The following is a 57,671-nucleotide window of genomic DNA, read 5'->3' as shown; positions in this document are numbered from 1 at the left end:
AGGCCGTCGTTGGCGGAGTGGACGGCGTCGAACCCGTCGGTGCCCAGCGACCGGACGGCGGAGGTGACGGCGTCGTCGGCGATGGCCGGATCCCAGCCGTCGATGTCCCGCTCGTAGACGATCTCCACGACCGGGTCCAGGACCTCGCGGGCGCCGGCCTTGAAGAGGGCCGCGTCGGGGTCGGTCGGCGAGCCGTTGATCATCATGACCCGGGCGCCCTCGGCGTCGTTCCCGAGCGCGTCGAGCAGGGCCTGCCCCTGGAGGCGGCCGACGGCCTCGTTGTCGTAGGAGACGTAGGCGTCGATGTCGCCCTCGGCGAGACGGTCGTAGGCGACGACCGGCACGCCCTCCGCGGCGGCATCCTCGACCCACGGACCGGTCGCGGCGGCGTCCACCGGGTCGAGGATGATCACGTCGACGCCCTGCGTGAGCATGGCGTCGAACTGCTGCTTCTGCCGGGCGGTGTCCGCGTCCGCGTTGCCGTGGGTGACCTCGCAGTCGTCGCACAGCTCGGCGATCGTGGCCTCGATGACGGGGCGGTCGAACGCCTCGTACCGGGTGGTGGTGTTGTCCGGAAGGAGGAGGCCGATGGTACGGAAGCCCTCGGCGCCCCCGTCACCGGCACCGTCGCCCTCGTCGCTGCCGTCACCGGCTTCGCCACAGGCCGCCGACCCGGCCGCCAGGGCCAGGGTCGCCGCGCCGATGACGGCACGGCGCAGATACCTCCGCATGATGTGCTTCGCCTTCCGCCGGGGCCGCCGCTCCGCGACCCGAGTGGGGAGAGCCAACCGTCCTCGCCCAATGTGGTCAACATCCGAACCATCCTTCAACCACGAAGAGCGAACCCGACGTTCGCCTCGCACCACTTTCTTCGTTCCATGAACGCGGGATCTTCGTTTCCGGACGAATATCCCCACGATCACGGCAAGGTCATCGTTCTCCCGAAGGGAGCCCGGAGCCGCCCGGGCCCCGTCCGACGGCCCCGCTCCGGGGACCGTCGCCGACCCGACGCCGACCCGACGCCACGGTTCGCCGCCCCCGGCACCCCCGGCGCCCCCGACCCGTCGGCGGGTCCCTCCCCCGTCCCGGGTTCCCTCAGGACTGCCGGTAGCCGTTCACCGCGCCCAGCAGGACCCCGTCACCCATCTCGCGCAGCACCAGCGCCAGGGCTCCCAGCACCTCGGCCCGACCGCCCAGGGCGCCCGGCACGAGGGTCAGTCGACGTGCCGCCGAGGGGATCGCGTACCGGCTCACCGAGTCGCGGATCGGCCCCAACGCCAACTCCCCCGCCTCGGCCAGGTCTCCGCCGAGCACCACCCGGGTGGGGTTGAGCAGGTTGCACAGCTGCGCCACGCCGTGGCCCACGTTGCGACCGACGTCCGCGATCACCCGGCGGCAACCGGGATCGCCCTCGCGCGCCAACTGCACCACCCGGGGCATGGTCAGGTCCGTCCCGTGGTTGGCGTGCAGCAGCGGCAGCACGTGCCGGGCGGCGGTGAAGGTCTCCAGACAGCCGCGGTTGCCGCAGCGGCACACCGAGCCGGACTCGTCCAGGGTGATGTGTCCGATCTCGCCGGCCGTGCCGCCGGGGCCCCGGTAGATCTGGCCGTTGATCACCAGGCCCGCGCCGACACCACTGGCCACCTTGATGTAGGCCAGGTCGCGCACCCCGCGCCCGCTGCCCCACACCAGCTCGCCCAGGGCGCCGAGGTTGGCGTCGTTGTCCACGTGCACCGGCACACCCAGCCGCCCCGCCAGTTCCTCGCGCGGGTTGATGCCGCGCCAGCCCGGCAGGATCGCGGTGGAGCCCAGGGTGCCGGTCTCCACGTCGATCGGGCCGGGGACACCCAGGCCCACCCCGATGGTCTTGTCCCGGTCCACACCGGCCATCGCCAGCAGTCGGGCCACCAGTTCCTCCGCCCGGGAGAAACCCTGGTCGGCGGAGGAGTCGACGTCGAAGGGCTCCGCCTCCTCGGCCAGCACCTGGTGGGCGAGGTTGCCCACCGCGACCCGCAGGTGGGAGTGGCCGAAGTCCACGCCGACCACGATGCCCGCGTCCGTGGACAGCGAGACGCTGCGGGCCCGCCGGCCGCCGGCGGAGGTGGTGCGCACGTCCACCGTGCCCAGGTCCCCCAACTCGCGGACGATGTTGGAAACCGTCGCGGCGGACAGACCGGTGGTGCGGGCGATCTCCGCCTGCGTCAGCGAGCCCGCCGACCGGACGGCTCGCACCACCCGTTCCAGATTGGCGCGATGCAGTGACGACTGCGAGCCCGGAGTCTCCACGACCCTCTCCCAGCGTGTTGGGTGTATCCCCCGGGCGGACTCGTCCCGGGGTCCGCCGGCCGCCCATGGGGAGAGACGGCGCCGCGACCACTATATGAACTGACGATCGGCTCGGGGAAAACTCCGACCGAACCGATTTCGGCCCGGTCGGTCGCCGGTCGGCGCCGGGACGTGCGGGGCCGTGCTCGAATGTGACCGCTTCCCACCCGGTGAGGCCCGTTCGATGCCCGCTCGGCACCGCTCCGCATCCGGTCGCCACCTCCTCCGTCCCTCTGATCCCGACCTCCGGACGGACGGCCCCGGTACGTCCGCGCCCCCGCGTCCGGGAGGGACGCGGGGGCGCGGGGGCACGGAACCGTGCGGGGCGTGCGCGCGGGGCGGGGCGGATCACCGACCCGCCCCGCGCCCGATCACCTGCGGATCAGCGAACGCAGCACGTACTGCATGATCCCGCCGTTGCGGTAGTAGTCCGCCTCGCCGGGGGTGTCGATGCGGACCACCGCGTCGAACTCCACACCGGTGTCGGTGGTGACCTTCACCGTCTCCGGCACGCCGCCCTCGTTGAGCGCGGTGATGCCGGTGATCGAGAAGGTCTCCTCGCCGGTCAGGCCCAGGTCCAGCGCCGAGGCGCCCTCCGGGAACTGCAGCGGCAGCACGCCCATGCCGATCAGGTTCGAGCGGTGGATGCGCTCGTAGGACTCGGCGATGACCGCCCTGACGCCCAGCAGCGCGGTGCCCTTGGCCGCCCAGTCGCGGGAGGAACCCGAGCCGTACTCCTTGCCCGCCAGGACCACCAGCGGGATACCGGCCGCCTGGTAGTTGCTGGAGGCGTCGTAGATGAAGGAGACCGGCCCGCCCTCCTGCGTGAAGTCGCGGGTGTAGCCGCCCTCGGTGCCCGGCGCGATCTGGTTGCGCAGGCGGATGTTGGCGAAGGTGCCGCGGATCATGACCTCGTGGTTGCCGCGGCGCGAGCCGTAGCTGTTGAAGTCGCGACGCTCCACGCCGTGCCCGGTGAGGTACTGCCCCGCAGGGGTGTCGGCCTTGATGGCGCCGGCCGGGGAGATGTGGTCGGTGGTCACCGAGTCGCCCAGCTTGGCCAGCACCCGGGCGCCGGAGATGTCGCCGACCGGCTCCGGGTCCATGCCCATGCCCTCGAAGTACGGGGGCTTGCGGACATAGGTGGACTCCGGGTCCCACTCGAAGGTGTCACCGGTGGGCACCGACAGGGAGCGCCACTGGTCGTCACCGGCGAAGACGTCGGCGTAGCTGTCGGTGAACATCTCCTGGCCGATCGCGGAGGCGACGACCTCCTCGACCTCCTGCTCGGAGGGCCAGATGTCGGCCAGGTGCACCGGCTTGCCCTCGGTGTCGATGCCCAGCGCGTCGCGGGTGATGTCCACCTTCATGGACCCGGCGATGGCGTAGGCGACCACCAGCGGCGGGGAGGCCAGGTAGTTCATCTTCACGTCCGGGTTGATCCGGCCCTCGAAGTTCCGGTTGCCGGAGAGCACCGAGACCACGGCCAGGTCGTGGGCGTTGACCGCCTCGGAGACCTCGTCCGGCAGCGGGCCGGAGTTGCCGATGCAGGTGGTGCAGCCGTAGCCGACCAGGTTGAAGCCCATCTTGTCCAGGTAGGGGGTCAGCCCCGCCCGGTCGTAGTAGTCCATGACGACCTTGGAGCCGGGCGCCAGGGTGGTCTTGACCCAGGGCTTGCGGGTCAGGCCGCGCTCCACCGCCTTCTTGGCGACCAGGGCGGCGGCCACCATGACGTACGGGTTGGAGGTGTTGGTGCAGGAGGTGATCGCGGCGACGGTCACGGCGCCGTGGTCGAGCTCGTAGGTCACGCCCTCGGGCGAGGTGACGGGGACCGGCTTGCTCGGCACGTCGCTGGAGACGGCCGGGGCGTCGGAGGCCGGGAAGGACTCCTTGCCCGCCTCGTCCAGGTCGGTGTCGTCCACGTGCACGCGCACGTCCTGGCCGAACTGCTGGGCGGCCTCGGAGAGCGCGATGCGGTCCTGCGGGCGCTTCGGGCCGGCGATGGAGGGCACCACGGTGGACAGGTCCAGCTCGAGGTGTTCGGAGAAGTCCGGCTCGGCGGCCGGGTCCAGCCACAGCCCCTGCTCCCTGGCGTACGTCTCGACCAGGGCGAGCTGCTGCTCGTCGCGGCCGGTCAGCCGCATGTAGTTGATGGTCTCGTCGTCGATCGGGAACATCGCCGCGGTGGAGCCGAACTCCGGCGACATGTTGCCGATGGTGGCGCGGTTGGCCAGCGGCACCGCCGAGACGCCCTCGCCGTAGAACTCGACGAACTTGCCGACCACTCCGTGCTTGCGCAGCATCTCGGTGATGGTGAGCACCAGGTCGGTGGCGGTGGTGCCGGTGGGCAGCTCGCCGGTCAGCTTGAAGCCGACCACCCGCGGGATGAGCATGGAGACCGGCTGGCCCAGCATGGCCGCCTCGGCCTCGATGCCGCCCACGCCCCAGCCCAGCACGCCCAGGCCGTTGACCATGGTGGTGTGGGAGTCGGTGCCGACCAGGGTGTCCGGGTAGGCCTTGCCCCCGCGGACCATGACGACCCGGGCCAGGTGCTCGATGTTGACCTGGTGGACGATGCCGGTGCCCGGCGGTACCACCTTGAACTCGTCGAAGGCGGTCTGGCCCCAGCGCAGGAACTGGTAGCGCTCGCGGTTGCGGCCGTACTCCAGATCGACGTTCTGGCGGAAGGCGTTGGCGGTGCCGAACTTGTCGGCGATCACCGAGTGGTCGATGACCAGCTCGGCGGGGGCCAGCGGGTTGATCCGGGCGGGGTCGCCGCCCAGCTCCTTGACCGCCTCGCGCATGGTGGCCAGGTCGACCACGCAGGGTACGCCGGTGAAGTCCTGCATGATCACCCGGGCGGGGGTGAACTGGATCTCGTGGCTCGGCTTGGCGGAGGCGTCCCAGCCGCCGAGCGTGCGGATGTGGTCGGCGGTGATGTTCGCGCCGTCCTCGGTGCGCAGCAGGTTCTCCAACAGAACCTTCAGGCTGTAGGGCAGGCGGGCGGAACCCTCCACCTTGTCCAGCCGGTAGATCTCATACGACTCGTCGCCCACCCGCAGCGTGCTACGGGCGTCGAAGCTGTTCGCCGACACGACAGACTCCTTCGGTGCATGACTCGCGCGTCCTGACGCCATCCTGCCGCGCGCCGCACGCCCGTGACCGGTAAGGGCCGCCTTGGTCGCTTGCGCGTGGCGCGCCCGGGACGGCTCCGCGGGGAGGCGGGGCGGGATGGTGACGCGCCCCTCGACAAAATATCTCGATGTCGAGATAACTCTAGTACATCCCCGCCGGCGGGTCATACGCCCGGGGTCCGGGGCCACGCCCGGTGGGGACGGGACGGTGGGGACGGCCCGGTGGGGGTGGGGTGGTCCCGGTCGCCGGTCGGAGAGCCCGTGAACTCCCCGCCTCCCGCCGTGGGGCCGTCCGGCCCCCCTGTCCCACCCGTTCCGGGTCGTCGAGAGGCCCGGGACCGGGAGAGGGCGGGCTTTCGGAGGACGGCGACCGGGTGGCCGAGGCCCGGGGTGGGGCGGGAACCCGGAGTCCCCTCCTGGTTGCTGACGGCGGACCCCGCCATCGGTCCGCCGGAGCGCCACGGCGGCGAGGTGCTGTTCATCGAGACCCCCGAGGAGTTGCCGAGCGCCACGGAGGTGTACCGGATCCTGCGGAACACGGGCGAGCGCGAGCTGCCGGGTCGCCTCCCGGCGGCCCCGGTGAGCCGGGCGAGGAACCGGCGTGTTCGATCGGCCGCTCGCCGCCCCGGAGCGGGACCGGTACCGACGGGAGCAGCGGGAGGCCGTGCTGCGGGCCCTGGGGGAGTACGCGCCCGACGCGATGGCGGTGTTCGACGTGGACCTCGGCCACACCGATCCGCAACTCGTCGTCCCCGTCGGCGGCCCGATCCGGGTGGACGGCCCCGCCCACCGCATCACCGTCACCTACCGACCGTCACCGCCCCGCCGGCCCGGGGCGGAGGATGCCCGCCGGAGTTCAGCGGCCCACAGGTCCACCAGGCCGGGACAGAGGTGATCGAGGCCCTGGGGCCGGGCGAGGGCGAGGACGTGCTCCACCATGGCCTCCACCCCGGGGTGGTCCCCCACCGGCCGCAGCAACCAGATCCTGCCGGGCGGACGCGGGGGTACCCCCGCCTCGGCCAACAGCGCGTTGACCTCGGCTTCCTCCCGACGGCGCTCCTCCTCCCCCATCGGCACGCACCGCGCGTCGGTGATCCGGCCGGTGGCATCCGTGCGGGTTTCGGTGACCCACACGGTCGACCGGTCGGGTACCCACGTGCGGGCCGGGGCGGGCCACAGGCGGGGCAGGAAGCACCACAGCGTCGAGTCGGGCACGAGCGTCCAGCCGAACTCCACCAACTGGCGGACCTCCGGCAGTCGGTCCCGCTCCAACTCGGTGCGGTGCGCGCGCCCCGCCGGTACCGGGTGCGGGGCCGTGTCCCGGCCCCAGTCCGTCGTCACCATGCCGCTCCCCTCCCCCGGCGCCGGTTCCCGGTGCCGTGCGTGTGCCGGTTCTCCCCGCCGCGCCCGCGACATCCTTCCACCGGACCGGAACCCCCGGGGTCCGGCGACCTGCACCGGCCCGGGACACGCCCGGGCGAGGGGCGCGGGCGTGTCCCGACGGCGAGGGCCTTCACCCCCTCGACGACCGGCGGAAATGGGCCGAGGATGGACGGAATCCCCGATCGAGTCCTCACCCGAACGGGCGTACGTGGCTAGCAACATCTCATATCCGAGATACAGTCGTTGCCATGACCGAGGACTACCTTGCTCGCATCGGCAAGCTCATCCGGGACGCCCGCCAGCACCGTGGCTGGACCCAGCTGCAGTTGGCGGAGGCGCTGAACACCAGCCAGAGCGCTGTCAACCGTATCGAACGCGGGAACCAGAACATCAGTCTTGAGATGATCGCCAGAATCGGCGAGGCCCTGGACAGCGAGATCGTGTCCCTCGGCTACTCCGGGCCGATGCACCTGCGGGTGGTCGGCGGACGCCGCCTCTCCGGCGCCATCGACGTCAAGACGAGCAAGAACGCCTGCGTCGCCCTGCTGTGCGCGACCCTCCTCAACTCCGGCCGCACCGTGCTGCGCCGGGTCGCCCGCATCGAGGAGGTCTACCGCATCCTGGAGGTGCTCTCCTCCATCGGCGTCCGCGCCCGCTGGATCAACGACGGCGCCGACCTGGAGATCGTGCCGCCCGCCGAGCTGGACCTCGACGCGATGGACGCCGACGCCGCCCGGCGCACCCGCAGCATCATCATGTTCCTGGGCCCGCTGCTGCACCGCATGGACCGCTTCAAGCTCCCCTACGCCGGTGGTTGCGACCTCGGCACCCGCACCGTCGAGCCGCACCTGGCCGCGCTGCGCCGCTTCGGCCTGGACATCACCGCCACCGAGGGCACCTACCACGCGGTGGTCGACGCCTCCGTGCGTCCCGACCGGCCGATCGTGCTGACCGAGCGCGGGGACACCGTCACCGAGAACGCGCTGCTCGCCGCCGCCCGCCACGAGGGCGTCACCGTCATCCGCAACGCCTCCTCCAACTACATGGTCCAGGACCTGTGCTTCTTCCTGGAGCAGTTGGGCGTGCGGGTGGAGGGCGTGGGCACCACCACCCTCACCGTGCACGGTGTGGCGGAGATCGACCGGGACGTGGACTACTTCCCCTCCGAGGACCCGGTCGAGGCGATGAGCCTGATCGCCGCCGCCGTGATCACCTCCTCCGAACTGACCGTGCGCCGCGCGCCGGTGGAGTTCCTGGAGATCGAGCTGGCGGTGCTGGAGGGCATGGGGCTGGACCACTCCGTCTCGCCCGAGTACACCGCCGACAACGGCCGCACCCGGCTGGCCGACGTCACCGTGCGGCCGTCCAAGCTCGAGGCGCCGATCGACAAGATCCACCCCATGCCGTTCCCGGGGCTGAACATCGACAACGTGCCGTTCTTCGCCGCCATCGCGGCCAGCGCGCACGGCTCGACGCTCATCCACGACTGGGTCTACGACAACCGGGCGATCTACCTGACCGACCTCAACCGCCTCGGCGGCCGACTCCAACTCCTGGACCCGCACCGGGTGTTGGTGGAGGGCCCCACCAGGTGGCGGGCGTCCGAGATGATGTGCCCGCCGGCGCTGCGCCCGGCCGTGGTCGTCCTGCTGGCCATGATGGCCGCCGAGGGCACCTCGGTGCTGCGCAACGTCTACGTCATCAACCGCGGTTACGAGGACCTCGCCGAGCGCCTGAACTCCGTCGGCGCGCAGATCGAGATCTTCCGCGACATCTGATCCGAGTAGGCCGCCGCACCCCGCCTGACCTGCGTTGACGCGGGTCAGGGAGGGGTGCGGCGGCCTCCCCGGGACTTCTCCGGGACTTCGGGCCCGCAGTCGTGCGTCGGCTACGTCGCACCCGACGTCACCCCGCACGGTCCGATCGGTCTCGTCATGCCCGGGTCAGGGATTCGATTCCCCGGTGCGGCTTCCATCCCGTGTGAACACCGCACGGAACGTCGTGTCCGGGTCCGCAACCCGCCGACCACGTCGCCGGGTTGCGGGCCGTCCGGAGGACCCCGCGTCCCGGGGGCCGGGTCGCCCGCGGGCTGGGTGACCCGGCCCGAGCGAGTGCTCTCGGTGGTCCGCCGGCGATGGGCGGAAGAACTCCGCGGACGCCAACCGAACGGTGGAACCGGAAGGCAACAACTCCACCGTGTGGGGCCATGGGACGGGAGCGGCGAGTTCGAGTGCGATCATGGTCTGGTTGTCATCGGCCCAGTCCTCGTCACCGGCGGTGCGCTCCTGCCTTCGGCCGAAACGTACGGCGCCCGTCACGATTCCCCGCACTTCCGCGGCCGCCCGGCGCAGAAGAAACACATCACGACCAGGTCGTCGGCATAGCGGGCCAGGCCCCCGTCGTGCTCGTCCCATGCCCGATCGAGCCGGTGCAGATAGACGTTGCACATCAGCGGTGAGATCACACCACCTTGCGGGGTGCCGGTCACCGACTCCCGCACCTGCCCGTCCTCTATCACCCCGACGCGGAGAATCTGGCGCAGGAGTTTGAGGACGGGCTGGTCACAGACGCGTTCTTCGACCGCGTGCATCAACTTCCCGTGCGGGAGCGCCGAGAAACACTCGGCGATATCCGCCTCCATCACCCACCGCCTGCCCCGGTGGTGCTCCTCGGATACGGCCGGTCGGCCTCGTCGCGGCAGTTCACCGAATGGTTCGCGGCGATCTTCACCCATCTGACGACCTCGGTGTTCACCGCGTCGCTGAACGGCGAGATGGTCGCCATGCCCCTGTGGCCGCATCACGAGAACCGCCTCCACGGCTTCCACGCGGGCTTCGACTACGAGGTCGGCGGCGGCCTGCCGCCGTATTCGTTGGTCGGTTACCACCTGCCCATCGCCTACGGTTGCCCGCCGCCCGGGATCAACGTCCTGGAATACGGGATCAGCGCGGACGAGACGAAACGGTTGCGGGGCACCCCAGCGCTGCCCCAGCTCCTGTACGTGAAGCCCCTGACCCCGGACGCACGGGAATGCGCCGAGTGGTCGGCGGGGAACCTCCGGCCGGAGGATCTCCCGTAGTCCCCGGTCACAACCGGGCCGAGGGCGGGAGAGCGGGCCCGATCCCCTCCGGAGCGAGCCCGCTGGGCACCTCGGCCCTTTCACCGCACTCTCGCATGCCCCCCGGCGGACGGAACGACCGCCGGGGGGACGTCGGTCGTGTTGGGGGTGGTCCCGCCCCCAACGACCCGACCTCTCCCCGGCGGGAAAGCGTGAAGACCGTGTGGGCATCGAGGATGGCCTCCGTCACGCGCCCACCTCGGCGACCCGCCCGGCCCCTGCCCCGATGTGGGCGGCGGGCCGGTGCGGGCGACTCCGTCACCGGTAGGGGCGGTGGGAGACCCAGCCCAGTTGAGCCGCGGCGACTCCGGCGGCGAAGCGGTTCTGAACACCCAGTAATTCCATGATGCGGGCGATCCTCCGCCGCACGGTCCGAACGCTGACCTGCAGGTGGCGCGCTATGGGCTCATCACTCGGATAGGTCACCAACAGGGCCAGGAGTTCAAGGTCCTCTTCCGAGATGGGGCGCGCATGCAAGACATCCATCGATCCCCCAAGATGGGACGGCTTCGCCGCCTTATATGGTTGATAGTTATACCATTCCCCGTATTTCCACTCTCATCCTATGAGCTCATTTGCGGCACATCAAGAGCACGTTTCGGACACAGGCTCTACGGCCTTCGTGACACGGCGTTGCCCACGATCTCCCGCGTCTCCGACGACAGATCATCCGATGAATCGAGGTCCCGCAGCGTGTGCAGGACCTTCCGGCGTCGAGTCGGCTCCAGGGACCGCCAGGCGTTGAAGCACCCTGCGAGACGGGCCGCCGCCTGGGGGTTGAGGCGGTCGACCGCCGCGATCTGCCGGGCCGCGAAGGCGTAGCCGGAGCCGTCCGCGGCATGGAAGCGCAAAGGGTTCTCGAAGCAGAAGGTGACGATCAGCGCTCCGACGCGGTTCGGGTTGCCGAAGGAGAACATCGGATGCCCGGTCAATTGCCTCACCCGATCCAGGGTGTCGGGGCGACGACTCCGGGCGTGGAGGGCGAACCACTTGTCCAACACCAGCGGATGGTCGTGCCACCGTCGACCGAACTCCTCCAGTACGGCTTCCCCGTCCTCGCGGTCGGCCAGCGCGGCGAGGGCCGCCCACCGATCGGTCATGTTGTCCGCCCGGGCGTACTGCCGGCGCGTCAGTTCGGCCACCTCGGGCGTGTCCAGTTCGGCCAGGTGGGCCAGACACGTGTTCTTCAACGCTCGCCACCCGACTTGCCGCGCGTCGAACGTGTAGGGGAGGCCGTCGTCGAGGTCGTGATAACGCTCCAGCAGCGGCTCTCGCAACGCCCCGGCCAGTTCCGCCCGGGTGGCGTGCAGGACTTCGGCCAACTTGACCGGATCCGTTTGGTCGAGGACCCCGAACAGCGTTTCGTAACCGGGGAGTTCCAGCATCAGCGCGGTGAGGCCCGGCTCCGGGTCATCGGAACGCAGAAGCCCTCGGAGGACATCGATGAACTCGGCCGGCAACGGCGCCGGTTCCGTTTCCTCGGCGTGGTACCGCTTCAGGAGCAACTCGGTGACGTAGGCCTGGAGGGATTCCCAGCGCACGAAGGGGTCGTCGTCGTGAGTGGCGAGCAGGAGCCGTTCCGCACCGGTCAGGGGGATCCGGAGCCGCACGGGGGCGGAGAAACCGCGCAGCAGGGACGGCACGGGCCGGGCCGGGATGTCGGTGAACCTCAGGGTGGTGACCGGTTGCCGCAGCTCGAACACCCGCTCGATTTCTGGCGTGGTGTCCTCTCCCTCCGGGCGAAGCGGTACGTGCCGGCCCTCCGGGCCCAGGAGGGCGAGCCTCAGGGGGACGTGCAGCAGCTCCTTGTGGGGCTGTTTCGGAGTGGGAGGGCAGGACTGGCGCACGACCAGCGTGTACGTGCGGGTCCCGGCGTCGTACTCCGGTTCCACGTCGAGGACCGGTGTGCCGGCCTGGCCGTACCAGCGCATGAATTGCGTGAGGTCGGCGTCATTGGCCTCGGCCATGGCCGTGACGAACTGATCACAGGTCGCCGCTTGCCCGTCGTGTCTGTTCAGGTAGAGCCGCAGCCCTTCCCGGAACCCCTCCTCCCCGAAGAGGGTGCACAGCATCCGGATGACCTCGGCACCCTTCTTGTAGACGGTCCAGGTGTAGAAATTGCTGATCTCCCGGTACTCGTCGGGGCGCACCGGGTGGGCCTGCGGCCCGGCGTCCTCGGCGAACTGGCGCTCGCGCAGGGCGCGAACATCGCGCACCCGCTGGACGCCTCGGCCGAGCAGGTCCCCCGTGAACACCTCGTCCCGGTACACGGCCAGTCCCTCCTTCAGGGAGAGTTGGAACATGTCCCGGCACGTCACCCGGTTTCCCGTCCAGTTGTGGAAGTACTCGTGGGCGACGACGGTGTGGATCGCGGCGATGTCCTCGTCGGTGGCGGTCCGGGGGTCGGCCTGGACGTAGAGGCTGTTGAAGATGTTCAGCCCCTTGTTCTCCATGGCTCCCATGTTGAAGTCATCGACGCTGACCAGCGTGTACGTGTCGAGGTCGTACTCCAGACCGAACTTCTCCTCGTCCCAGACCATGGCCTTGCGCACCGCCTCGAGGGCATGACGACACCCGGGGAGCGCCTCTTCCTCCGCGTACACCCGCACCCCGACCTCCCGTCCCGAGGGGGTGCGGTGGGTGGTCTCGATGTGACCCCGGCGGCCGGCGACCAAGGCGAACAGGTAGCTCGGTTTGGGATGGGGGTCCACCCAGGTGACGGAGTGACGGCCATCCGCCAGACGTCTCGATTCCCGGCGTTCGCCGTTGGACAGGAGGACCGGGAACGTCTCCTCATCGGCTATCAACGTGCAGGTGTGGACGGCGAGGACATCGGGCCGGTCCGGGTAGTAGGTGATGCGTCGGAACCCCTCCGGCTCGCACTGCGTGAGGAGAGTGTCCCCGGAGAGGTAGAGGCCGGTGAGGGCCGTGTTGGCCTTGGGCTCCAGCACCGTCACGATCTCGAGGACGGTTCGGTCCTCCGGGATGGTGAGGGTCAGCGCCTCGGCGTCGAGGGTGTACTCCGTCGGGTCCGGCTCCCGCCCGTTGACCCGGATGGACTCCGGAACGAGGTCACGGCCGTCCAGCCGGAGGGGGGTCCGCCCCTCTTCCGGCCCGCGGGGGGAGATCACCGTGCGCGCGGTGACGCGGGTGCGGGCCGGATCGAGTTCGAAGGTCAGGTCGACGCTCTCGACCGAGTGGGTGGGCGGTCGATAATCGAGCCGACGCACGGGGGCGGGAAACGCGCTGGAGTTGCTCACCGTGGATCCTTTCTCGTGATCCGTCCCCGGTCCGGGGGCCCGCAGGAGCGGGCCCCCGGACCGGGGACGGCGTTACCGCTGGGAAACACCTCTCTCCCCGAAGGTGGCGAGGATGTGCGAGGTGATGACGGTCATGGCGTGGTTGACCTGATCTGCCGAGATCGTGTTGTCGTTCTCGAATGCCAACTCGAAGGTGTGGGCCCGGATGTCCCCCTTCTCATAGAGATCGGTGACATGGGTCCACGCCAACTTCAACGGGGAGACGGCCGCCATCTCCCCGCGGATCTCGCCCGCGGTGAGCCCCACCGGCAGGTGGAAGGCGACATCGCGTCGCAGGAGAGGGTGCTCGGGCATGTCCTCGACCGGTTCGGCGGCGGTGGCGCCGGAAGAGGTGATCAGGGCCGTCCAGTCCAGCTCGAAGTACAGGACCCGGTCCGTGCGGAGCTTCCAGTTGGCGACCACCCGCGGATGGACCTCACCGCACAGGCCGACCACGCGATCCTCTACGAGGAGGTGGGTGAAGCGGGTGGGGTGCATCAGCTCCGCCATGGGCGACGCCTCCTCGACGGACCGTCGGAAGGCGATCCCCGAGCCGCATTCGTGGGCCGACTCCTCCAGCACACCCTTGAGGTACCAGAAGTCGAAGCCCCGGCCACCGTCCTGCCACGCGCCGTGCCTCTCCTCACCCCAAACCATTCCCCACAGGACGGGGCGTTCGCGGTGGTCGTCGGTGCCGAGCGGCTCGAAGAGGTGGGTGAACTCGAAGTACTTGCCGCAGGTCACACTGCGTCGCTGGTTCTCGTCGGCGATGTCGAGAGCCTGTAGCAGGGCATTGTTCTTCAGCAGGGAGAAGTTGCGGTCGATGGCGTTGCGCAGTTCCACGTGGCGGGTCAGCGGCGAATCGGCCGGAACGGCCAACCGCTCGTGCGCCGTGCGACTGTAGAAGCCGTCCGTGACCACCTCGAAGAAGCCGTAGCCGACGAGCACCCGCTCCAGGGCGGTACGGGTGCGTTGCCGAGACGTCGACGCGGCTCCTCCCCCAGTCGTCGGGAGCAGGGCGGGGAAGCTGTCGAAGCCCCACATCCGCCCGATCTCCTCGTACAGACATTCGGGATTGAAGACGTCCCACAGGCGGTGGCCGGGAACCCCGACCCCCAACACCCGGTCCCCGGCACCGTTCCCGCCGTCCTCCCGCAGCACGGAGAAGCCCAGGCAGGACAGCCGGCGCTCGACCGCTGCGGGGTCGAAGGAGGTCCCGTAGTACGTATCGAGGGCATCGAGGTTCAAGGGGATCCGACGGGGCGCGAGACGGGAATCCGCTCGGCACGAGGCCTCGCCCCAGGAGCGGGGGGAGTCCGGGGCGAGCGCGCCCCACTCCTCGAGCAGCGCCACCGCCCGGGCGGCTCCTGCCCGCACCAGGGTGGGGTCGCCACCCCGCTCGAAGCGGGTGGCGGCGGCGGTCTGCCGGTGCAGCGCGCGGGCGGCCTTCCGGACGGAGGCCGGGTCGTACAGCGCCGACTCGATGAGGAGGTGGCGCGTGGACGCGGTGACGGCCGTACGGCGGGTACCCATGACCCCGGCGACCGCCACGATGCCCTCCTCGTCGGCGACGACCGTCAGGCCTGCCGGAATCGGGGTCGGCGTCGGGCTGTCGAGCAGATGGGCCGTCTCGCCCTCCATGGCCGGGCGCACCCGCAGAGAGCCGACCAGTTGATCGGCATCGTGGACATGGACCGGCTGGCCGAGTTCGCGGCCGACGACATTCCCGACGTCCACGGGGAGAAACCCGGTGTACTCGTCGTTCAGCCGGAGGGCGTCCTCCCACTCCTCCGGCAGGCGGGCGCCGGCTCCCCGGGCCAGGGTGCAGCGGGCCACGCCGAACGCCAGGCACGCGGGGGTGTCGACGACCACCTTGGTGTCCTCGTCGGTGGTCAGTGGCGCCGTCGCCGGCAGGGGGGTGGGCACCTCGAACCGGCCGCCGAGTTCCCGGGCGATGCCCGTGTAACAGTGGTGGTCGCCCCGGTTGGCGAGGAGTTCCAAGGTGACGACCTCCCCCAGCGAGGTCTCCTGAAGACGTTTCACCTCGAGTCCGAGGTCCTCCAGCACCTCGCACACGGAGCGCGTGGAGGTGGGGAGCTCCGGGCGGTGGCGGCGCAGCAGGGAAAGATTCACACGCACAGCGCGGGCCTCCTGTTCAGGGCACGCAGCAGACGGAGATCGCCGCGGTAGATGGGGCGGAGCCTGGAAAGGCCGTACATCTGGGTGGTCATGCGTGACAACCCCCAGCCGAAGGCGAAACCGGAAATCTCATCCGGGTCGTACCCGAACTCCATCAGCACATTGCGGTGCACCATTCCCGCCCCCATGATGGTGACCCAGCCGGAATCATGGCAGGCGAGGCATCCGTCACCTCCGCACAGTCCGCATTCCACGTCGATTCCCACGGAGGGTTCGGTGTAGGGATACGATTTCGGCTTCAGGCGTACACGGCGTTCGCCGTAGAGCTCCCGGGCCAGGTGAACGGCGACCCCTTTGAGGTGGGCGAAAGTCAGCCCCCGGTCCAGCCAGAACCCGTCCAATTGGTGGAACATCGCCAGATGGGTGGCGTCCACCGCCTCGTTCCGGTACACGCGCCCCGCCACCACCACCTTGACGGGTTTTCCCGCGGCCCCGGCGAGAACGCGGGCCTGCACACTGGTGGTGTGGGTGCGCAGCAGACGTTCCCCATCGACCCAGAAGGTGTCCTGCATATCCCGGGCGGGGTGATCCCGCGGGATGTTCAGGGCGTCGAAATTGAAGTAGTCGGTCTCCACCTCGGGGCCCTCGGCCTGCTCGAAGCCGAGGCGGCTCAGGATCTCCAGGCACCGCAACTCGACCATGCGCACCGGGTGCAGGGCACCGCGTTGGGGGGCGGTGGAGGGCAGCGACGGGTCGATCCAGTCCTCGGCGATCCGCCGGGCGGTCGCCTCGGCGGCGATGCGTTCGGTGGCTTCCGCCAGGACATGCGTGATCTCCTCCGCGACGCGGTTCACGTTGCGCGCGAACTCGATGCGCCGCTCGCCCTCGTACTGTTTGATGGAGGCCCGGGCGCGGCGCACCAGGCCTTTTCCTCCCAACCATTTCACCCGATATTTTTCCAGCTCTTCGGCATCGGTCAGTTCGGCGATGGCTTCCACCGCACCTTCCGCCATATTCTCCAATTCGGAGAATTTCATTTCTCTGCCCCACTCCTCGCGATGGCCGAATCGGTCTCTCATTCGCGTACGGCCAGGCACTATAGCGCAGAGGGGTGGTCGGCTCCGTGGCCGACCAAAGGCCGGACACGACTCACCCGTTGAACCCAAACGACCGTAAGGCCGCGCGTATACCGGTGGGACCGCCACTCCCGGGCGACGGTCCCACCGATGGATTCAGTCCTCCCCGGAACCCAGGCTGACCTCCTGCAGCGCCAAGAGCAACTCGTCGTCATCGACGTCGGCCGCCTTCGGTTCCTCCCCTTCTTCGGTCAGGAGGTCGCGCAACACCGTCTCGCACCGATCCAGCCACTGTCCCACCTCTTCGACGGTATGAACGGTCGGTGAGAACTTCACCGACAGTTCCGGCTCGCCATCGGTGATCGCGGCCGCGATCTCGATCAGGTACCGGCGCTCCGCCTCGGGGCTCTGTTCGGCGCCGAGTGACCCCGGGAGGGCGGCGAACAGTTGGTCGGGGCCGTGTCCTCCGCCGTCGAAGACACCGAGGTAGTTGAAGCCCACCCGGCGTTCCGGCAGGTGACGCAGCGGATGGTTCGGCGGACACGTCCTCCCGTACCGCAACAGACCCCATTCCTGGTCCCGGCCCCGCAACCCGGTGAGCGCCCGCCGCACCCGGGGAATCGCCCGCCCCGGGGAGGGGAGACCGCTCAGGTCGAGACGGACGGGGGCGATGGCGGTGAACCAGCCCACCGTGCGCGACAGGTCCGCCGGCGAGCGGGTGTCCAGCCGGCCGTGCCCCTCGACATCGAGGGCCAGGGTCTCGATCCCCGCCCACCGGGTGAGGCTCCAGGCGACCGCGGTGAGGAGAAGTTCGTACACACTGTTCTCCCCCGGACGGTCGAACAGGTGCGCCTGGAGTTTCCGCGTGAGGATCTCGGTGTCGCCTTCCAGCAGCGGTTCCTTCGTTTCCCCCGGCAGGGCTCCCCAGCCGCCCGCCAGTAGCTCCGCCCAATGGTCGGCCGCCGCCCCGCCGTCCGGGTGGAGCGACCGACGTTCCATCCGGTGCGCCCACTTCAGGAAACCCATGGTGGTGGGTGGCAGTTCCGCCTCCACCCCATGCGCCCGTGCCTCCAGAAGCAGTCGGAGCTCCTCTTCGATGATCCGCCACGAAACCCCGTCGACGGCCGCGTGGTGGATCACCAGGAGCAGCATGGAGGGGGAGGCGTCGGCGGGACGCGCGAGCACCGCCCGGCACATGGGCCCCTCCTCCGCGCTGACCCCGTGATGCAGGGCGGGCTCGATCCCGTCGAGTTCCGTGACCGCTTCCCGACCCGTCGCCACCTCACGCGTCTCGAAACGCAGGCTGTCCGCGACGGACTCCCCGGCCACCAACTGCCAGCCCTCCGGAGCCTCGATCAGCCTCATGCGCAGAGCGTCGTGGCGCTCGACCAGCGCGATCAGCGCCGCTTCCACCGCGTCGGGCGTCAGTCCGCCGTCGACGCGGTAGCGCATGCTCATCGTGAGGTGATCACGCACTTCCCGCCGGTCGGCCGTCTCGAGCCACCAGGCGAAGATCGGCGGCACCGCGCTCCGGATGACGGGCTCCCCGTCATCCTCCCGCGGGACCGCATCGGCCAGTTCGTCCCGGCCGGCGAGGTGGGCGAGCAGGGCCGCGGCGGTCTTGTGCTCGAACAGGTCCAGAGGGCTGAACCGGAAACCGTGCTCGTCCGCGCGGGCCACCACCTGGATGGCCCGGATGGAGTCCCCACCCGCCGCGAAGAAGTTGTCCTCCGCACCGACCCCGGGCGTGCCCAGCACGTCGCGGAAGACACCCAGCAGCGCCTCGGTGTGTCCCGCCGTGACGCCCGCCGTCGATCCGGTGCCGGAGGGGGTGGTGTGCGTACGGCACACACGGGCGCGGTCCACGCCCAGCATCGACGCGACCCGCGTCGTGTCGTCCACACCCTCGGCCTCCACGTCGTAACCGACCGAGTCGAACGGCAACAACCCGACCACCGCGTCGCCCGACACGCTCAAGCCGATCAGCAGCCGGTCCTCGGCGGACTCCAGGGCCGTGTGCAACGAAGCCAGCCCCCGGGCAGGTGTCAGGCTTTCGAAACCGCGTCGCCGTGCCAGTTCCACGACGGTGGAAGGGGTGCCGGAGGCCATCCCCACCTGCTTCCACATGCTCCAGTCCAGGCAGATCCGGGTGCGTCCGCTCCGCCGGGCGGTCCACAGGCCGTGCGCGGACTGGTAGGAGCACGCTCCGGCGTACTCGGCGAAACCCGCTCCGCCGAAGAAGCCGTTGACGGAACCGAAGAGCACCACGGGCGCGTCCCGCTCGGCCAGTGCCTCCTCCAGGGCGTGGGTCACCCGCATACGGACTTGCGCACGGGCGAACAGACGCTCCTCGACTGCCGTGTCGGAGGTGGTGATCGCCTCCAACTGCTCGGTCACCGATCCCTCGCCGACCAGGTTGAACACCCCGTCCAAAGCGCCCCAGTCGTGTTCGACGGCGTCGATCGTCGTGCGCAGGGCGCCCGCGTCGCCGGCGTCCAGTCGGACGTACCGGACCTCGCTCCCGGCGCCTGTTTGGTCGGAAAGATGGGCCAGCACCTCACCGCGGGCGGTCCCGGGCTCGGCCGGGCCGCGTCCGGCCACCAGCACCCGGGCGCCGAAAAGCCGCACCAGATGTTGGGTCAGGTGGGCACCGATCCCGCCCAGGCCGCCAATGACCAGGTACGTGCCGTGTTCGCGCAGTATCCGGCGCGGCACGTGCGGAATGATGGCACCGTCGAGCGGTCGCAACCCCCGCACCCACCGAACGCCCTCCCGATGGGCGACCTGACCCCCGCCCCGTAGGGCGCACTCGGTGAGCAGTGCCGTCCCCGGGGCGCCGTCGACGAGAACGATGTCCAGCCGGGGGTGTGACTGGGCCAGACTCTCGGCGACTCCCGGCAACGCGGCGTGGGCCACGCTCGGCTCATCGCCGTCGACGGCCACGGCGGCCCGGGTGGCCAGCACCACGGCGGGTGCCCCGGGCATCCGGGCCGCAGCCCGGAACAACGTCCCCCAGGTGGTGCGGGCCTCGCGCAGGGCGTGTGCCGCCGTGTCGACCCCGTCATCGGCGGGCGGGGTGTTCCAGCGGGCATCGACCACCGCCTCCAGGCCACCGAGACGCCGGGCCGCCGCGTCCAGCAGCGCTCGCAGTTCCTCCTCGCGGTCAGCCCGGAAGCGGGCCCCGCCCTCCGCGTCGAAGCCCTCGAACGGGGCCCCGGGCGAAGCCGACAGGGGCACGCCGGAGGGGGGCCGGTCACCGAGCCACAGAACGCGGTGTGCGGGAGGCACCTCGGGTGCCTCGGCTCGCCGCCATTCGGGGACGAAGTGCCAGGCGGGCATTCCCGTGCGGTTGCCCAGCGCGCTGTCGCGGCGCAGGGTGATCCGGTCGGCGAACTCCCCCTCCCCGAAGCCCCGGGCGAGCACCGGGCGGCGAATCTTGCCGATGGCGGTGCGTGGCCAGTCGTCCGGGCCGATCTCCACGAGAGCCACCGGACGCAGGCTGTGCTCGGAGACCAGAGCCGTCTCGATGGCGGTGGCGTCGGCCGCGCCCGTGACGGTCGAGCTGTAGAAGACGACCAGATCGTCGGTGACGGCGTCGGGGCGACGGACCGAGACGGCCGCGCAGCAACCCTGTCGTACACCCGGCACGGCCTCGACCGTGTTCTCCAACGCCCGTGCGGCGTAGTTGAGACCGTTGATGATGAGGACGTCCTTCTCGCGGCCGGTGACCACGAGACTGCCGTTCACCATGAACCCGCAGTCACCCATGCGAAGCCAGCCGTCGGGGGCGAAGGTCTCGGCGTCGGCCCCGGGGTTGCGGTAGTAGCCCTTCATGACCTGCGGACCGCTGACCTCGATGCGGCCGCTCATGCCCTCGGGGCACACCCGGCCCTCGGAGTCCACCACCCGCAGTGAGATGCCGGCCATGGGGGTACCGACCTCGGCGAACGGACTGCCCTCGCCGGGCAGGGCCCGCTGCACCGGCCTGTCCGGCGTGGTGTCGCTCAGCCAGTGCACGTAGTCCTGCCGGCCGGCCACCAAATTGTGCGCGCCGATGATGGCGGAGCTGGTCTCCGTCATGCCGAACACGGGTTTGATGACATCGGCGACCAGTCCGTGGGGGGCGAGCAGGGCGAGGAACCGCTGGTTGCCCTCGTGGGTGACCGGTTCACCTCCGTTCTCCCACACCTTGACCCGACCGAGGTCCCACTCCCCCTCGGCGATCCTCTCGGCCTGCTCGTTGATGAGGTTGAACCCGAAGTTGGCCATCCAGCTGATGGTCACCCGGTACCGGTCGAGCAGATCGAGGATCCGGGTGGGGTCGGCCAACACCCAGCCCGTGTCCGCGTGTACCTGCTCCTGGGCCAGACACAGGTCGCGCATGTGGTGCTGGACCAAGCCGCCCACGTGGTCGACGCCCAACCAGTTGAAGGACACCTCGTCGTTCAGGTCGAACTCGTGTCGGATCGATTCCGCCAACGACACCAGGTTGTCGTGGGACAGCGCGACACCCTTGGGCGCGCCCGTGCTGCCGGAGGTGAGGATCATGAGGGCGGGAGAGCGGGGTGCGACCTCCTCGGCGGGGAGCGGCTCGTGGGAACGCGCCTCCTCGAAGGTCGTCGACTCGGCGGTCAGTCCGCGCCGGGTCATGACCTCCCTCATGACCTCCCGCTGCGCCTCCGTGGTCAGGACTGTGCGCCCGGTCAACATGGTGTCCGGACCGAGCAGGTGCCACAGCGGGTTGCCCGCGGCGTCGTAGGGGGTGCCCGGGGTCAGGGGAACGGGCAGGACACCGATCAGGATGCACGCCCATACGCCAGCGAAAATGTCACCCGCCGCCGCCGAGTGGATGATCACCTCGTCCCCGTGTCCGAGGCCCCGGGAGCGCAGATGGGCGGCCACCCGGGAGGCGTCGGTGAGCAGTTCGGCGTAGGTCAGCCGGCGCTCGCGACCCTCGCCGTCGATGAGCGGGATACCCCGGTCGGTCGCCGCGGCCCTCCGCAGCCGGTCCACGAGGTTGTCGATCACCGGGGTGAGAGGGGGGCCACTCGCTTCGGCCGGTCGGGTCGCCGGATACCGCCCACCGCCCGCCGCGAACCCGTCGGGCAACGCGAGCTCGGCCCCCCGCGTCGGCACGGGCACGGTGCGCAGCCGCACCGGTCCGCCGTCGCCTCCGGTCAGCGCCCGCTCGGTCGATTCCAGCAACAGGTCGTCCGGGGGCGCCTCGGCAGCCAACCGGGCCGTGTCCACCCGACCCTCCGCGTCACGCGGCAGCGTCGGGACCCGGCACCCGCTCAACGGGGCCACCCACGGGGGCAGGGCCTCGGAGAGCCGGGCCAGGGTCTCCCGGTCGGGGGCGTCGCCCACGGTGCACAGCACCGCACGGGCCCGGTCGGTGTCGGCGTCGCGGGTCACGAGCGCGGCACCCGGAAGACCGGCCTCGGCGAGCACGCGGGTGACGGCGGTCGGGGACAGCCGTCGTCCGGCGATCCGGAGCGCGTCCAGTTCGCGCAGGTCGAACTCGATCGTGTGGTCGTTGCGCCGACGGGCCCGGTGGTCGGTGAGCCACACCCGCTCCCCCGGCTCCGCCCGCATCGCTCCGAGCACCTCGGCCACCGTGTCCCCGATGACGGGGACACGTCCGGCCAGGGCGAGCAGGCCGTGGGCGTTGGTCGGCAGCGGACGGCCCGCCGCGTTGCACACCCGGTGCCGACCGGGCACCTCACCGCGCAGGGTCCGGGCACCATCCGGCATCCGCACGCGGGTGACCGCCAGCACGAAATGATCGCCGAATCCGTGCAGGAGGGAGCAACCCGCCGGGAGAACTCCGCCGGTACCCGCTCCCCAGGTCACCCGGGTGGTGAACGCGCTCTCCGCCGCGAGGGCGGGGTCCGCGACGAGCCGGGTCGTCGGGCACGCCAGGAGGGCCTCCCCGTCCGGTGTCACCGGTCCCCCGGTGCGCAGCGACAGCCGTTCCACCCCGGTCACCCAGGCCTCCAGCACCAGCGGGAGCCACGCGTCGACGCGCCAGTCGGCCAGCACCACAACCGTTCCGGGGGTGTCCACGGGCAGTCGAAGGCGACCCAGGGTCTCCCGGGGGTGCGCGACGCACCCGACCAGATCCTCCGAGACCAGCAGGGCGGCGTCCACCTCGGTCCGCTCGCCGTTCACCGACCGTGCCGTGTCCCGGGCGACGTCCAGCACGAGCCGCGGGGGTCCGTCCCCGGCACCCGCTCCCACCCCCGGCACCGCCCCGGAGAGCCATACCGCGAGGCAGCCGAGCACCGTCTCCAGGGGGTCGGCGGCAACGACGCGGACCGGTTCCCCGCACTGGGCCGCCTGTTCCCCGAGGGACTCACCGAGTCGTTCGATCCGGTCGGCCAGGGCGACACCGCTGTGCGTATCGGTCGCGTCGGCGTGACCGCGGGCCCGCAGCGCCGCGAGCACCTCTCCGGCGAGTGCGGCGCCATCGGTGGCGTGTTCGAAGGGATGGGACGGCACGGGGGGCACACTCCTCGGATCGCGGACCGGGGTCACAGCTGCGACGGGATGATGGAGGGGGCGGTGGTCGGTCCGGCGGAAAGTCCGTGCGTCCGCTTGCGCTCGGCGGCGCTTTCCAGCCACGCGGCGAAGAAGGTCCGGTTGTTGGCACGCCATCGGTTCACCGGGCGTTCGGGGTCGTAGTTGAGCGGAACGGGCGGTGACTGTCCCTTCCGCAACGCGCTGTGGTACTCCTCGGCCAGACGCTCGGTGGGGTAGTCCTGGTGCCCCTGCAGCATCAGGTGGGCGCCGTCGGCGGAGACCACCGTGGTGTGGCCGGACTCCTCGGACCAGTCGAGCGGCACCAACACGCCGTCGGCGACGGCCTTCGCGAAAGCCGTGGGCTCCATCTGCGCGTACCGGCTCTGGGGCAGCCAGTAGCGATCGTCGAGGCCGCGCATCAGCGGGTGTTCCGGGGCGATGTTGGTCATCTCGATGACGCCGGAGATCTTGGCCGGGAAGTGCTGCTTCTCGATCCCGTAGAAGACCTTCCCCACCACCTGGGCCCCCCAGCAGACGCCGGCTATGGAGCCCACCCTGCCGTCCGCGTCCCGGAGGGTCTCGACGATCTCCTCCCAGTACGTCGCCGCGGTGAGGTCCGGGTTGAGGTCCATCGCCGCGCCGGTGAGCAACAGGGCGTCGCAGCCATCGAGATCGGTTTCGTCGTAGTGACGGTGGGTGGCCGCCAGGATCTCGTGGTTGCTGCTGCGGTAGGGGTGGTTGCGGACCCTGATCCACCGCACGTCCGTACCGGGCGGGAGGACCTGCGCCATGTAGTCGAGGTAGATCTCCGCCTGCGGCATCAGGTTGATGACCGCGAGACGGTAACCGTTCCGGGGCGTCGGGTCGCTGGTGGTCGGGGCGTTCGGTGTGGCGTTCACTGGGGCACCTCGGTGTGCGTCTCCGGCATCGGGACGGGGGAAAGGACTGTGAGCAGGTGGTCGGCGACCTTGTCCGGGTGTGCCCGGACGAAGTAGTGGTCGCCCGGGAGCACGACCAGTTCGTGCCGGGAGGCGAACAGACCCCAGCTGCGCCAGTCCTCGGCGTAGCCCTCGGTCAAGGGGTCATCGTCACCGATCAGACAGGTCAAAGGGGTGCGCAGCGTTTGACCCGACCCCTCGGCGACGCGCTCCAGGGCTTGGCGGAAGTAGCGCCTCGCCTCGGTGCCGTCGTGCCGCAGCAACCGGCCGATCACCTCCGCCTCCTCGTCGCTCAGGTCGTTGAAGCCGCCCAGCTCGGCGAAGGAACGTGCCAGCTCGCGATTGGTCCGTTGGGTGAACGGGTCGTCCAGGAGACCGTCACTCGCCGAGGGGGGGTACGACGCGGCCACGAAGAGGTGTCGTACGTCGAGCCCTTCTTCCTCCATCAATCGGGTGATCTCGGTGGCCAGCGCCACGCCCCCGCAGTGTCCGTACACCAGCAGCGGACGGTCCTTCATGCCACGGGCGGCCTCCGCCACGGCCCGGGCGATCACCTCGACCGGCTGCGGCGCCTCGCTCGTGTCGTCGTGTTCGTGGCCGGGGAGCCGCACCGCGTACACCGTGAGCCGGTCCGCCAGTGCCTCGGCCAGCGGCTGGTAGACCCCCGCGTGGCCACCTCCGTACGGCACACAGATCACGGCGGGCGCCGTCGGCGCCGGCTCGGCGCCGCCGAGCCGTACCAGGACGTCGGTGTTCCGACCGCCCTGACCGAGGTGCTCGGCCAGGGCGCGCACGCTGCGGTACTGGTAGAGCGCGGTGATCGGGATGGTGTGGCCGGGCACGCGACAGGCCCGCAGCGCCTTCAGGGAGTTGCCCCCCATCTCGAAGAAGCTCGTCTCCACGTCCACGGCAGAGGGGTCGATGCCCAGGACACCGGCCCAGTGCTCGGCGAGCGCCTTTTCCATCCCGGTTCGCGGTTCCGCGCGCACCGCGGCGGCGGTGAAGCGGGGAACCGGCAGACGCCGTCGATCGACCTTGCCGTTGGCCGTCAACGGCAGCGCCTCGAGTCGGACGAACGCCTCGGGGACGAGGTGGTCGGGAACCCGACGGCGGAGCCATGCCCGCAGTTCGGCGTGGAGGATGTCCTCCCCCTCCCCCTCCCCCTCCCCCACCGGCACGACGTAGGCGACCAGGCGGCGATCCCCGGCGTCGTCGGGCGGCGCGGCCACCAGACAGGTGTCCACCCCGGGGTGCTCGCGCAGCACGGCCTCGGTTTCCCCCGGTTCGATCCGGACTCCGCGGATCTTCACCTGGAAGTCGATGCGGCCGAGCAGTTCGATCGTCCCGTCCGGACCGAATCGGGCCAGATCGCCGGTACGGTAGAGCCGGTCCCCGGGCCGGTCGGGCCACGGATGGGGAACGAACTTCTCCGCCGTCAACTCCGGCCGGTCCAGGTACCCCGCCGCCAGGCCGACCCCTCCCAGGCAGAGCTCCCCGGGGACGCCGACGGGCGCCGGCTCCATCCGCTCGTCGACGATGTAGGCGGTCTGGTTCGCCATCGGCCTGCCATAGGGGATGCTCCGCCATGCCGGATCGACCGCGCCGATGGGGTACGTGACGGAATCCACCGACAGTTCGGTCGCGCCGCCCGCGCTGACCACCTGCACGGCCGGGAAGGAGGCGCGTACCCGGTCGGGCTGGGACAGCGGGATCCAGTCGCCGTCGAGGACGGCGAGACGCAGGATCCCGGGACGGTGGCCGCGCTCCTCGGCGACGTCCAGCAGCGCGTCCATCAGGGCGGGGGCCGAGTGCCAGAGGGTGATGCCCTCCCGGTCGATCAGGTCCAGCCAGTGATCCGGATCCTTGGCCCGGGGGGCGTCCGGGAACACGAGCACGCCCCCCGCGTTGAGGCTGCAGAACAGGTCGCACACGGAGATGTCGAAGCTGAGCGAGGACACGCACAGGGTGCGGTCCCCCGGGCTCATGTCGAAGCGGCGGCAGTAGTCCTCGACGTTGTTGATCCGCCCGCGGTGGTCGAGCATCACCCCCTTGGGCCGGCCCGAGGAGCCGGAGGTGTAGATGACGTAGGCGAAATCGTCCGGCGACACCTTCAGGTCGAGCGGCGTGGAGGGTTGCCGGGAGATGGCGTCCCCGTCACCGTCCAGGGAGAGCGACGGGAGGCCGGGGGGAACGTCCAACTCGATCCCGCCGCCGGTCAACAGCACTCGCAGACCGGCGTCCTCCACCATGTACGCGATCCGCTCGGCGGGGTAGGCGGGGTCCAGAGGGACGTAGGCCGCGCCCGCCTTCATGACACCGAGGATGCCGACGACGGTGGCCGTGGACTTCTCGGTGCACAGGCCCACCCTGTCCCCGGGGCGGATACCGAGGTCCACCAGATGCCGGGCGAGCTGGTTGGCCCGGGCGTCCAATTCGGCGTAGGTGAGTCGACCGTCCCCGGCGACGACCGCCGGCGCGTCCGGTCGCAGCGCGGCCTGCCGCTCCGCCAACCCGTGGAGGGTTCGATCCAGGTCGAAGTCGGCACCGGTGTCGTTCCACCGCCGCAGCACACGATCGGCGTGCTCGCCCGCCACCGTCCCGATCTCCCACAGGAACCGGTCGGGTTCGCTGCCGAGGCGTTCCACCAGCGTCCGCAACTGGTCCAGCATCGTGCGGGCGGTGTCGTCGTCAAGGCGGTGACGGTAGTGGGTGAGCACGAGCATGATCTCGTCACCGGGGAAGGCACGGACGGCGACGGGATAGTTGGTCGGGCCGCTCCATCCGTAGTCGGTCAGCCGGATGCCGCCCCGGTCGGCGGTGTGGCCGTCGTCCAAGGGGTAGTTCTGGAAGCTGAGCAGCGTCTCGAACAGCGGCTTGCCGCGTTCCACCTCGGACAGTTCCTGGACCCGGGCGAGACCGGTGAACTGGTGGGCCTGGAGCCGGAACAGGTCCCGCTGGATCTCCTCCAGCCATTCGCCGACCCGCTTCCTCGGGTCGATGCGCACCCGCAGCGGAACGGCGTTGATGAACAGACCGACCATCTGCTCCACGCCCCGCAGTTCCGGCGGGCGTCCCGCCGTGGTGGAACCGAACAGCACCTCGTTCTCGCCGCTGTAGGAGCCCAGCAGCCGGGCCCACGCCGCGTGGGCGAGCGTGCCGAGGGAGACGCCCAGCCGGGCACATTGGTCCCGCACGGTGGCGCTCGTCTCCCGGTCGAGGGTCACCGACAGGGTGACCTCGGTACCGCTGCCGCCCTCGTGCACGCCCTGGCCGCGATCGACGGCCAGCCGGGTCGGCGCGTCGAACCCGCGCAGGTAGTCCCGCCAGAACGTCTCGTCGGTCTCGGTATCGCGCTCGCCCAGGTGGCGGATGAAGTCGCCGAACGGTCGGACGGGCTCGAGTGTCGGTGGCCGCCCCGTCCCGACCATCGACGCGTAGCACTCCAGGACCTCGTGCAGGACCAGGCCGAAGCTCCACCCGTCCAGCAGGATGTGGTGGTGGCTCCACACGAAGTAGTGGGTCTCGTCATCGGTCCGGCGGGCCGTCAGCCGCATCAGCGGTGCTTTCGCCATGTCGAATCCGCGCCGGCGGTCCTCGAGGAGCAGTCGCTGCCAGTCGGTGTCGGGATCAGACCGGTCACGCCAGTCCGCCCAGTCCACGGGGACCCGGACGTTCCGGCCCACGACCTGCAGCGGCTCTTTCAACCGCTGCCAGGCGAACGCGGTCCGCAGGACGGGGTGCCGGGCCACGGACCGGTTCCACGCCTCCTCGAAGGCCGACCGGTCCAACCGTCCCTTGATGCGGCAGTGGATCTGTTCGAAGTAGGTGGGTTCCCCGGGCCGGCTCAGGGTGTGAAAGAGCAGGCCCTGTTGAAGGGGGGAGAGCGGATAGACCGCCTCGACGTTCTTCGCCATGTGTCCTGATGTCCCTAGAGAGTCTCGGTGGCCGTGGCATACGGCAGCGGGAAGTCCCGGCACAGGTCGCGAATGGCGGCGACGACCTGCGCGCGCACATCGTCGGGCACCTGTGCGTCACCCTCCGGGAGAGTCCGTACGTGGGTGAGCACGGTGTCGATGAGTTCGACGCAGCGTTCCATCTGCTCGGGGCCCATGTGCCGCAGGGCGACGGTGTTGCTGCCCAGGCGTACCCCGCTGGCCACGGTCGCGCCGCGTGTGTCACCGGGGATCTTGTTCTTGTTGACGAGGATGTGGCAGGACTCGAGGGCACGTTCGGCGACCACGCCGTTGAGGTGCGGTGGCACGCGGAACAACACGATGTGGTTGTCGGTGCCACCACCGATCACGTCGTATCCCCGTCGCGCCAGGGACGCGGCCAGGGCGTCGGCGTTGTCGCGGATGCGTTGGGCCAGTTCCCCGAACCCGGGTTGCAGCAACCGGTCCATGGCACGGGCCTTGGCCGCGATGGTGTGAACCTCGGGGGAGCCCTGCATCATGGGGAACACCGCGCTCCGTATGCGCTGCGACAGGGTGCGGGAGTCGTCGTCACCGAGCCGGTCGGCGTCCCGTCCCATCATGATCAGGCCACCCCGCGGGCCGTACAGTTGTTTGAACGTGCACGTGGTGGTGAAGTGGGCGGCGTCGATGGGGCTCGGGTGCAGACCGGCGGCGATCAGCCCGGCGATGTGGGTGACGTCGGCGAGGACGTACGCCCCGACCTCGTCCGCGACGGCCCGGATGCGTTCGAAGTCGATGACCCGGGTGTAGGAGGTCGTGCCGCAGACGATCAGGCGGGGGCGGTGTTCCAGGGCCAGCGCGCGCAGTTCCCCGTAGTCGATCAGGCCCTTCTCGTCGAGCCCGTACGCGTGCACGTCGAACAGCCTGCCGCTGAGATTCACGGGTGAACCATGGGTCAGGTGACCGCCCTGGTCCAGGGCCATTCCGAGAATCGTGTCGCCGGGCTTCAACACCGCCTGCATAACGGTGTGGTTGGCGAAGCTCGCGCAGTGCGGCTGGACGTTGACGTACCGGGCCCCGAAGACCTTCTTCGCCCTGGCGATCGCCAACTCCTCGGCCCGATCCACGTAGTGGCACCCCGCGTGGTAGCGCCTGCCCGGGTAGCCCTCGGCCGTGACGTTGACGATGCTCGAACCGACGACCGCCATCACCGAGGCGTCGGTGCCGCCGCTCGACGCGACCAGGGACAGCGTCTCCCCCTGTCTCAGGTGCTCCTGTTCCAGCAGGTCGAACAGTTCCGGGTCCTCACGTCGGAGCGTCGCGATGCCCTGTTCCAGGTTGCGTCCGATATGACTCTCGTGCATGCCTGTCTCCTCGGATCCCGTCACCATGCGTCGTTGTCGAGCAGGGTGTGAACGGATGCGTGCGGGTGGGTCAGACCGGCTTCGGTCAGGGCCAGCCAGTCCTGCCGAAAGCCCTTGATCGTCGCCTCTTCGAACAGTGCGGTGCGGTAGGCGAGGATTCCGGACAGACCGCCGTCGGCCTCCCACAGGACCGCCGACACGTCGAACCAGGCAACCGTGCCCTCCGCGTCCAGGGGACGCAGCGCCGTGTCACCGAGCCGCGGTCCCGCGCCGTCGCCCGTTTCCCCGCCGGCTTGCAGCGAGAGCACCGTCTGCACGAGAGGCGGTCGGGCCGCGTCACGTGCCACGCCCGATTCCTCGACCATGAGGTCGAAGGGGTGCCGTTGGTGGGTGAAGGCTCCCGCCAGGGTGTCGCGCACCCGTGCGAACAGTTCGGCGAAGGTGGGGTCCCCCCCGGCGTTGATCCGCACCGGCAGGGTGTTGACGAAACACCCGAGAAGGGACTCCGTCTCCGCCCGGTGACGACCGGCCACGGGCACCCCCACCAGGAAGTCCTCGGACTGCGTGAGCCGGGCGAGCCATGCCGCGTACCCCGTCATCAGCCAGGTGAAGAGGGTGCCCCCCCGCGCCCGGGCCTCCTCCCGCATCCGGGACACCGTGTCCGCCTCGAGACGCACGGGCAACCAGGCCCCCGCGTCATCCTGTTGCGTGCCGTGCGGGAAATCGGTGGGCAGGTCCAGTTCGGTGGGCGCGCCGGCCAGCGCGCCCCGCCAGTGGCGCGCGGCCTCGGCCCGCGCGGGCGTCTCGTCCAGGCCGTGCTCCCAGGCGGCCCAGTCGGCGAACTGCAGTTCCCCGCCCCGCCGGGGCGGGGAACTGCCGCGCAGCAGGGTGTCGTAGTCCCGGGCGAGCTCCTTCACCAGCAGATTCATCGACCACTCGTCGCAGATCGCGTGGTGCAGGACCAATTGCAGCCGGTGGTGCGCGGGATCGGCGGGGTCGACCAGGAGCAGGGCTCGTGCCGCGCCGGGCTCGGCGAGGTCGAACGGACGACCCGCGTGATCCCGCAGAAACTCCTCGGCCTCCTGTTCGGTCATCTCCCGTTCGATCACGTCGAGGTTCCACGCACCGCTCGCCGTCACCCGCTGGAGCAACTCGCCGTCCTCCAGCACCAGCCGGGTCCGCAGGATGTCGTGTCGGGCCACCAGGCCGTCCAGGGCCCGCCGAAGCACATCCGCGTCCACCGGGCCGTCCGGGTGGAACACGGTGGCCACGTTGTACGCACCGGAGGTCGGAGCCAACTGTTGGAGCAGCCACATGCGGCGCTGGGAGTGCGTGACGGGCGCGTGGTCGCGCTCCGGGTCGTGGACCGGCCCCCGCGCCGCCGGGATCTCCTCCTCCGCCCGCCCCGGGACGGAGTGCTCGAGCAGATACGCGGCCAGGTCCCGCAGGATCGGATGCTCGTACACCACGTCGAACGGCAGGTCGAAGCCGAATTTCCGTTCCACCGCGTTGCCGAGCTGCACCTGCATCAGGGAGTCGCCGCCGAGGTCGAAGAAGTCGTCGTCACGGCTGACGGTCTCGCTCCCCAGGAGGGCGCACCAGACCGCCGCCAGCTTTCGCTCGGCCTCGGTGCCGTCGTCCTCGCTCAGATGGGAGGACTCCGCCGGTGCCTCCCCCGCCGGTGCTCCTCCTCGCGCCCCGACCGTTTCGCGGGGCCCGGGCTCCGCCCAACAGCGGATCGGTTCGAACAGGGAGGTCGGCATCGGGGCCCGTCGTCCGTACCCGCCCGAGAAACGCACGCAGCGTTCCCAGTCCACCTCCACACCCGCCTCGTAGGCCGCCCCCAGGATGTCGAGCAGGAGATCACGCGGGTCCCGCCCCGGCACGTGCGCGGCATCGATCAGCACCCCCCGGTGGCGCGGTGCCAGTTCCCCGGCCAACTCGGCCAGTCGTCCGGGCCAGGGCGTGATGAACACCGGGTCGCCCTCGGCGGCGATGGTCGCGAACACGGTCTCGGTGCGGTGCGCGTCGGGGTCCCCCGCCGTCCCCGGCGGGGTGAGGCCACGAGCCGCGGTCACCGGGTCGGTCTCACCGCGCAGCACGTCGACGAGCGGGTTGCCGCTGCCGTGTCCGATGACGACGCGGTCGGAGAGCCCGGCCTCGAACAACGCCCGCACGATGGTGTGACGGTCGATCAGCGACTCCGCGGCCTCCCGGTCCCGGGCGGGCAGGCCGTCGAGCACCACCCGCTGTTCGTCGCGCCACTCGGCCAGGGACGGGAAGGCCCCGGTCCAGGCACCCACCGTCCCGGGATCGATCCCCCCCTCGTCGGGCAGCAGCATGATCAGCACCGTGGCATCCGGCACCCGGGCGATCTCCGTGTCACCCGCCGCCAACTCTTCCAATCGGGTGGCGGCCTCCTCCGCGGTCGCCGCGCACACCGTGGCCCGCCGGCGCTCGTGGTCGCGTCCCGTGGCCTGGACGAACGCGAGATCCGCCATCACCGCCGGCTCGGGGTGGGCCCGCAGGTGCGCGGCCAATCGGGCCGCGTGGCGTCGCAGGGCGCCCTCGCTGCGGGCCGACAGGGGGATGAGCACCCGCCGCGGGACACCGATGGGGGTCTCCCGCCGCCCCGGTGGAGCCTGCTCCAGCACCAGGTGCACATTGGTACCGGTCAGCCCGAAGGCACTCACCCCGGCGCGGCGCGGCCCGGAGGTCTCCCACGGCTCGGTGCGAGTGGACAGGCGCAGCGCGGAACGGTCGGTTTCCAGCAGGGGGTTGGGCTCGGTGAAGTGGGCGGAGGCGTAGCGCCGGCCGTGTTCGAGAGTCTTCACGGTTTTGAGCAGGCCCGCGGCACCGGCTGCCGAGTCGAGGTGGCCGATGTTCGACTTGACGGAGCCGAGCACGCAGAAGCCCGTCCGCTCGGTGCGTCGGCGGAAGGCCGCGGACAGGGCCTCGAATTCGATGGGATCGCCGAGCCGGGTGCCGGTGCCGTGTGCCTCGATCAGGCCCAGGGAGTTGGGGTGCACACCCGCCGTGCGCCATGCCTCCAGGAGCATTTCCTCCTGCGCCTCCGCGCTGGGCGCGGCGAACCCGTTGCTGCGCCCCCCGTCGTGGTTGACGGCCCCGCCGAGGACCACCGCACGGATCGGGTCGCCGTCCCGCTCGGCAAGGTCCAACGGCTTCAGCAGGAAGACCACCCCTCCCTCCCCCAGCCCGGTGCCGTCGGCGGCGGCGTCGAAGCTCCGGGAACGGCCACCGGGCGACACGATGCTCTCCCCGCCCGGGTCGGCGACCCCGGGCGGGTTGCTCAGCAGGCGCACACCACCGGTCACAGCCCAGTCGGCCTCGCCCGTGGAGAGCTTTCGGCATGCCTCGTGCACCGCGGCGAGCGAAGAGGAGCACGCGGTGTCGATCGTCAGCGCGGGACCGCGCAGATCCAGCAGGTGCGCCACCCGGCCCGCCTGCGCGGACGGCAGCGACCCGGTCACCAGGGGGGCCGCGTCCGGACCGGGCAACTCCGCGTACGTATCGCGGCCGGCTCCCACCACCACCGTCGTACGGCTTCCCCGAAACGTCGACAGCGGGTAGCCGGCGTCCCACATCGCCCGGCACGTCAACTCCAGCAGGAGCCGTTGTTGGGGGTCCATCTGCCGGGCCTCGCGCAGCGACAGCCCGAAGAAGGTGTGGTCGAAGGTGTCGATGCGGTCCAGGAGGGCGGCTTCCGCCAAAGCGGCGTCCGGGCCGAGCCCGGCATCGCGCCTCCGGTCGTCCGGCACGGGACCCACCAGATCGGCGCGGTGCTCCAGCAGTTCGGCGAACCGCTCCGGATCGTCACCGCTGCCCGGAAGCAGTGCGGCGATACCCACGATGGCGACGGGACGGAAGGGGACACGATCCATGAAGGGCCTCACAGTCGGAAACTGAGATCGGCGGCTACCGACGCCACGGCACCGCTCTCTTTCAGGGCGCCGGCGATCGCGGAGACGGTGTTCAGCCGGAACAGGTCGACGAGTTTGATGGCGCCGGGGTGACGGGAGTCGATGCGCTCGTGGAGCCGGGTCAGGGTCAACGAGGTACCGCCGATCGCGAAGAAACTGTCCTCGCGCCCGATCTCCGCGTCCGGCAGCACTTCCCGCCACATCGCGGCGATCTCCTGTTCCAGCGGTCCGCGGGGCGGCGCGCCGCTCCGCACCCGTTGTCGCCTCTCCTCCCCGATCCGGGCCAGGGCACCGCGGTCGAGCTTGCCGTTGCCGGTGAGCGGGAAGGAGTCGAGCCTCTCCAGCCGGGCGGGCACCATGTAGGCGGGCAGTGCGGAGAGCAGGCCGTCGCGCAGGACGGGGAGATCGAGATCCGCGGGCCCCGCCACGAACCCGAGCAGGTGCTGGTCCCCACCGCTGCCCGCCACCAGGACCGCCGTGTCCGCGATCCGCGGGTCGAGCCCGGCCAGCGCGCGCTCGATCTCACCCGGCTCCACCCGGATGCCCCGGAGTTTGATCTGGTCGTCCGCCCGTCCCAGGAACTCGATCTCACCGGTGGCGGTGAGCCGGGCCAGGTCCCCGGTGCGGTAGAGCCGTTCACCCGGGGTCGTGGTGTGCGGGTGCGGCAGGAACCGTTCGGCGGTGAGTTCCGGACGGTTCAGGTATCCGCGGGCCAGCCCCCCTCCGCCCAGGTACAACTCACCGGGCACGCTCGGCGGCACCACGTTGAGCGCCTCGTCCAGGACGTATGCCTCTGCGCCGGGGAACGCCGTGCCGATGCTCGGCGCACGGCGGGCCGGCAGACCGGAGCAGTCCTGGATGGTGCCGCACACCGTGGCCTCACTGGGACCGTACGCGTTCCACAGGTGGACCCGGTCGCCCCATCTGCGGATCAACTCCGCCGGGCACGCCTCGCCCGCGAGGACCAGGTGCCTCAGGGAATCCGGCAGGGTCCGCAGCATCGCCAGGTTCGACGGGGGCATCGTCAGGTGGGTGATCCCCCGCTCCGCGAGCGTCGCCTCCAGCGGCGCCCCCGGCAACAGGCGGTCCGGATGCGTCAGGTGGAGGCAGGCGCCGGTCAGCAGGCCCATGACGCACTCCCACACAGAGGCGTCGAAGGAGTACGGGGCGTACTGGAGAACCCGGGCCCCCGGGCCCGCCTCGAGCCGGTCGCGGTGGAGATCCCGCAGCTGCGCCAGACCACCGTGGGTGAGCGCCACGCCCTTCGGCTTCCCGGTGGACCCCGATGTGTAGATCACGTACGCCAGGTGATCCGGGGTCGCGGGGTTCCGCTCCGGAAGCGGCGCGACGGGGGCGGACGGTTCCGTGTCCATCCTTACGGCGGGTACGAGGTCCGGGGGCAGTCGATCGGCGAACGCGGCATCGGTGACCTGCAGGCGCACGCCGGCGTCCCGGGCGATCCACCTCATGCGCTCGGTGGGCAGGGCGGGATCGAGGCACAGGAAGGCCGCACCGCCCTTGGCGACCGCGAGCAGTGTGATCACGGAGGCCCGGGAGCGGGGCAGGACGACCACCACCCGGTCGTCGGGGCGAACCCCCCGGGCGGCGATGCGCGCCCCCAGGCGCTCCGAGGCCAAGTCCAGTTCCCGGTAGGTGAGGACCCCCTCGTCGTCGTGGAGGGCGGGCGCGTCGGGGTCGGCCGCGACCCTCTCGGCGAAGAGGGTGGTAAGGGTGGCCGGGGCCGGGGCGGCCGCGGGACGGCTCCGTTCCAGCGCCGTCCGCTCCCGAGCGGGCGTGCACAGCGGCAACCTCCTCAGCGGCCGGTCGGGGTGGCGGCCGGCCTGCTCCAGCAGCGTCTCGAAGCAGTCGGCGTAGCCGGCGACGGTGCCCGCCTCGAACAGATCGGCGCGGTAGTCCCAGGAGGCGTGCCAACCCTCCGCGTCCCGGCCCACCATGAGCGTGATGTCGTACTGCGTGGCCACGGGCGGTACGGCGAACTCGGTGCAATCGAGGCCCGACACGCTAGGCGCCCCCACCGCGGTGCCGTCGAGCACGAACATCGTCTGGAACACCGGGGTGTGCTCGACGGTCCGCTCCGTGCCCAGGGCCGAGACCACCAGCTCGAACGGGGTCTGCTGATGGGCGAACGCGTCCAGACAGGTCCGTCGGGTCTGTTCCACCGCCTCGCGGAAGGACGGGACACCACTGTGGTCCGTGCGGATCGCCAGGGTGTTGAGCAGGCAGCCGACCAGCCCCTCGGTGCCCGCCTGGTCCCGGTTGGCTATCGGCGTGCCCACGACGATGTCGTCCTGTCCCGTCAGACGCGACATCAGCCCCTGGTAGAGGGCCAGGACCGTCATGAAGGCGGTTGCGCCCGACTCCCGGCCGATCCCGAGCAGCGTTTCCACCGCCTCTCCGGACAGCCGTCGGGTCACCCGCGCGCCCCGGTACGACACGGCCTGTGCCGGGGGGTGGTCGAAGGCGAGTCGAAGCCGCTCCGGGAGATCGGTCAGCCGCTCCCGCCAGTGGGCCAGATCCCGCCGGGTGACGGCCGGACGATCCAGATGGCGGCGCTGCCAGGTGGCGTGGTCGAGCGCGGAGAGCCGGCGGGCCGAGGAGGGGGAGCCCCCGGCGGTCACGGTGGCGTAATCCGCGAACAACTCGTCCATCAACAACCGGATCGACCACGCGTCGGCGACCACGTGATGGATGACCAGGGCCAGGACGTGACGGGGCGGGGAGTCGGGCCCCGCCGGCTCCTCGACCAGCAGCCAGCGCGCCGGATCCTCGGTGGCCAGGTCGAACGGGTCGGCCAGGGCCTCGCGGAGCAGCTGTCCGGTGGCCTCCTCGTTCCGGGCGGTCAGATCCCGCAACAGGGCCTGGCGGGGCGCCACGGCCCGCTGGCGCAGCTCCCCGTTCGCACCCCGATCGATCCGCAACCGCAGCGCCTCGTGCCGGTCGGTCAGTGTCCGGAGCGAGCGCTCCAGCGCGCTCCGGTCGAGGTCCCCCCGGATCCGCACCGCCACTCCGATGTTCAGCATCGGACTGCCCGGACGCAGTTGTTCGACCAACCACATGCGCTCCTGGGCGAACGCGAGCGGGGCGGAATCGTCACCGTCCCGGGGGCGCAGGGGCGGCAGCGTCACCTCCCGGGTGAACAGCAGGTCGATCCTCGCCGCCAGGGCACCGACGGTGCGGTGGCGGAAGACGTCGCTCAACGTGATCTCCACGCCGAGACGGTCCCGGATCGCGGTCATCAGCCGCATCGCCAGGAGGGAGTGTCCGCCCAAGGCGAAGAAGTCGGCGTCCGGCCCCAGCGGACCGCTGCGGGTCAGCTCCGCCATCACCGCGGCCACCTCCCGCTCGGAAGGCGTGGCGGGTTCGGTGGCGTCGCCGGTGTCCCGGACGGGAGCGGGCAACGCGGCACGGTCGATCTTGCCGTTGGCGTTCAGCGGAAAGGCGTCCAGCCGCACCCAGTACCGGGGGACCATGTACGCGGGCAACTCGTCGGCCAGCGCGGTCCGTACCGCGTCGGGCTCGGCGCCGCCCGTCCAGTAGCAGACCAGATGAGGGGTGTCCGCGACCTCGCGCAGGACGACCAGCGCCTGCGTCACTCCGCCCAGGGCCCGGGCGCGACTCTCGATCTCCCCCGTCTCGATGCGGAAGCCGCGCAGCTTGACCTGGTGGTCGTAGCGGCCCCGATACGACAGTTCACCGCTCTCGGTGAGCCGCACCCGGTCACCGGTGCGGTACATCCGTGCTCCGGGGGCACCGCAGAAGGGGTCGGGCAGGAAGCGCTCCGCCGTCAGCCCGGGGCGGTCCAGGTAGCCCCGGGCGACCCCCGAGCCGCCGAGGAACAGCTCACCGTCGGCCCCGGCCGGGACGGGGGTCAGGCGGTCGTCGAGCACGTAGGCGTTGGTGCCCGCGATCGGCACCCCGATGAGAGGCTCCTCCACGCCGCCCCGGGGCACCTCGTGCCACGTGGAGTACGTGGTGTCCTCCGAGGGGCCGTACAGGTTGAACACCCTGAGGGAGTCGGACTGTTCGTGCAGAGTGTCCACCAGGGTGCGCGGCAGCGGTTCCCCGGCGAGGTTCACCACCCGGACCCCCTCCGGCAGCGCTCCGGCGCGCAGGAGTTCCGTCATGGCGGAGGGCACGGTGTTGATCAGCGTGGGTTCCCTACCGGGCTGCTCGGTGAGCTGGAGCGCGTTCTCGACGAGGCGCAATGCCCCGCCCACGGAAAGCGGCAGGAAGATCTCGAAGACCGACAGGTCGAAACCGACCGAGGTGCCGGCGAGGACCACGGAGAGATCCCCCGGGGCGAAGTGGTTCCGGGCCCAGCCGAGGAAGGAGCGCAAGGCGCGATGCGGGATCGCCACGCCCTTGGGGCGACCGGTCGAACCGGAGGTGTGGATGAGGTAGGCGATGTGCTCGTCCTCGACCGGCACGGCCCCGGGAAGCGCCGGAACGGCGGGTGCCGAAGTGACGTCCAGGAACGGTCCGGTGTCGGGGGGCGGGGCGTCCCGGGTGGCGGGCTCGACGAGAACCACGCGGCACCGGGCGTCCCGAACGACGAAACGGAGCCGTTCCCGCGGGTGACCCGAGTCGAGCGGCACGTAGGCGGCACCGCGGCGGAAGACGGCCATCAGCGCGGCCACCAGGTCCGGGGTGCGGCGAAGACACACCCCGACGAAGTCGCCGGGGCCCACCCCGGCCACCTCGAGAGCGGCCTGGATCGCACCGACCCGGGAGGCGAGTCCGGCGTAGTCGAGTGCCTCCCCACCGATCCACACGGCCGGCGCCTTCGGATGCTCGGCCACGCCCCGCTCGAAGGCGGCGATGGGGTCGAGGGGGACGGGCGCCTCCGACAGCCGACAGGCGGACTCCCGCAACTCACGGTCGACCGGGGTGTCCGGCTCCAGATCGGCGACGCGCGCGTCCGGGACGGCGACCATCGTCTCCAGGATGTGCCGCCAGTGCGCCAGCATGCGCGCGGTCGGCTCCGGGGCGAGGCTGTCGGCCCGGAACTCCAGGGTGACGAGGGTGCGGTGCCCGGGCTCCGCGACATCCGGGGCGAGCACCTGTCCGCGGTCGATCTGGAGCAGTAGGTCGAACTTGGTGTGGTGGTGGTCGACCAGCCACCGTGCCGCCTCCACCCCGGGGATCCGGGGCAGCGGCATCTCGTCGGGCTGGACCACGAGCAGCGCCTGGAGTGGTGTTCCGCCCCGGTGGGCGATCAGTCGATCCAGAGGTACGTCGGCGTGGGCGTACGCCTCCAGCGCCGCGTCGCGGACCCGACCGAGGAGTGTGTTCCACGTGTCGCCCGCGGCCACCCGGGCCCGCAGCGGCAGGGTGTTGACGAACAAGCCGTACGTGGTGTGCGTGGCGGTGTCCTCCCGGCCGGCCGCCGGCAGCCCGAACACCACCTCATCCCGACCGGTCCACCGGGAGAGCAGCGCCGTGTACGCGGCCGCGTACAGCATGAACGGGGTCATCCCGTACTCGGTGGCCCGCTCCTCGACACGACGAACCAGCGTGTCGGGGAGCCGCACCCGGTGGGTCGCGGCGGGGGCCGGCTCGGTCGCCGCGGTGGCGTTGACGGGCAGGTCGAGCGCGAACGACGCGCCGGCCACCGTCCCCGCCGCCGCCTCGACCCGATCGACGAACCCGGGAGACCCCATCCTGCGCCGCTCCTCGACGACGGCCTCCCGGTAACTTCCCGGGGCGCTCCCGGGGACATCCCGAAGAACCTCCCCGGGAAAGGGGGCGTCGCCGTCGACGAGCCGACAGTAGGCGGAGCTCAGGTCGGCGAAGAACAGCTCCGCGGACCATCCGTCGGTGACGATGTGATGGACGCAGAACGCCAGCACCCATTCCTCTTCACCGAGTTCCAGCAGCGTGGTCCGATACACCGGTCCTCGGACGAGATCGAAGGGGACGGCGGTCTCCTCCGCGAACCATCGGGGCAGGTTCTCGCGTGAGGTCACGGCCCGGGCCAGCCGGAACGGCTGCTCCTCGCGGGGGAGGACACGTTGCGTCAGGTCGTCACCCCCGTACTCGAAGACGGCACGCAGTTGGTCGTGACGCCCGACCACCGCGGCGACCGCGCGTTCCAGAGTGTCGACATCGATCCGGCCGCGGAGCCACACCGCCTCGGTGACGGTGTAGGCGCGGCTGTCGGGGTGACGCTGTTGCAGGAACCACAACCGCTGCTGAGCACTGGAAGTGGGGAAGAAGTCGTTCATATCGGGCTTCATCGCTGGGCGTCCTCGGGGCCGGCTTCTTCAGGAGCGGGAGGCGGGGTTCAGCGCGTCGAGAGCGAGGTCCGCGCGCACCTCGCGGCAGATTCGGGATCGGTCGGTTCGGATGACGAAGTGGTCTCCGTCATGGATGCGCACCTCGGTCTTCCCGTCTCCGAGTCGGGTCCAGGCGGTCAGGTCCCGGGTGGGGACGTGGACGTCGCGGTTCGCCCCGAACACGGTCAGCGGACAGGGCACCGGTTCCCGGACGGGCGGGAAGGTTTCGATGATCTTGAAATCGGCCCGCAGGATCGGCAGGTAGATCGACATGAGTTCGGGGTTGCCGAGCACCTCCGCGGTGGTGCCGTTCATCATCCGCAGTTCCGCGGTGAGCTCGATGTCCGACATCCGGTGCCGGGGGCGTTCGCGGGGCGGCAGGAAAGGGGCCCTGGAGCCCCCGACGAACAGCCGGCGCGGGGGACGTCCCGTGTGGGCCAGCCGCAGCGCCAGTGCGTACGCGGCGTACGCACCGAAGCTGTAGCCGAGCAGCGCGTAGGCCCCCCGCGAGAGGTCCTCGCACTGCTCGGCAAGATCGGTGACCAGGGAGGGCATGTCATCGATCAGGGGGTCGCCCATACGGGCCCCCCGCCCGGGGAGTTCCGCGACACGCACCTCGGCCACCGGTGCGAGCTCCTGCTGCCAACCGGCGAAGACCTCGATGCCGCCTCCCGCGAACGGGACGCAGAACAGGATCACGGTTGACGCTCCCGCTCCCGCAGGCTCAGGGGCCGCATGTCGACCCAGTGCTCCCGGATGTACTCCAGACAACCCTGGCGGGCCATCGGGGAAGTGCGTGTCTCCCAGCCGGGCGGGACGTCCCGGTGGCCCGGCCAAATGGAGTACTGCTCCTCGTGGTTGGTGACGACGACGTACAACTCGGTGTCGCCCGTGTCGTCCGGGTGCTCGGTGTTCGTCTGACTCATCGGAACTCGTACCGCCTCAGGCCTGTGGGGTGTCGGGGAGCGCGTTGACGGGCCACTGCCACCCCTCGGGTGCCGAGGTGAGGCCGTGCTGGATGTCGAGCAGCGTTTCGCGCAGTCTCAGGGCGGTGGACCGGGCGGGCAGCGGCAGGCGCAGCCCGCTCTCGTCGCCGATCAACTCGACCGGGGCGACGACGGCTCCGGTGCCGCAACCGAACACCTCGATGTCCTCGCCGGCCCGGATCGCGTCGGTCAGTTCATGGACGTTGATCGGTTCCTCGTCCATCCGCAGGCCGAGGGACGGGCCGAGCCCGAGCAGGCTGTCCCTGGTGATGCCGGCCAGGATGGTGTCCGAGAGGGGCGGGGTCACCAACCTCTCCCCGCGGCGAACGAAGACGTTCATCGCGGTGAACTCCTCCAGGTGGGTGTGCTCCACCGCGTCCAGCCAGAGCAACTGGTGGAAGCCGTTTTCGCGGAGCGGGGCGGCGGCGGCGAAGCTCGCCGCGTAGTTCCCGGCCGCCTTGACGGCCCCGGTGCCACCGGCTCCCGCCCGGCTGTAGTGGCGCTCGATCCACGCCGAGATGGGGGCGGTGAAGAACGCGTCCGACGGGGTGGCCAGTACGAGGAAGCAGAACTCGGTGGAGGGCACGACCGAGAGGTCGGCGGTGGAGCCGAACATGGTCGGTCGCAGGTAGAGGGACTGGCCCTGCTGTCCGGGCACCAGGGGCTCCAGCGCGGTGACCAGCTCCTCCAGCGCGTGCACGAACACGCGCTCGTCGAGCTCGGGCATGCCCAGGCGCGTCGCGGAGCGGTTGAACCGGCGGGCGTGCTCGTACGGCCGGAACAGCATGGACGGGCTCCCGGGGAAGGCGGTGCCGAGGTTCCGGTACGCCTTCATGCCCTCGAAGATGGCCTGCCCGTAGTGGAGGGCCTGGGTGTGGGGGGCCAGGGGCAGCGGGTCCAGTCCGGTGAGCCTCGGGGTTTCCCAGGCACCGTCACGGTGATACGCGATGGACATGACCGGCGCCATGAGGCGGCCGAACCCCAGTGGGTCGGGCAGTTCGATGCCCCGCAGTCGGTCGGCGACATCGCTCGGAAGCGAGGAGTACGACGTTGTGGTCACCTTCAGCTCCAGCAGCGCAGGGGGAGGTCCGGACCGAGATTGCCGACGAAACCGGAGAGGGTTATTCGCCGGCCGGCGGTGATCGTGCGGATGGCGTGCACGCAGGCTGTGTTGACGAGCACCAGATCGCCGGGCTGCGGTGAGATCAGCACGGAATTGTCCGGCAGCATATCGCGCGGGTACCCGTAACTTCCCGGATATTGACCGGAGATACCCGAGTACTCCTCATCGGAAATGACGTGGTCCCACGTTTCCAGCTCGCCACCCTCTTCGGCGGTGTCGAGATAGATGTTGACACCGAGCTGACCGACGATCGCATTCGTCATTGGGTCGTCGAATTCCCGGTGAAGTACATCCTGGTGGGGCAATCCCTCACTTCCGGTGCGCCACAGGCGTGTGATTCCGAAAGGCATTTTTCGACTTGTCATCGACATGAACGTGGAACCACCGGGCCAATTCTCGTCCAGCGTCACCCGCAGGAGGTCGATGGGCGAGGGATGGGGTGCGCTCAGGCGCCGCAGCCGGTGTTGCAGCGGAAGAGTGGAATTGAAGTACCGCTCCTGTCGCTCCGCATTCTTCGTGACGTTCCAGAAGGAGTCGATATTGCTCTCGTAGATCCCGGAACCGGCGGAGTCGTCTATCTCCTGGTACAGCAGGTCGGCGAGGGACTTGGAATAGGTGGCGTCATAGAACTCCGGCACCCTGACTGCGACGTACTTGAGATCGAAGAGATCGCGAAGAACCCGCTCGTCCAGGTTTTCCACGGTGAGGAGTTTCTGGTTCGAGGGCATGCTGGGGAGACCTCCTGTCGGGGTTGTCGTGGCGGGCGTCCGGTGACGCCCTCCTGTCACCGCTCGATGAGTGCCCGTGCGTCGGCAGTGGAGGCGACGTTGCCCGGCAGCGCGATCAACTCGGGCTTGTACAGGGGGGTCGAGTCCATCGAGGGCTCCCAGGTGGCCAACTTCTCGTCCTGCGGCACCTCGATGCGGATGCCTTTCGCCAGGTCGTTCACCACACGCAACAGCAGTTGGACACCGAGCGGCGCGAGGTGTTCGCGCCAGAGGCTCTCGGCCGTCGACCCCGGCGGCACGAGAACGTGTTCCTGAGCCGCGATCGGTCCGCCGTCCGTGCGTTCGGTGAGGTGGTAGACGCTGCCACCGGTCGCCCGATCGCCGTCCCGGATGGTCCAACGGATGGCATCCCGGCCTCGGTGCAACGGGAGCAGACTGGGGTGGTAGCCGATTGTGGCCACCTCCGCCCGAGCCCTGGTTTTGCGCCCGATGAAGGCATGGGAATGCGCGGCAACGATGATGTCCACCTTCTCCGGGATGTGGTGGGACCGCAGTTCATTCGCCTCGGTCCACGGAATTCCGCGGGGGAACGACCAGCCCCGGAGACGATCCCATGCCATCGGATCACTGTCGTCGGTACGCCCCTTCTTCAAAGCGGGGGAGGCGGCTCCCAGGATGCTGTGTCCGTCATCCTCGAAAGCTTCCGCGACCTGCACGGCGAAAGCACCCCGTCCAGAAAGATAAATGTTCACACTACCCCACTCGTCGTACCCGAACTGATTCACTCACCATGCACAAGAATGCCAGTAGAGTTGCACGAAAAGAGAAGGGGTTCCCACCGGCTGCTGCATCCCCCGTCACACAGCCCGAATGCATACCTCCACCGGTACACGAACCGATTTTGCGATCTGCCATGTTGCGGCAGCGATGCCACGGTAGGCCCGGGAGAGCGCGACACTCAAGGCTTTGTCAGCATGCTGACACGATCGGTTCGATCTCCGGGGATCGGGGCATCAGAGGTTACCGACGGGGCATGAACCCGGGGTGGGAGTGGCATGGTGCAAGGCCACGGGTTTCCCCATTGTTCTCCCTGCCACCGGGGGTCGGATTCCCGGCCACCGGTTTCCCTTTACCGGGCGTTCCCGCCACCGGGCCCCGCCGGTGGAGGTCGGAGACGGGCCGGTGACCCACCGGTCGCCGCGGGTGACGCCCGCACGTGGTGGGGCCCGAGGGTTCGCCCCCCGCGCCGGTATGACCACCCGTGGGGTCCCCGGAGTCGGGAAGAACTCCGCTGGTCACCCTGCTCGACCCCACCGCCGGCGCTGCGGTCCTCGACATCGGTTGCGGTGCGGGCAAACCCGCGCTTCAGCTCGTCGCAGCCGGAGACGTGCACGTACCGGCCTCGCCATCAGCGATGTCGAGCTCCAACGGGCCGCCGAGCGTGCCGTGGGGGCGGGTCGGTCGGGCGTGACCGCCTTCCGAAACGCCGACGTGAGGGCGCTGCCGTTCGACGATGACTCGTTCGACGACACGTGGGCGAGCGAGTCGATGCTCCACGTGCCGGGTCGAGGTCGTGCGCTCGCCGGGACGGCCGGGGCGCTGCGTCCCGACGGACGACCGGTGATCGCCGACACGTCGAACGCCCGCCGGCGGGTCCCGAAGGCCGCAAGGCGTTCGATGGAACGCACCGCCTACCACGTGACCTCGTTCGCCACCGCCGCCAAGTACTCCGAACCGTTGACCGCCAATGGGTTCGTCGACGTCGAGATCCGTGGCATCAGCGACAAGGTGGTCAAGACAGGGTCTGTCCGGTGAGTGGTGCAACTACCGGCTGGAAGCGACAGTTGATGACTGGTGTGACGAATGACACCGAGGCCGTGAAGGCCTCCGGTTCGACATCGAGATCCGGAGGATCGTCTGCACCACCAACGCGATCGAGAGCGTGAACGTGCGGATACGCAGGGTCGTCCGGGCCCGAGGGCACTTCCCCAACGAGCAAGCCGCCCCGAAGCGCGTCCACCTGGCCGTCATGAGCCTGGACCCGACCGGTGACCACGGTGATCGTGCCGCGTTCCAGGAACAGTTCCACATCCTCCACGCCGTGGTCCGTCCCCGGGTGCCGGTAGGAGAGGCCGCACACGGACAGCTTCCGCAGTGAAGTGGTGGATTCCCTGCCGGTCTCCGTCCCCGGTTCCGACCCACCCTCGCGACGGCACGCCGGCCCGGGGCGGGGTGGGGGCGGACGCAAACTGCCACCGAGGAAGTCGGCGATCCGACCGAGCGCGACCGAGACCCGCTGCAGTCGCACGGACAGCATCCCGATCGAACCGAGGGCTTCGGTCAGGATCAGCAGGTAGAAGGTGAACAGCGCGAGGTCGCCGACACCGAAGGTCCCCTCGCCCATCCGTCCCGCGATCAGCAGCAACAGCAGGCCGACACCGATGGGGGCGGCGTTGCCGATCACGGCGCGCTGAATGACGGCGTACAGCTCCTCCCGTACCGCCGCCCGGGCCCTGGCGGCATTCAGCCGGGCCACGTGCGCGGATACCTGCGACTCGGCGGCTGCCGCCTGCACCGCGCCCACGGCTCCGAACATCTCCCGTAGCGCTCCCGCCACCTTCCCGGAGGCGGTGCGGGTCGCGCGTCGGTGGCGCAGGAATCGACTGTGGGCCACCGCCGTGACCAGGGTGAGGAGGAGGAGAAGGAGCAACAGTGCCACGGTGGCCATGACATCGATCCGCATCATCACGGTGACCGACACGGCGACGAACAGCCAGTGGGCGAGATTCGTCGGTGCCCAGGCTACGAAGAACCCCGTCTCGTCGACGTCCTCACCGACAGTCCGCAGGGATTCCCCGGGAGCCGTTCGGGTCGTCACCTCCGATCCGCGCAGGGCCGATCCGAGGAGGGCGTACCGCAGTCGGCTCGTCGTGCCGTACTGGACCCGGGGCTCCAATCGGTTGATCATCACTCCGAATTGCAGAAACAATCGGGCGCCCTCGATCGCGGCCACCAACGCGATGATCGTCCATACCTCTCCCGCCGCCCCCAACTCGTCGAAGAACCGCTGGAACAGCAGCCCCACCAGCAAAGTTCCCACCCGGAGCAACATCCACAGACCGGTGAGGGTCCAGTAGACACGGGTCGAGCCCCCCAATGCCACCGCGAGCCTTCCGAGAACCGACCTCTCGGGCTTTCCCCCGCCCATCGACCGTCCTTTCCCCGACGGGATCACCGGGCGGTTCCGACCGTGTTGAGGAGACGGTGGAAACGGGAACCCGGATCGGCGGCGAGGACGGCCCGTTCCCCCTCCTCGGCCACCTCTCCGTCCTCCAACACAAGGATCCGGTCCACCTTCCGCAGCAGGTGGGGGCGATGTTCCACGACAACGGCGGTACGGCCATCGAGCAGACGCTCCAGGGCCGGCACGAGCAGGCGTTCGCTGTACGGGTCCAGTCGGGCGGTCGGCTCGTCCATCAGGACCAGACCGAGGTCGCGCAGAAAAACCCGGGCCAGGGAAAGCTGCTGCTCCTCACCCGCGGACATACCCCGCGCCCCGGTGCCGAGCACCGTGTCCAAATCGTCGGGCAGGGTCCGTACCCAGCGTGTGAGCCCCACCTCGGCGAGGGCGGTGTGCAGCCGCTCGTCGGGGACCGAGGAATCGAAGAAGGTGAGGTTGTCGCGCAGGGAGGCGTGAAAAACGTGCACGTCCCCGGCACCAGGCGGCACTCGTACGTGCACAGGTTCACGGCCTCGCGTTCCAGCCGGGCCCGTCACCTCACCCGGGGCGAGACGGGCCTCGCCCCGGGTGAGGTGACGGGCGGTCTTCCGCAGCGCACCGGGGTTGCCGAGGACTTCCTCGGCGCGTTCCACGAACGATTCGTCCGGCATCCGGCGGCCCAACTCCACCGACGTCACGGTGTGCTTGGGGTACCGCACCCGGGTGCCGAGAGCCACGCGGCTGAGCCCCGCGTGCTCGCGCAGCGCCTGGACTACCGCGCCGAAGGTGCGCAGGCCGTCCGACGGACGGGGTTCCCGGTCGCAATCCCCCACCGAAACCGACCGCGTGTCGACGCCTCCGGCCCCGTCCTCCTCGACGTTGTCCATCCGGCCGCCCTCCCTCCGTACCGCGTCGGGCCCTCCCACCCCGGCGCTCCCCCACCCATGGTGGCGGCGCATGCCGCGTACCGCCCACACCACGTGTTCATACCCTGACCCCACGTGCGTGACGTCCGGTTCGTGTCCGTCCGTTCCCGCGAGAAAATATCGATACTTTTCACACGCGTAATCTTTCCCGACCCGATGCGGTGCGCGGTATGGCGGGGCCAATCCGCCCGGGGCGGCGGGGGCGGGTCGTGCCCGGATGGCGTGACAGGCAAGAGGTCGGGGATCTCCACTCCCCAACAGCCGGGCGCCCGTGGGAAACGGTGATCAGTGCCCGGTGGGGCGGATGACGGCGTGGCGGGTGCGGCCGTCGTCGGTGGTCCAGGTGACCCGATCCCCGAAGGCACGCCACATCAGGGCCTGCCCGAGCGGGGAGGCCGGAGGGATCGGCCGCAGCCCGGCTCCAGCGGTCTCGGCCACGGTATGGAGAAGGCCCCCCTCACCGGGGGCGGCGTCCTCGAACTCCAGGCGGAAGACGGTCCCCGGTGCCACGACGTCGGGATCCCCCGCCTCGGGGTCGACGCGCACGGCGTCGAGGAAGGCCAGCAGCAGGGCGACGCGCCGCTCGTATCGGGCGGCCGGGTCCCGCCGGTCGCGGAGCGCGATGGCGCGGTGGTCACGAGGGTCGCGGTGATCGCCCTCGGCAGTCTCCCCTGAACGGTCCAACAGAGCCCGCAGTTCGCGGAGTTCGCGCAGGACCCGGTGGTGGCCCTCCGAACCGAGGGTGGTGACCGGGAAGCCGCCAGCGGGGTGTCCGCCGGCCCGGGCCCGCGGCGGGGACCCCGCGCCGATGCCGGTGAGCGGGGAGGCCGGGCGCGGCACAGGGGCCCGGAGCGCCGCCGGGGCGGAGGAAAGCGGCCGGGGCCGGATGCCCAGATTCCGCAGTTCCTCCCACAGCGGGGCCAGCGCCCGCTCGCGGTCCCAGTGGAAGCGGCTGCCCCGGATGCCGACGAACCGCCACCGCAGGCGCTCCAACTCCCGCCGGCGCGCGGCCTCCGTGGCTGCGTCCCCGCCCTCGGCGAAGGTGTCGCCGTCGCAGACCACGGCGAGCCGCCGGGTGCCGCCCTCGACGACCAGGTCCAGGCAGTGGCGTCCCACCCGGTAGCGGGGGCGGACGCGGTACCCGCGCCCCACCAGTTCCAGGTACACGCGCTGCTGGAAGAGGTTGTCGAACGCCTCGTGCCGCACGTTCGGCAGCACCTCGCCGTCGACGGCGCCGACCTCCTCCTCCGGCGGGGAGGTGAGGTGGTCCAGGTACCGGCGGCGCAGGTCGTTCTCGTGGAAGCGCTCGACGGGGGCGCTGTGGAAGACCCAGACCTGGTCGCGGGCGCGGGAGGCGGCGACGTTGATCCGCTGCTCGTAGGTCCGGCCGCTGTAGCCGCCGGGGACGGGGCCGTTCTCACGGAGGGGGGCGTTGACGCAGGAGATGAAGACGATGTCCCGTTCGTCACCCTGGAAGTCCTCGGCGTTGCCCACTCGGATGCGGCGCCGTTCCCGCTCCTCGTAGGGGAGGCGGGCGGTGAGGCGGTTCTCCAATTCGGTCAGGTGTTCGATGCCACTGCGCAGGCTGATCACGCCCATCGTGCGGTCCGCGTAGGCGGGGTCGGCGCAGCAGGCGACCAGCGCGTCGATCAGGGCCTCCACCTCGGGGAGGTTGACCAGACGGGTATTGGTGCCGCCGACCATGCCCTCCGCCACGTGGACGGTGCGCACCGGTGGCAGGCGGTCCGAGCCGTACTGACGCATCGGCAGCAACTGTCCGCCGTAGCAGAGCTCGTTGGAGAACCCGATGATCTCGGGCATGCAGCGGAAGTGCTCCCTGAGCATCAGGGTGCCCCGGCCGGCGGCGAGGGTTTCGGCGAGGTCGAAGAAGCTGGTGTCGGGTCCGAACAGGGAGCGGATGCCGGCCGGGAGGCCGCCGAGGAGGCGGTCCCGGAACCGGAAGTGCTCCTCGTGGCGCAGGCCGACGTTGGAGGGGCTGACCTGCTTGCCGTCCCCGACGACGACGACGCGGCGGGCGAGCCAGGTCAGCAACATGGCCTCCGGGCCGGACTGGCTGGCCTCGTCGACGATCACCACGTCGAAGAGACCGGGGCGGTCCATGGGGACCGTCTCGACGACCTGGTGCAGCGGCATGATCCACGCCGGCACCGCGCTCTGCGCGTCACGCAGCGCCTGTTGGGCGTCCTGGCGGTACCGGTGCCGGTATCTGCCCCTGATGCGGTGGACCGCCTGCTGGTAGGAGCGCAGTGCCCGGGACTGCTCGGTGGACATCGCCTCCAGACAGTGATGCCAGGCCCGGGCGGCGGCCAGGCGGCCGAGGGTGAGTCGGATCTCGTCGTCGGCCTCGGTCAGGGCGACCCGCAGGGCGCGCTCCCGGCCGGGGTCGGTGAGGCGTTCCAGTCGGGTCCGCCAGGCGGACCAGGCCAGGGCGGTGTCGAGCTCCGGGAGGCGTTCGTCCCAGACCGGGTCGTCGGGGGTCTCCGTGATGCGGTCGGCCAGCCGGGGCAGGGCCTCGCGCACGGGTCCGAGGGCCTCGATGTACGCGGTGCGCAGTCGGGTGGCCTCGCGGAGGTCGGCGAGTTCCGCGCAGGCCGCGCGGTAGCCGTCGATGTCGCGGTCGGTGACCGCCCGACGGGCCCGACGCAGGGCGGGGGGCGCGTCGGGGTGGTCGGTCCGGGTGCGCAGCAGGGCGGTGGCGGCTGCGATGAGGCGGCGCGGTTCCTCCGCGTCGCGCAGTGCGACCCGGGCCCGCAGCAGGGCGCGCACGGCGCGCTCGACGTCCCGGTCGTGCCAGTCGGCCGCGACCAGTTCGGGGGAGGCCGCGGCGGCGGCGATCACGGCGACCCGGGCGTCGGCGACGGCGATCACCGGGGTCAGGGTCTCGGCCACCTGCCGCAGGTGGGCGATGCGGGGGCCGGGGTCGCCCCAGGGAAGGGAGGCCCGTTCCTGTTCGCGTTCCGCCCGGGCCAGGCGGTGCTCCAGGTTGACCCGGGCGAGGACGCGGGCGGCGCGTTCGGCGTCCTCGACCGGTCGGCCGTCCACCCGCACGCGGTGCGGGAATCCCCCCAGGGACCGGGCCAGTTTGCTGTCCCGGCCGAAGAGACCGGTGAGTTTCCCGCCGGCCCGGAGTCCGTCGTGCAGGGCGGTGGCCCGGGCGAGCGCGGTGGCGGTGTCGTAGGCGTCCAGGCCGGTGACCACGGAGTCCCCGACGCCCTCGGCCAGTTCGGTGACGGCCCTCAGGGCGGCGGTGACGGTGTCGTGGCGGGTCCTGGTCTCCCAGTCGCGGCCGGTGAGAACCTCCTTGAGCGCCCGTCCGGCGCCGGGGTCGTCGGCGGCGATCCGGGCCTCCGCGGCGCCCCGTGCTCCGGCGAGGTCGTCCAGGGCGGTGACCAGTCGGCACCGCGCGGCGTCGTCGAGGCGGTCAACGGCGTCGTCGAGGGCGCGGGACGCGCCGCGCGCCCTCGCATGGGCCCTCTCGGCGGTCAGGATGGTGGCGACGGCTTCCTCGAACGCGCCGGGACCGGGGAGTTCGCCGGGAGCGGGGAGTTGGGTGGGGTCGGGGAGTTCGCCGGGAGCGGGGAGTTGGGCGGGATCGGGGGCCTCGGCGGTCGGTGTCCGTCGCCCGGGACCGAGGGCCCGGCGGGCGTGCAGCAGGCGCAGTGCCTGTTCGGCTCGGAGGACCGGCGGCCGCTCGGGGACGGCGCCGATCCAGGTGTGGCGGGGCTTCTCCTCGGCGAGGCGTTCGGCGATGTCCTGGAGGGTGCCCCGGTAGTCACCGAGATCGGCGGGGAGGACCCGGGTCTCGAGTTCGCGCAGCTCGGCGAGGTCCGCCAGGAGGCGGTCACGGGTGGCGCGGGCCCTGGCCAGGCGACCGGTGAGGGTGTCGATCCCGTGCCGGGAGGCCCGGGGGTCGTGGCCGGAGGCGCGCTCCAGGAGGGCGTGGACCGAGGCCTCCAGTTCGCGTTGGGCGCCGGCGCCGTCCTCGGTTCGGCTGACGCACAGGTCGCGCACGCTCTCCGGCAGTTTGTCGCGCAGGACGCGGAGGGCGCGGGTGGTGTGGCTGGTGATGAGGACGCGCTCGCCGTGGGCGAGGAGGTCGGTGATCAGGTTGGCGATGGTGTGCGTCTTGCCGGTGCCGGGTGGGCCCTGGACGACGACCATGGGGTTGGCCCGCAGGCGTTCGGCGATGGAGCGCTGTTCCTCGTTGGAGGGCAGCGCGAAGTACACCTCGTCCCGGTGGGTGTCGGGGTCGCCGGGGCCCCGGGGGGTGTCGGGGTCGCCGGCCCCGAAGGTCGTGCGCCGGCCCGCCGGGTGGCCGGAGGGGAGTTCGCCGCTCGCGATGAAGCGCAGCGGGTCGGTGGGTTCGGCACCGTTCCCGACCTGCCGGGCGATGGTCTCCAGCGCCTCCAGGGTGGAGCGACGGGGGCGTTCGTGCAGGATCAGGGCGGGGCTCAGGCCGACCACGGGGACGGTGCGGTCGTGCGTGGTGAGGAAGTCGTGGCCCTCCTCGTATCGACCGGCGCCGTGCGCGGAGTTCACCCAGCCGCGCAGCGCGGCGTGCACGTGTTCCAGGTGTTCGGGGGCGGTGGCGTCGTCCGCCAGGGCCAGCGCCTCGCGGATCTCCTCGCGCGCCGTGCCCCGGACGTGTTGGCAGGCGTCGAGCATTCCCTCCTCCAGAAGCAGGCCGGGGGAGGTGGGGTCGGGCATCGCGGCGAGGGTTCCGGTGGCGGGGTCCAGGCGCAGGATGGCCCGGTGGACGAGCAGGTGGCGTTCCACCCGACTGCCGTCGGTGGACTGCCAGAGGAGTCGGCCGAGGCCGAGGACGAGTTCGTGGCTCTCGCCGGCGTCGGCGGCGTCCTCGTGCATTCTGTGCAGTCGGTCGTAGAGCCGAACGAGGGGGTCGACGGCCCGGCGGTCCGCCGCCCAACGCAGCCAGAGTTCCGCCCAGGCGGCGTACCGTTGCTCGATCCGCTCGTGCTCGCGTTCCCGGCCCCGGGCGGGGTCGGGGTCGGGGTCGGGTGCGCCGTCGTGGTCGCCCCGCGGGTCGATGTCCCCTGCGCGGCGCGTCGCGTCGGGCGGGTCCGGCGGGTCGAGGAGGCGGGGGGCGCGCTCGGAGGCGAAGTCCCGGAGTTGGTCGGTCGCCACCCGGGGGGCCAGATCCCGGGGAGGGGTCGGCGGGTTGGTCACCGGGGGGCGGTGGACCACGAGCCAGGCGGGCGACCCGTCGATGTCGGCCTCGGTGCCGGCGAGGAGGCCGCCGACGCGGGGGTCATCGGGCAGGTCGGCGCATCGCACCACGTCGCGGGCACCGTCGGTGGTGCGCACCGGCCGCATCCGGGACTCCTCCGCCGCGGCCAGGAATCGGAAGATCTGCCGTACCCGGTCGGCGTCCCGCTCCGTTCCCGTCAGTGCCGTGGTCATGTTCGGTCCCTCCCCTTCGACACCCTAAGTGCCCTTTTGATCCGCTTGGGTTCACTTTCATACCATTTTGGAGTGGCAATCGGCTCGACTCCATGCCCGTCGCCATCGATGTGTTACGACGTGAACCGGGCCCACTTTTCCGGGATGGGGCCATCTCCCGGCGCCGCTGGGGGAGTTGACGCGAAAGGCACGCACGGGGCCTGGGCCCGTCGCCCCACGTGTCGGTGCGGCGTTCGATGGAACGCCACGCGTCGGAAGGCGTCACCCGGCCACGGCCCGGTACGGGGCCCGGGTCGATGTCGACGCGTTCCGGCACCGCGTACGGCGTGAGGGGTGCGCGAGAGGGTTGAACTTCTTCCTCCGGAAGGAGGGGTTGGAAGCAGATCCGCCGCCCTGGATCACCGGGGCCGACCGCCCTCCGGGCATCGGAGGTCGGGCACCGGAGGGCCGGGCCTCCGCCTTCCGGGCCCGGGTCCGGGTCCGGGTCCGGGTGCGGCCGGATTCGGGTGCGGCCGGATTCGGGTGCGGCCGGAGCCGGACCCACCGGAAATCAGGAGAACTCTGTTCCGGTGGCCGGGTTTCCGGAAACCCTCCCTCCGTTTCACGGGTTTTCCCGGTTCCGGGTCACGCCGGAGGGAGGAATTCCGGAATTCCTCCCTCCGGCGTGACCCGGGACACATCACCGGAAGGGATTGTTCCTCTCCCACGGGGGACAGAGTGACACAGAACCACGACCACCACCGTGAAAACCGCACAGGAAGAGAGAAGATGCGCCTTCGAAAGAAAGCCGCTTTCCTCACCTCCACCGCGCTCGGCGGTGGGGTCATGGCCGTTGTCGCCGCCACGGCGGTACCGGTCCATGCCTCCTCCCCCGCGCATTCCACCATCGCTTCCACTTCGGAAGTGACTATCGCTTCGACCGGATTCAACTGCGCTTCCCCGTATCTGCGGGACAGCGAGAGTTACAACGGCTACACCGCCGGGTACTCCTGGGCGTGGAACATCGAAGTGGGACTCGGATACAACGATTACCAGTACCATGTCCGCAGTCGGGAGATCCAGTGCCTCCTCAACAATCTCTGGGGGTACAACGCCGGGGCTGAGGACGGTATTTTCGGCCCCGGCACCGAGCGTGCGGTGAGGGAGTTCCAGAAGGACGTGGGGTTGGCCGTGGACGGCATCGTCGGCCCCAACACCTGGCGCGTCCTGCGCATCGGCTACCAGAAGTAGTCCGGAAACACCCTGGATCGACGGAACAACGAGGGGCCCCGTCGCCGGGCACGGCGACGGGGCCCCTGTCCGCGTGATGTCTCAGCCGAGTGCGTGGGCGAAGACGTGGGCGGCCACCCGGTCACCGAGCACCAGCCCCTGCTCGGCGTCGGACCGGAAGTGGACGCCCAGGTAGATGCGGCTCTCCGCGTTCTCCCGCGCCATCTGGCTGAAGGAGTCGAAGGTGCGGACGACCCCATCGGCGTGGGGATCGACGGTGGTCGCGTCGAGGGCGTACTCGAAGGTGTCGCTCCCGGTGTACCGCTCCATGATCCCCGCCCAGGCCCCGGCGTAGGCGGCGTGGCCGGAGACGTAGGCGGGGAAGGGCGGGGAGAAGCGGTTGCCGTCGATGTCGGGCGAGAGGGGTTCCCAGTCGGGGTCCCCCACCGTGGCCGGGTTGCCGTCGGTGTCGGCCAGTTGGATGGCGGTCTCCGGCCTCCACAGGTCCACCTCGGTGAGGTACTTGGCGTCCCAGGCCGCGATCCCGGCGTCGGCCAGGGCGATCGACATCAGGGCGTACAGCTTCGCCGTCTCGTAGGAGTCGGAGTTCGGCATCCGGTTCTCGACGATGTCGTTGGTGAGGGCGTACAGGTGGCCCGGCGCCTTGTAGGTGCCGTCCAGGTCGTTGGCCCAGAAGTGGGCGATCTCGGTCTGGTCCGCCGTGCGGCTGGTGGTGGAGGTGTCGGCCCCGCCGTACTCCTTGACCTCGTTCAGTTCGGCGGCGTACTCCGCGCCGGTCAGCGCCGGCGGCAGGGGCGGACGGTACTGGGCCCCGTAATCGATCCCGAACGGCTTCACCCGTCCCCAGTTGGGGGTCAGCGGCGGCACCCCCGGGCTGGTGGGCCGCCAGTCACCCGGCTGGTCGCCGATGTGGTAAGGAGTGTTGATGGAGGAGGCGTCCCGGTCCCGCAGGAAAGTGATCGCCCGCGAGGTCTTCTCCCCCAGGTCCTTCCCGACCGCGAACTCCTCGGCGGTGGTGGGACGTGCCTGCTCGCGCGCCGCGTCGAACTCGTCGGAGAAGTCCAGCCGGGGCAGCGCCTCCCTCAACACCCCGTACGCCGCGTGGTCGATCGCCACTTCCAGCGAATTGTGGTATCCGGCGGCGGATGTCGGTTTGATCAGGTAGCGATTACCGATCGACTCGATCGAGTTCACCGCGTCGTAGACGGCGATGTTCATCATCGCCCCGGCACGGGCCACCGCACCGGGTGTCGCCTCGGAATCCTCCAATTCCTGGAAACTGTCCACCAGGACCTTGTTCCAGTACAGTACGTGGTCGTCCCGATCCACCGCCACCGCGTTCACGGGAACGGCGATGGTCCCCCCGGCCACCGCGAGGAGCGTCCCCACCGGCAGCAGGATTCTCCCCCTCGAGAATCCCCTCGAATTTCCCCTCTTGTTTTGTACCACGTCCATGTGCCTCCGAATCGTATGGCCAGGCGTGCATGTCGGATGCCCTGTCACTCCGACATGTCGTTCCTGCTCCACCGGGAAGGCGGATACACCCGGCGCAACTGTGACCCGCGTCACCACATGAATGCGGAGCGGAGTACTCCTTTCCGCATTTCGGTGCACTCCGCGATGGGAAATCCGGAACAGGGAATTCCGGAGCCGACCGTTCCGATTTTTCGTTCCGGGCACGGATACCCGGCGACGGGACGCGGATGGGCGGTACGGGATTTCCGGCGGAAACCCGCGACGGCCCGCCCCGGAAGACCCGGAATGCGGGATGGCGGAGCGCCTCCCCGTGGGCCCGCTCCGCCCTGCGGTCAGCGCCTCCGAGGCGGGCCGATGGAGGCGCGCTCCACCACCGGCATGGGGACGAGCACCTCCGCCCCCGGTTCCCGGCCGAGCAGCGACTCCACCGCCCGGCGCCCCATCGCCTCGTGCGGCAGTCCGATCGTGGTCAGGCCCGGCCGCAGGTAGGCGGCCACCTCGTCGTCGTCGAAGGAGACCACGGACAGGTCGTCGGGGATGCGCAGGCCCAGTTCACCGGCGGCCTGGTAGGCGCCGAACGCGAGCCGGTCGTTCATGCAGATGAGCGCCCGTACGTCGGTTCGCCGCCGGAACAACTCGGTGACGGCCTCGTAGCCGTGCTGCGGCTCCCACAACCAGATGGACTCCTCGGCCGCGAATTCCAGACCCTTGTCCGCCATCTCCCCGCGGATCCCGGCGACGCGCCGGGCGACGCTGGCCGAGCGGAACACGTCGCGTTCCGCCGTGTCGCTCTGGCCGATGAGGGCGATGCCCTCGGAGTGGCCGGCGTCGATGAGAAGCCGGACCGCGGCCCGGCCACCGGGTTCCTCGTCGGGGAGGACGGCCGCGGGGAAGCGGGAAGCGGTGGCGTTCAGCATGACGGCCGAGACGCCCTCGGGCAGGGGCGGGACGAAGAGCTCGCGGGCCCGGACGGCGGCGAAGACGATGCCGTCGACCTGGCGGTCCAGCAGGGCGGCTATCGCCTCGGCCTCCCGGTCGGGCTCGCCGCCGGTCTCGGCGAGGAGCACCACGTGGCCGGCCTCCTCCGCCGCCGTCAGCGCGCCCTTGATCAGGCCACCGGCGAAGCGGGTGGTGGTGACCATGTCGGAGACGAAGCCGATGGTGAGGGTCTTGGCGGTGCGCAGGCCGCGGGCGGCGACGTTGGGGCGGTAACCCAGTTCGGCGGCCGCGGCGTGCACCCGCGCGTGGGCCTCCTCGGAGAGCCGGGTGTCGGGGCGACCGTTGAGGATCATCGACGCGGCCGTGGTCGAGAGGCCGGCCCGACGTGCCACGTCGGCCAGCGTCACTCTCTTGCGCGGCATCGCGTTCCCTCCGTGGAGAAGTTGTGTGCGACAGCTTGACACAGGTGGTCCCGGCTGCTGAACATATCGGCGCTAAAACCTTTTAGCACGACGGGTGCCCGAGTCACCCGCGAGCCGCCCCGCCGTTCTCCCCGTTCGCACGGACACCGTCCCCGGTGCTCCGGACGGGCGATCGGCGCACCCACGGCACCCGTCCACCAGGAAAAGGGAGTACCCATGGCAAGCACCGCCGGACGCCGTCGCAGAGAGCGTGCCACCGTGGCCGCGATCGCCGCGGGCGCGGGGATCGTCCTCGCCGCCTGCGCCCCGGGCGGCAACGGCTCGGCCTCCGAGCCCGCGGGCGAGGAGACCGAGGTGAGCACCGAGTTGACCTCCGAGGAGATCACGCTCACGATCGCGGACGAGACCGGTTTCCCGGCCACCGACGAGCTGGCCGAGGAGTTCACCCGGCAGCACCCCAACGTCACGTTCAAGATCAACCGGGACACCTTCCAGAACCTCACCGCGAACGCGCCCCGGCTGCTGGCCAGCGACACCCCGCCGGACCTGATCCGGCTGCCCACCATGGGCGACACCGTGCGCGACGGCCTGATCGCCAACCTCGACCCCTACTTCGACGCCTACGGGTGGGACGCCTGGTCCGACTCCCAGCTCGCCCCCCTGCGGATGAGCGAGGAGAACGTGCGCGGCTCCGGTTCGCTCCACCAGCTCGGCCTGGGCTACAGCGTCACCGGCATCTACATGAACCTGGAGATCGCCGAGGAGCTGGGCATCGAGGCCCCGCCGAGCACCCTGGCGGAGCTCGAGGAGCAGCTGGCGCTGGCCGCGGAGAACGACGTGCTGCCGATCGTCGCCGGTGACAAGGACGGCGTGGTGAACTTCGTGGTCCAGGCGGCCATGAACCAGTACGCCGACCAGGCCGAGTTCATGGCCTGGATGTTCAACGAGCCGGGCGCGACCTACAACACTCCCGGCAACGTGGAGGGGGCCGAGCTGATCCGCGACTGGGCGGACGCCGGCTACTTCTCCGACGACATCAACTCCGTGGACTACTTCGAGTTCGTCAGCCGCTTCTCCGAGGGCGGCGGCCTGTTCACCTTCAACGGCAACTGGGAGGCCGCCACCTACCAGGAGGCGCTGGGCGAGGACGTCGCCTTCTTCCTCGTGCCGCCGGTGAACGAGGGCGACGGGCACGTGGCCATGGGTGCCGCCAACTCCTTCTCGGTGGCCGCCAAGTCCCCGCACGTCAACGAGGTCGCGTACTTCCTGAACTGGATCCACACCGACCCCACCGCCCGGCAGATCGTCGTGGACGTCACCGGGGCCTCCCCCGGCGGTGACCCGGCGCTGCCGATGCCCGACGTCGAGCCCGGTTCGCTCATCGAGTCCGCGCTGGAGATGGCCGCGCGGATCGGCGAGGAGGACGGCCAGGTCGACTTCATGGCCAACACCACCGCCGGCATCTACGCGGGCTCGATCATCCCCGAGTCCCAGCTGCTGGTGACCGGTCGGATCACCGGTCAGGAGTTCGTCGAGCGGGTGCAGGAGTTCTACGAGAGCGAGGTCGGCACCCGATGATCCGCCGCGAGACCCTCCCCGCCCGCCGGGGCGGCGTGCCCCGACGGGCGGGACCGACCACGGGGGGACGCGCGTGACCGCGACCTCACCGATCACCCGTCGGGGGGGGGGCCACGCGCCGGCCCCGCCGGGCGCCGGCCCCGGGGGGGGGCGCG

At 70.6% G+C, this 57,671-nt stretch carries 28 protein-coding genes and 4 pseudogenes (1 of these 32 running past the window's edge); 6 read left to right on the top strand and 26 right to left on the bottom strand.

The window, feature by feature from the left end:
• From LZF96_RS21475 to LZF96_RS21455, 4 genes are all read right to left on the bottom strand, one after another.
• Window positions 1-731, bottom strand: partial view of a sugar ABC transporter substrate-binding protein gene (locus tag LZF96_RS21475; protein WP_233875533.1) — the 5' portion only. The gene continues 382 nt to the left of window position 1, outside the view; 731 of the gene's 1,113 nt are visible here — the first part of the coding sequence; it begins with the start codon at window positions 729-731; the stop codon falls past the left edge of the window.
• Window positions 732-1,095: 364 nt separating this feature from the next.
• Window positions 1,096-2,286, bottom strand: a complete 1,191-nt coding sequence (locus LZF96_RS21470; RefSeq protein ID WP_233875531.1) for an ROK family transcriptional regulator — start codon at window positions 2,284-2,286, stop codon at window positions 1,096-1,098.
• 410 nt (window positions 2,287-2,696) lie between these two features.
• Window positions 2,697-5,417 (bottom strand): aconitate hydratase AcnA, encoded by a 2,721-nt coding sequence (gene acnA, locus LZF96_RS21465; RefSeq protein ID WP_308294254.1) that lies wholly within the window; start codon window positions 5,415-5,417, stop codon window positions 2,697-2,699.
• A gap of 843 nt (window positions 5,418-6,260) precedes the next feature.
• Entirely contained in the window at window positions 6,261-6,800 is a 540-nt protein-coding gene (locus LZF96_RS21455) for a DUF5956 family protein (RefSeq protein ID WP_233875524.1), read from the bottom strand.
• 287 nt (window positions 6,801-7,087) lie between these two features.
• Between LZF96_RS21455 and LZF96_RS21450 the strand changes: the two genes are divergently transcribed.
• On the top strand, window positions 7,088-8,617 hold the full coding sequence (locus LZF96_RS21450) for a UDP-N-acetylglucosamine 1-carboxyvinyltransferase (RefSeq protein WP_233875521.1): 1,530 nt from the start codon (window positions 7,088-7,090) through the stop codon (window positions 8,615-8,617).
• Window positions 8,618-9,153: 536 nt separating this feature from the next.
• Here LZF96_RS21450 and LZF96_RS21445 read toward each other — a convergent pair.
• Window positions 9,154-9,480 (bottom strand): reverse transcriptase domain-containing protein, encoded by a 327-nt coding sequence (locus LZF96_RS21445; RefSeq protein ID WP_233875518.1) that lies wholly within the window; start codon window positions 9,478-9,480, stop codon window positions 9,154-9,156.
• Window positions 9,481-9,498: 18 nt separating this feature from the next.
• Here LZF96_RS21445 and LZF96_RS21440 point away from each other — a divergent pair, with 18 nt between their 5' ends.
• Window positions 9,499-9,918: a GNAT family N-acetyltransferase gene (locus LZF96_RS21440; protein ID WP_233875516.1), complete on the top strand. Its 420-nt coding sequence runs from the start codon at window positions 9,499-9,501 to the stop codon at window positions 9,916-9,918.
• A gap of 297 nt (window positions 9,919-10,215) precedes the next feature.
• Here LZF96_RS21440 and LZF96_RS21435 read toward each other — a convergent pair whose 3' ends face one another.
• The 15 genes from LZF96_RS21435 to LZF96_RS21365 all read right to left on the bottom strand — a co-directional run bounded on the left by LZF96_RS21435 (window position 10,216) and on the right by LZF96_RS21365 (window position 42,903).
• Window positions 10,216-10,443 (bottom strand): LuxR C-terminal-related transcriptional regulator, encoded by a 228-nt coding sequence (locus LZF96_RS21435; protein WP_233875514.1) that lies wholly within the window; start codon window positions 10,441-10,443, stop codon window positions 10,216-10,218.
• Between the two features lie 125 nt (window positions 10,444-10,568).
• Window positions 10,569-13,217, bottom strand: coding sequence for an aminopeptidase N (pepN, locus tag LZF96_RS21430; RefSeq protein WP_233875512.1), 2,649 nt, complete (start codon window positions 13,215-13,217; stop codon window positions 10,569-10,571).
• A gap of 72 nt (window positions 13,218-13,289) precedes the next feature.
• Window positions 13,290-15,395: a phenylalanine--tRNA ligase beta subunit-related protein gene (locus tag LZF96_RS21425; protein WP_233875510.1), complete on the bottom strand. Its 2,106-nt coding sequence runs from the start codon at window positions 15,393-15,395 to the stop codon at window positions 13,290-13,292.
• Window positions 15,386-16,432, bottom strand: coding sequence for a phenylalanine--tRNA ligase subunit alpha (gene pheS, locus LZF96_RS21420; RefSeq protein ID WP_233875508.1), 1,047 nt, complete (start codon window positions 16,430-16,432; stop codon window positions 15,386-15,388). The genes LZF96_RS21425 and pheS overlap by 10 nt, the downstream gene beginning before the upstream one ends.
• 195 nt (window positions 16,433-16,627) lie before the next feature.
• Complete coding sequence (locus LZF96_RS21415) at window positions 16,628-22,972, bottom strand: SDR family NAD(P)-dependent oxidoreductase (protein ID WP_233875506.1); 6,345 nt, start codon at window positions 22,970-22,972, stop codon at window positions 16,628-16,630.
• Window positions 22,973-23,004: 32 nt separating this feature from the next.
• Entirely contained in the window at window positions 23,005-23,892 is an 888-nt protein-coding gene (locus LZF96_RS21410) for a homoserine O-succinyltransferase (protein WP_233875503.1), read from the bottom strand.
• Complete coding sequence (locus LZF96_RS21405) at window positions 23,889-27,845, bottom strand: non-ribosomal peptide synthetase (protein WP_233875501.1); 3,957 nt, start codon at window positions 27,843-27,845, stop codon at window positions 23,889-23,891. The genes LZF96_RS21410 and LZF96_RS21405 overlap by 4 nt, the downstream gene beginning before the upstream one ends.
• Window positions 27,846-27,859: 14 nt before the next feature.
• The gene (gene glyA / locus LZF96_RS21400; RefSeq protein WP_233875498.1) at window positions 27,860-29,209 is read right to left on the bottom strand and encodes a serine hydroxymethyltransferase; all 1,350 of its coding nucleotides are present in this window, start codon (window positions 29,207-29,209) and stop codon (window positions 27,860-27,862) included.
• 20 nt (window positions 29,210-29,229) lie between these two features.
• Window positions 29,230-33,111, bottom strand: coding sequence for a condensation domain-containing protein (locus LZF96_RS21395; protein ID WP_233875496.1), 3,882 nt, complete (start codon window positions 33,109-33,111; stop codon window positions 29,230-29,232).
• A gap of 8 nt (window positions 33,112-33,119) precedes the next feature.
• Window positions 33,120-39,407, bottom strand: coding sequence for a non-ribosomal peptide synthetase (locus tag LZF96_RS21390; RefSeq protein ID WP_233875494.1), 6,288 nt, complete (start codon window positions 39,405-39,407; stop codon window positions 33,120-33,122).
• A gap of 27 nt (window positions 39,408-39,434) precedes the next feature.
• Entirely contained in the window at window positions 39,435-40,145 is a 711-nt protein-coding gene (locus LZF96_RS21385) for a thioesterase II family protein (RefSeq protein ID WP_233875492.1), read from the bottom strand.
• Complete coding sequence (locus LZF96_RS21380) at window positions 40,142-40,372, bottom strand: MbtH family NRPS accessory protein (protein WP_233875490.1); 231 nt, start codon at window positions 40,370-40,372, stop codon at window positions 40,142-40,144. Before LZF96_RS21380 ends, LZF96_RS21385 begins: the two co-directional genes overlap by 4 nt.
• A gap of 16 nt (window positions 40,373-40,388) precedes the next feature.
• Entirely contained in the window at window positions 40,389-41,492 is a 1,104-nt protein-coding gene (locus LZF96_RS21375) for a branched-chain amino acid aminotransferase (RefSeq protein ID WP_233875487.1), read from the bottom strand.
• A 2-nt stretch (window positions 41,493-41,494) separates the two neighbouring features.
• Window positions 41,495-42,283, bottom strand: coding sequence for a 2OG-Fe(II) oxygenase (locus LZF96_RS21370; protein WP_233875485.1), 789 nt, complete (start codon window positions 42,281-42,283; stop codon window positions 41,495-41,497).
• Window positions 42,284-42,339: 56 nt separating this feature from the next.
• Window positions 42,340-42,903: a formyltransferase family protein gene (locus LZF96_RS21365; protein ID WP_233875483.1), complete on the bottom strand. Its 564-nt coding sequence runs from the start codon at window positions 42,901-42,903 to the stop codon at window positions 42,340-42,342.
• Window positions 42,904-43,534: 631 nt separating this feature from the next.
• On the opposite strand from LZF96_RS21365, the gene LZF96_RS21360 reads away from it, so the two are divergent.
• Together LZF96_RS21360 and LZF96_RS21355 are read left to right on the top strand one after the other, a co-directional pair.
• On the top strand, window positions 43,535-44,098 hold the full coding sequence (locus LZF96_RS21360; RefSeq protein ID WP_233875481.1) for a class I SAM-dependent methyltransferase: 564 nt from the start codon (window positions 43,535-43,537) through the stop codon (window positions 44,096-44,098).
• A gap of 70 nt (window positions 44,099-44,168) precedes the next feature.
• A pseudogene (locus LZF96_RS21355) lies at window positions 44,169-44,333 on the top strand (transposase); the annotation flags it as partial.
• Window positions 44,334-44,627: 294 nt separating this feature from the next.
• Here LZF96_RS21355 and LZF96_RS21350 read toward each other — a convergent pair.
• The 4 genes and pseudogenes from LZF96_RS21350 to LZF96_RS21335 all read right to left on the bottom strand — a co-directional run.
• Window positions 44,628-45,395: pseudogene (locus LZF96_RS21350) on the bottom strand (ABC transporter transmembrane domain-containing protein); the annotation flags it as partial.
• A 119-nt stretch (window positions 45,396-45,514) separates the two neighbouring features.
• A pseudogene (locus LZF96_RS21345) lies at window positions 45,515-45,961 on the bottom strand (ATP-binding cassette domain-containing protein); the annotation flags it as partial.
• 32 nt (window positions 45,962-45,993) lie between these two features.
• A pseudogene (locus tag LZF96_RS21340) lies at window positions 45,994-46,390 on the bottom strand (helix-turn-helix domain-containing protein); the annotation flags it as partial.
• Between the two features lie 324 nt (window positions 46,391-46,714).
• Window positions 46,715-51,871, bottom strand: a complete 5,157-nt coding sequence (locus LZF96_RS21335; RefSeq protein ID WP_233875477.1) for an AAA domain-containing protein — start codon at window positions 51,869-51,871, stop codon at window positions 46,715-46,717.
• A gap of 903 nt (window positions 51,872-52,774) precedes the next feature.
• On the opposite strand from LZF96_RS21335, the gene LZF96_RS21330 reads away from it, so the two are divergent.
• Complete coding sequence (locus LZF96_RS21330) at window positions 52,775-53,101, top strand: peptidoglycan-binding protein (RefSeq protein WP_233875475.1); 327 nt, start codon at window positions 52,775-52,777, stop codon at window positions 53,099-53,101.
• An 81-nt stretch (window positions 53,102-53,182) separates the two neighbouring features.
• Here LZF96_RS21330 and LZF96_RS27155 read toward each other — a convergent pair whose 3' ends face one another.
• Together LZF96_RS27155 and LZF96_RS21320 are read right to left on the bottom strand one after the other, a co-directional pair.
• Window positions 53,183-54,490: a vanadium-dependent haloperoxidase gene (locus LZF96_RS27155; RefSeq protein ID WP_233875473.1), complete on the bottom strand. Its 1,308-nt coding sequence runs from the start codon at window positions 54,488-54,490 to the stop codon at window positions 53,183-53,185.
• 419 nt (window positions 54,491-54,909) lie between these two features.
• Entirely contained in the window at window positions 54,910-55,938 is a 1,029-nt protein-coding gene (locus tag LZF96_RS21320; RefSeq protein ID WP_233875471.1) for a LacI family DNA-binding transcriptional regulator, read from the bottom strand.
• A gap of 216 nt (window positions 55,939-56,154) precedes the next feature.
• Between LZF96_RS21320 and LZF96_RS21315 the strand changes: the two genes are divergently transcribed.
• Entirely contained in the window at window positions 56,155-57,516 is a 1,362-nt protein-coding gene (locus LZF96_RS21315) for an ABC transporter substrate-binding protein (protein ID WP_233875469.1), read from the top strand.
• The last annotated feature ends 155 nt before the right edge of the window (window positions 57,517-57,671 follow it).

This window comes from Streptomyces sp. ST2-7A (assembly GCF_021390475.1).
Taxonomy (GTDB): Bacteria; Actinomycetota; Actinomycetes; order Streptomycetales; family Streptomycetaceae; genus Streptomyces.
This window is presented reverse-complemented; position numbering and strand designations above follow the sequence as displayed.

What these genes read in the sequence shown, in the direction of transcription:
- LZF96_RS21405 (WP_233875501.1), bottom strand. Translation starts at nt 27,845, where the DNA reads ATGGCGAAGAACGTCGAGGCGGTCTATCCGCTCTCCCCCCTTCAACAG.
- LZF96_RS21435 (WP_233875514.1), bottom strand. Translation starts at nt 10,443, where the DNA reads ATGGATGTCTTGCATGCGCGCCCCATCTCGGAAGAGGACCTTGAACTC.
- LZF96_RS21335 (WP_233875477.1), bottom strand. Translation starts at nt 51,871, where the DNA reads ATGACCACGGCACTGACGGGAACGGAGCGGGACGCCGACCGGGTACGG.
- LZF96_RS21320 (WP_233875471.1), bottom strand. Translation starts at nt 55,938, where the DNA reads ATGCCGCGCAAGAGAGTGACGCTGGCCGACGTGGCACGTCGGGCCGGC.
- LZF96_RS21450 (WP_233875521.1), top strand. Translation starts at nt 7,088, where the DNA reads ATGACCGAGGACTACCTTGCTCGCATCGGCAAGCTCATCCGGGACGCC.
- LZF96_RS21360 (WP_233875481.1), top strand. Translation starts at nt 43,535, where the DNA reads ATGACCACCCGTGGGGTCCCCGGAGTCGGGAAGAACTCCGCTGGTCAC.
- LZF96_RS21390 (WP_233875494.1), bottom strand. Translation starts at nt 39,407, where the DNA reads ATGAAGCCCGATATGAACGACTTCTTCCCCACTTCCAGTGCTCAGCAG.
- pheS (WP_233875508.1), bottom strand. Translation starts at nt 16,432, where the DNA reads ATGAAATTCTCCGAATTGGAGAATATGGCGGAAGGTGCGGTGGAAGCC.
- glyA (WP_233875498.1), bottom strand. Translation starts at nt 29,209, where the DNA reads ATGCACGAGAGTCATATCGGACGCAACCTGGAACAGGGCATCGCGACG.
- LZF96_RS21395 (WP_233875496.1), bottom strand. Translation starts at nt 33,111, where the DNA reads ATGGATCGTGTCCCCTTCCGTCCCGTCGCCATCGTGGGTATCGCCGCA.
- LZF96_RS21370 (WP_233875485.1), bottom strand. Translation starts at nt 42,283, where the DNA reads ATGCCCTCGAACCAGAAACTCCTCACCGTGGAAAACCTGGACGAGCGG.
- LZF96_RS21445 (WP_233875518.1), bottom strand. Translation starts at nt 9,480, where the DNA reads ATGGAGGCGGATATCGCCGAGTGTTTCTCGGCGCTCCCGCACGGGAAG.
- LZF96_RS21365 (WP_233875483.1), bottom strand. Translation starts at nt 42,903, where the DNA reads ATGGCATGGGATCGTCTCCGGGGCTGGTCGTTCCCCCGCGGAATTCCG.
- LZF96_RS21455 (WP_233875524.1), bottom strand. Translation starts at nt 6,800, where the DNA reads ATGGTGACGACGGACTGGGGCCGGGACACGGCCCCGCACCCGGTACCG.
- LZF96_RS21380 (WP_233875490.1), bottom strand. Translation starts at nt 40,372, where the DNA reads ATGAGTCAGACGAACACCGAGCACCCGGACGACACGGGCGACACCGAG.
- LZF96_RS21315 (WP_233875469.1), top strand. Translation starts at nt 56,155, where the DNA reads ATGGCAAGCACCGCCGGACGCCGTCGCAGAGAGCGTGCCACCGTGGCC.